Source organism: Lachnoclostridium sp. An181 (assembly GCF_002160325.1).
In the GTDB taxonomy this organism is placed as follows: Bacteria; Bacillota; Clostridia; order Lachnospirales; family Lachnospiraceae; genus An181.
On record NZ_NFKJ01000001.1, the window covers coordinates 173,014 to 230,684 of the forward strand.

Genomic DNA, 57,671 nt, shown 5'->3' on the forward strand with positions numbered 1-57,671 from the left:
CACCGGATATAAATCCATCTACAAAATCATTACTGCCCTTTCCCTGAACGTACCTTACCTTATCTTCGATGAACCGGTACTTGGACTGGATGCCAACCACAGGGAACTTTTCTATAAGCTGCTGCTGAGCGATTATGAAAAAAATCCAAGAACCATTGTCATTGCCACCCACCTTATCGAAGAGGTATCATCCCTGATCGAGGAGATCATCATCATTGATAACGGACGTGTCCTGCTCTCAGATACTGCAGAGCATCTCCTGGCAAAAGGCTACAGCATTGCAGGAACTCCGGCTAATATTGATGCTTACTGCAAAGGGAAAGATGTTGTTGGATACGATGAGATCGCAGGTATGAAGATTGCCTACATTCTGGGCGACGTACAAGAGGATGCTGTCACTCCGGACATGCACATTTCCACAATAAATCTTCAAAAACTATTCGTAAAACTGACAGAAAGAGGAGGAAAACCATTATGAAATTGAGATCATTGTTTAAATATGAGTGCCTGACTATCGCAAAACCTCTGGGAATTTTTTACAGCATCCTTTACGGGATAGTACTTGCCGGATATATTGTGGATATGATCGTTGGTAATAATTCGGTCTTCCGGTTCAACGGAGTAGAATTTTCCTGTGTGATTTTTCTATGTATCTGCGCTAGCCTTGGATTTTCCGAGGATTTCCGGTTCCTTTTACAAAATGGATTTACGAGAAACTCGATCTTTTGCGGAACTTTTATGCTTTATATTTCCCTCTCATTTTTTATGGGTGCAGTTGATACCCTGATTGCAATGCTGCTGAACCAATTGTCCGGTTACCGCTCCTTGTTTCATCAACTTTATGGGGCTGACCACTCCATCTTTCTTCAGTGGCTTTTGCTCTCCTGTTTCTATTTTACTGTAAGCGCAGTTTCCTATCTGTTCCGTCTTCTCTCAGATAAAATGGGACATAAGCTCTTCCTCGTACTAATGATCGGACTTGCAGTCTTTTTCTTTATCTTTGTCCCGTACTTTATAAGTACAGTGCTTTCCGAGAATGCACAATTAAAAGTCCTTGACTTTTTCGGATTCCTTGCAGGCTTTACGAAATCAAGCCATATACATTTTTTCAATCCAATACTGATCTGCATAGGCATCTCCTGTATCGGATTCCTGCCGGCCAGATTTTTGCTAAAAAAGATGGAATTAAAACAATAGCTCAAACGTACAGAAAGAGAATCTCTTTTCAATCAAAGAAGATTCTCTTTCTTGTTTACCTATTCTACTTTAATCATGCGGTATCCTACTCCGATGTGTGTCTGAATGTACTGTGGAGAGTTTTGTCTTTTTTCAATCTTTTTCCGCAAAGTTGCCATGAATACACGCAGAGACGCCATGTCATTCTCCCAATTGCTTCCCCAAATATTTTGTGTAATATAAGTATGTGTCAAAACTTTTCCTACATTTCTTGACAGTAAACACAGCAGCTTATATTCAATGGGAGTAAGATGCAGTTCTTCTTCTCCAAGGAAGACGCAGCCTGCCGCGTAATCAATGCGCAATTCCCCATTTACAAAAACGGAAGTTTCAGTCATAGGTTCATTTTTCATGATCAACAAACGTCTTTGTGTCACCCGAAGTCTTGCAAGAAGTTCCGGGACCGAAAAAGGTTTTGTCAGATAATCATCCGCCCCTGCATCCAATGCTTCTATCTTGTCTGAGTCTTCACTCCTGGCACTGATAACAATGATCGGCAAACTTGACCATGAACGGATCTTTTTGATCACTTCTACTCCATCCATATCCGGCAACCCCAAATCAAGAAGGACAACATCCGGATTATGGGAGGATGCATCCATGATCGCCATCTTTCCATTACATGCTACCAAATAACGATAATCATGCGCTTTTAATGTTGTCGTAATAAGATTTTTTACCGATGTATCATCTTCAACCACTAAGATCAACGGTTTATTCATGTAATTTCACCTCCTCTATCGGTAATGTAAATGTAAATATTGCCCCATGCGGCAGATTGTCTGAAACACTGATAACACCCCCATGAGCATTTACGATAGACTGACACAGGGAGAGTCCTAGTCCCAAACTACGTCTGCTATCGCCGACACGGTTGGCCCCGCTGTAAAACATTTCAAATATCTGATGTTTGCTCTCATCGGGTATTCCCGGACCATCATCTGATACAGAAATCACGGCCCAATTCTCCTTCTGCGTTGTCCTGATATAGATATGAGAACCTTTCGGAGTATATTTGATCGCATTATCTATCAGATTAATAAGTACCTGGACGATCAGTTTTACATCCATTTTTGCAAGCAACAGATCATCCTGATTTTCAACAATAATTTCATGCTCTGTTTTCAAGCGGTTTACATGTCGAAGAGCCTCTTTAACCACCTCGTCCACCAACTCTGCAGATATATGAAAATTCACCCTGCCCTCCTCTAATCGTGTGATGGAGAGCAGATTTTCCACCAAATTGATAAGCCACATCGCATCATCATAGATATCCTGATATAGACTTTTTTTTGTGTCCAGGTCAAAAGACTCTCCGTTATAGAGTAAGTTGCTGGCATTTCCGGAAATCGAAGTCAGGGGGGTCCGAAGATCATGCGAGATCGCTCTTAAAAGATTCGCTCTCAACTGCTCATTTTGGGCTAGAATCGTAGCCTGCTCTTTTTCATCGGCATTTTTCTTATTTTCCAACGCCAGTGCACAGTCCCCCAAAATGGACAATAATATTGTGTTTTCAAAGGTATCCCAGTGATGTTGACCAATTTCTATTCCCACAACACCATATACGGCATCTTTTACCCGGATTGCAAAGTATAAACATTTTACATCCGGAAATGTCTTTGTGTCAGCTCCGGCATATTTATTATTTTTCATTACCCATTCAGCCACTTTCCGCTCCCCTTCGGACAGATATTCCTCTTTTTTCTTATCCCCATTTTTCAAAAAAAACAATGGGGCCCCAAGTTTTTCTTGTTCTACAGGATATATTATAATATCTCTGTTCAGCAGCCTTAAAAGCTGGCGTGCTGTAACTGATAAGATTCCTTCACTGCTTTGCGCCTGCTGCATTAACTGGTTTGTGTCAAATAGTACTTTAGTCCGAAATGCAGCCTGGGCAGACTGTTTTGCATTACTCTTCAATTTTGCTGCAAGTGTTCCTGTTAAAAGCGCCGCTATGAACATGATCAGAAATGTGACAGGATAGTCTTTATCATATGCCTGCAGCGTAAATTTAGGATCTGTGAACAGAAAATTAAACACCAAAACACTTACAAGCGAAGAAATCAAACTATATATTTTATTATTTGTAACAATAGAAATGATCAAAACACCCAATACATATATGATTATAATATTGGCTTCTTCAAAACCAAGCCAGTCAACCCCGTATCCAAGCAGACTTGCGGCTATAAGTATGCCAATGCTTTTCAATATATCTGCAACTAAAAAAAGCAGGTGATCTTTTTTTCTTTTTACCTCGTGTGATGCCTTAACATAGCAATTTTCTCGTCCCATACACTTACCCTCTCACTGTAATGTTTGTACTATAGCTTATTTTCCTCAAAAATTCTATATCTTTTTCGAAACATTCTGCTCGTTGTTTCCCCTTCCTACCAAATATATACGTTCAAATACAAGCGCAGCCTCATTCAACATAGCTGTCAATAGAGCATACTTAAAAGGCGGAATCTCCCGTTTTTCCTCCAATACGATACCCATCACAGCATAAAGTTTCTCCGCTGTCTTGATCGGAAGATACATGGCTTTTGCATTTGGCAACGTATGTGTACAGCACCCTGCCCGTTTACGATTCTCTATTACCCATTGTACAACTGCTTTTTCCTGGCTGTCATAAAGTTGTCTAAGCTGTGTTTTTCCAACTCCAGTCCTTGGATACATCCAAGGTCCTGTGATTTTCTCATCTTTCTTTACAAAGAAAATCACTGACAGCCCCAATAATTTCAGAACCTGACCACTCAATTCCGACAAAAGATCCTTCACATTATGAACCCGTCTCATCCTTTTGCTATTTTCTAAAAGAAGTTCTGTCCGGTACACCAATTTTGCGCTTTCCTGTGCCTGTTTTCTTTGCTTTGTAATAATCGTGGAAATAATAAAAGCAAAGAAAAACATAAAAGCAAATGTGGTATAATGCATCGGAGTTTCCACGCCAAAATTTCCAATCGGAGGTACGAAAAAGAAATCAAAAAGAAACACACTGATCAACGCTGCACCCGAGGCAACCCATCTTCGCTTACAAAACATGGACAGTATCAAAATTCCAAATAAATAGATCATAATCGTATTTTCACTAAGAAATCCAATGCGTTCCAGGCATAAGCTTAAAAAAGTTGCTCCTCCCAAAGTCAGAGCTCCCTGCGCCAGATCAACATAGAGTTTTTCTGTATTCATGGATTTTTTAGATTTCATCATCTCCATTCTGCCAAAACTCTGCTGATCTGATCGATGAGTGTTCGTGTCAGGAATGATATAAATATCGATATCCGGCACAAACTGCGAAACCTGATCTGCCAGCGTTCCCCTTTTTTGTCCAAAAAAGATTCTGTGGTTTGTTCGTCCTAATACGATTTTAGAAGCGCCGCAGATTCTTGCATACTCTGCAATCTGAAAGGCAACTTCTTCTCCAAATACTGTTACGATTTTTGCGCCCAATGTCTTGGCCAAATGGATGTTATCTTCCACCATCTTTTTTACTTTTTGATCCGCATTCTGCAGCTTTGGTGTCTCCACGTACAGAGCTGTAAACTCTGCATGGAATGCGTAAGACAGACGCGAGGCATTTCGGATTACTTTCATATTCGTGGGAGAAGGCGAAATACAGGTCAGAATATGTTCCCCTGCAAAGCACTGCCTCTCCCGGTACGCCTTGCGTTCCTCCATTGCGATCCAATTTACTCTGTCTGCTGTCCGGCGCAGTGCAATTTCCCTCAATGAAATCAATTTTTCTCTTGCAAAAAAATTGTCCAAAGCCCTTTCTGCCTGGACTGCCTTGTATATTTTTCCTTCTTTCAAACGATCGATCAGCATATCCGGTTCAATGTCTATGATTTTGACTACATCTGCCTGATCAAAAAATGTATCCGGAACCCTCTCTTTCACACGAATACCTGTTATGCCCGATACAATATCATTCAGACTTTCCAGGTGTTGGATATTTACGGTAGTATATACATCAATACCGGCACTGAGCAACTCTTCTATGTCTTCATATCTTTTTTGATGCCGCATTCCTTCCGCATTCGTATGTGCAAGCTCATCTGCCAATACTACCTTAGGCTTTCTTTTTAATACTGCATCTAAATCCATTTCCCTTAGGCAAATTCCTTTATACGGAATAAGAAGAGGAGGAATTGTCTCCAATCCCTCCGCCTTTTCCATCGTATCTTTCCTTGCATGAGGTTCAATATAAGCAGCCACAACATCTACACCTGTTTTCTGTAGTTCATGGGCAGACTCCAACATGGCATAGGTCTTCCCCACACCTGCTGCATATCCAAGAAAAATCGTACATTTCCCTCTTTTGACCTTTTTCGATTCTTCCATTTGAATCTGTCTGAGCAATTTCTCCGGATTGGGCCTTCCTTCTCTTTCCATATTTTCCCCTCGTCCTTCTTAGAATTATGTCCTTAAATCTCTCCCATTGCTTTGGCAATCGCAATGTTACATTTTAAAACATTTACTTTTTCTTCTCCAAAAATCCCCAATATTTTATGTTCGGTATTCTCCTTTATTATTTCATTCACCTGTTCTTCTGTAAGTCCACTGTTGCTTACTATGATAGGGATCTGGATTTCTGCTGATTTTGGACTGATATGGGGATCAAGCCCAGAACCTGACGCTGTCAGAAGATCTGCTGGTATCTCTCCAGTAAATTCATCCCCTGTTGCTTCTTTATATCTTTCTTTAAACTTGGCCACATCTTCTTCTACTCTGGCTTTCAAATCCTCATTTGTTGGGGCATAGTTGAAACTTCCTGAGCTCACACCGCCATATGTCCCATCTTCTTTTTCTTCTTCTGTATAAGTATTATAATTCACAGAAGAAATTCTGCCCTGAAAATATTGATCGCCAGTAAAATCCTGGCCAACAAGCTCAGAACCTACCGCTTTTCCGTCAACTTCAATCAAGTTTCCGTTTGCCTGTTTCGGGAATAACAACTGCCCTAATCCTGTCAATGCCAATGGATAAATAACGGAGCAGCAAAGCAACAATATTAACGTAAGAATCAAAGCTCTTTTTAAATAACTTGCAAAATTTTTCATTTTCTCTTCTCCTCCTCTTACAATCCAATGATTCCAAGCAACGGAGCTACGATCATATCGATTATTTTTATTCCAATAAACGGGACAATGATTCCACCTGCACCATAAATTCCCATATTCTTTAGAAGCATCTTTTCTGAACGCATTGGTTTGTACTTCACGCCTTTCATTGCAATGGGAATCAGGCACGGAATGATAATGGCGTTGAATATCAATGCTGATAAAATTGCGCTTGAAGGTGTTTGAAGATTCATTATATTCAAAATATTCATTTGCGGAAGCACCATAGTAAACATTGCCGGTATGATAGCAAAATATTTGGCAACATCATTTGCAACACTAAATGTTGTCAGGGATCCTCTTGTGATCAAAAGCTGTTTTCCAATCTCAACAACCTCCAGAATTTTAGTAGGGTCTGAGTCCAAATCTACCATATTTGCTGCTTCTTTTGCTGCTGATGTACCACTGTTCATAGCAAGCCCCACATCAGCCTGCGCCAGAGCCGGGGCATCGTTTGTTCCGTCTCCGGTCATGGCCACAATCTTTCCTTCTGACTGTTCTTTTTTGATCTCCTTGATCTTGTCTTCCGGTTTGCACTCTGCTATAAATCCATCAACCCCTGCTTCTTTTGCAATTGTCGCTGCTGTCAGTGGATTATCCCCAGTACACATGATTGTTTTGATCCCGATCTCACGAAGCCGTTCAAATCGTTCCACTAATCCTGGTTTTACTGTATCTTTTAAATAGATAACACCATATATCACATTGTCAACACATACGACAAGCGGTGTGCCGCCAAGTCCGGAAATCTTCGTTATGATGCCCTCCAAATCTTTTGGAACCTCTCCACCATTGTCAACCACATAGTTCTTGATTGCATCATAAGCACCTTTTCTAATTTCCGTTCCGTCCTTTAAATCGACCCCACTCATTTTGGTCTGAGCAGTAAACTCTATAAACTGCATCTGACTTGCTGCCTCTGGTACAATCCTCGTACCTTCTGCATTACCCAATTCAACAACAGATTTTCCTTCAGGTGTTCCATCACATAAGGATGTCATTACACTGTAGTCTACCAAATCCTCTTTTGATTTTCCCTTTACTGGTATAAAATCTGCTGCAAGACGATTTCCATATGTAATCGTTCCGGTTTTATCCAGAATCATTGTATCGACATCGCCGCACGCCTCAACTGCTTTTCCGGACATTGCAATCACATTGAATCTTGTCACACGGTCCATTCCAGCAATACCAATTGCGGAAAGCAACCCACCTATCGTGGTGGGGATCAGGCACACCAGCAGAGCAATCATTGTAGCCACTGGTATTGCCACTCCCGAATAGTCCGCAAAACAATAAAGTGTTACAGCTACGATAAGAAAAATAATTGTCAATCCAACAAGCAATGTATTTAAAGCGATCTCATTTGGCGTTTTTTGTCTGGACGCCCCTTCCACAAGTGCAATCATTTTATCAAGAAATGATTTTCCTGGTTCAGAAGTGATTCGGATTTTCAACCAGTCACTTACAACTGTTGTTCCACCGGTCACAGAGGAAAAATCTCCACCTGCTTCCCTTGTAACCGGAGCGGATTCTCCTGTAATTGCGGATTCATCCACAGAGGCAACCCCTTCGATTACTTCGCCGTCATTAGGAATCACTTCATTAATCCTGACAATCACAATATCTCCTTTTTTCAATTCAGATGCATTGATTTCTTTTTCTTCCCCATTTTTCATGAGAAGATGCGCCTTTGTATCTTTTTTTGTCTTTTTCAGAGAATCTGCTTGAGCTTTCCCTCTTCCTTCTGCAACAGACTCAGCAAAATTTGCAAACAACACTGTAATAAACAGGATCAATGCTACCAGTCCATTATAAATCCTATTGCTGTCTCCGCCGAAAATACCCGGCGCTATTGTTAAGAATACTGTAATAAAAAATCCTATTTCAACTACAAACATAACCGGATTTTTCATCATATATTTCGGACTAAGTTTCCAAAAAGCCCCTTTCACAGAGCTTCTCAGAATATCCTTGGTTATAAATTTAGTTCTCGTGTTTTTCTTTGACATCTCAATTGCTGTCCTTTCTGAAATTCAATTCTAAAGTATTCCTTCCTCTTCACTTTTTAAATTTACGACATCCAAAGAGTTAAATGTTCAGCGATCGGGCCAAGTGCCAGTGCAGGGAAAAATGTCAATGCAGCAAAAATATAGACCACAAACACCAGAATCAAGACAAAAATCGTATTATCTGTACGAAGAGTTCCGATAGTTTCGTTCATTTTTCTCTTTGCAAGCATACTTCCCGCAATTGCAAGTTGTGCCACGATAGCGATATACCTTCCAAAGAACATAGCCAAGCCAGCAGTAATATTCCAGAAATACGTATTATCTGCCAGTCCTTCAAATCCAGAACCATTGTTTGCCGCTGAGGATGAATATTCATATAGTACTTGGGTAAGACCATGGAAACCTGGATTTGTGATACCCTCCAATCCTGCACTGGTTACAACTGCAAGCGCAGAAAAACCGAGAATAAGAAGTGGATGGACGATCAATACCAGAGCTGCCAATTTCATTTCTCTTCCTTCAATCTTCTTCCCTAGATATTCAGGCGTACGTCCAATCATCAATCCGCACAGGAATACCGCCAGGATCACATACATGATCATATTCATCAGTCCGACGCCTTTTCCTCCAAATACACAGTTCAACATCATATGTAATAGCGGCACCATACCTCCTAACGGAGTCAATGTATCGTGCATATTATTGACTGTTCCTGTAGTAAATGACGTTGTCGTTGTTGTGAACAATGCAGACTGCGCAATACCAAAACGCACTTCCTTGCCTTCCATGCTGCCCATATCCTGATTGAGACCAGCCTGTTCCAAAATTGGATTTCCTGCACTTTCTGAAACAAAGCAAATAGTAAGTCCCACAAGGAAAAGAACTGCCATTGCTGCAAATATTGTTCTTCCCTGACTTCCAAAAACAGCTTTTTTTGCAACTGCCATAGTCGCATTCTTGTTTTTTTCTTTTTGTTTTTTCGCATGTATCATTTTCCCAAAAGTAATTACACACGCTCCCGGAAGGAGCATCATGGAATATAATTCAATCATATCCGAAAGGATTGTTGGATTTTCAAATGGTGTTGTCGAGTTTGCTCCGAAGAATCCTCCACCATTCGTTCCAAGATGCTTGATAATCTCGAGTGCGGCAACTGGTCCCATTGCCAAATCCTGAAATTTCCCTTCGATTGTCTCAATTGTAAGATTAGGAATAAAATTCTCCGGAACTCCCTGCCAGATGAGCAACAATCCTCCAATAATAGAGACTGGAATCAGGATTCTGGTTGTAATACGGATCATGTCTTCATAAAAGTTTCCAACGTCTTTTCTTCCTCCGGCAAATCCTCTCGAAAAGGCCATGCAAGCTGCATATCCAGAGGCAGCTGATGTAAACATCATAAAAATGATCACTAATGTCTGGCTTAAATAAGAAAGCCCCGACTCTCCTGAATAATGCTGGAGATTTGTATTTGTCATAAAACTTATAATTGTATTAAAAGAGAGGGTGGATTCCATTCCCTCTATTCCATTTGGATTCAAAAACAGCAATCCTTGTAAACGTAAAATAAGATATCCTGCAAAAACCATCACTGCATTTGTCATCAAAAGATGTAGTGCATATTGTTTCCAATTCATTCCCTCCCGATTGATCCTGCATAATTTATAAATTCCGTTATCAACTCGGTTAAAAACTGGATCTGCAAAAGTTTTTTTCTTGGCTGCAATATGGTACATATAAATTCCAACCGGAATGACAAGTGCCATATAGATCGCCAGTGTCACAACTATCTGTAGCATTTACTTTTCCTCCACTTATATTGCTATTACAATTTTTCTGGATATACCAGAGCGTACAGGAGATATCCTGCCAGAAATAAAATGATCAGCATAAGTAAAATCATTCCCATTATTTTTTCCCCCTTTACTTATGAAGTTTTGATCTGTTTCTCACACCAATCTGCGAACAGTTTCATACCCAAAAAGCAAACAACCAAAGTCAAAATCATCAATATATCCATCATATGTTTTTCCTCCTTCCCGAAAGACTTTATCATTCTTGTTATTAAAATGGGATTAACAGAGTGTTTTTAACATTAAGATTGTGTTAAGCTTTTACAGCCATCCAAATATGGCAGCGAACGGCAATGTAATCAACATTGTGGATATACTTACTCCGATCAAGAGAAACAGTGGTACTCCTATAAGCATTATCAAAGCTTGTGCAATAGGATGCCTGGATGCAAAATAGTCTACACAATGGCCAATTTTATTTTCAAATTGATGAATGGATTTTGTGATAACAGTCATTATTGTTCCCTCCTTACAAAACCCATCCTAGCACACTAAAAATTAAAATAGGAAAAGTAATCCGGCAGATAAAATTAAGATTACATAAATAAAAAGGGGCTGTCGCATCTATGATTTTTAAACATAGATGCGACAGCCCCTTTTGTGTCTCTTACTGAAGTTTTTCTACAATACTTTTTATATATACATTCGTCATTTCATAAAAACGTTCTTCTTCCACAGCCTTTGCAAGATCCGCATCGACCGGAATCTTACCAAGTACATCCAGGCTCATCTCTTTTGCAATCTCATCAATGTGGCTTTCCCCAAACAGCGGAATCTTCTTGCCACAGTCCGGACAGGCAATATAGCTGTAGTTTTCTATCACACCTAGGATAGGAATCTTCATCTGCTCTGCCATATGGTACGCTTTTTTTACGATCATCTGTACCAGATCCTGTGGAGAGGTAACAATGACTGCACCGTCCACCGGAAGGGACTGAAAAACTGTCAGCGGAACATCCCCTGTACCCGGAGGCATATCCACAAGAAGAACATCCAAATCCCCCCAGGCCACGTCCGTCCAAAACTGTTCTACCACTCCTGCGATGATCGGTCCTCTCCAGATAACCGGTGCCTCCTCTGAATCGAGAAGAAGATTGATGGACATAATTCTTGTCCCATCCTTGGCAATACACGGGAACATACCTGCCTCACTTCCCTTTGCCCGCTCATGCACTCCATACATCTTTGGTATGGAAGGTCCTGTAATATCCGCGTCCAGAATTCCTACCGTATACCCTTCTTCCCGTAAATTTCTCGCCAGCGATGCAGTCACCATGGATTTACCCACTCCGCCTTTTCCGCTTAAGACAGCGATCACTTTTTTTACCTGGGAATATGGATTAGCCGGTTTTCTAAAATCCTGTGGCTTACTGTGGCAAGTTCCGGCCTTTGCACAGCTTTCACACATTTCCGGTGAACAGCTGTTTTGATTTGTCTCTTCCATTTTTTCTCTCCTTATAATACAGCAAACAACTTTTAATCTTCTACCGCTGCGATCACTTCCACTTCACATAGTACGTTCTTTGGCAATGTCTTTACTGCCACGCAGCTTCTGGCCGGCTTGGAAGTGAAATATTTTGCATATACTTCATTGAACGCCGCAAAATCTCCCATATCACTTAAAAAGCATGTTGTCTTTAACACCTTATCAAAAGAGCTGCCTGCTGCTGCAAGCACTTCGCCCAAATTTTTGCAGACTTGTTCTGTCTGTCCTGCAATGTCCTGCGCCTCAATACTGTCTGTCCGCGGATTGATGGCAATCTGACCTGCAGAGTAAAGGATTCCTCCATGTACACATCCTTGAGAATACGGTCCCAAGGCTTTTGGCGCTTTTTCTGTTGCTATCATTTTCATCGTATTTTCTCCTCTTTTCTTTCTAATAATCAATAATGACTGGAAAAATTCCACTTTTTATTATATACGTTTCCTTTTTTATTTTCAATGTTTGAACTTACATCTCAATACTCTGGCCGATTCCTTTTGCCATTGCATCTTGCACAAGCTTTCTTGCAGCACACACATCAAAAAGTCCCATGCCTACAGATTTAAAATAGGTGGTGCCTGATGCAATTTTATCCTCATCCTCATGAGATGCCAGATACTCATCCATGAACTTCACCTTGTCCATCGACAAAAGTCCGCTCTCCAGAGGCTGGCTCAAATCACCACTCTCCTCGCACGCGTACGGAAGTTCCGTGTACACAGCATCCACCAATTCAAAGATGGCATCCGGAATTTCCCTCATGTCCGGTTTATAGGAGCCGATGGCAATAATGCATTTTCCTTTTAATAATTCTTTGTCATCCGGCAGCACAGGCGCACTTGCAGTGGTCGCTGTACAGATAATCTCACTTTTCTTCACCAACTCTTCCACATTTGGCACCTGTTCAATCTCAACACAAGGGTCTGCAATCGCTTTTTTCAGCCTTTCTATATACTCAGTCAGATTCCTGCCGCTGTGCGTATAGATATAGACATTTTTTATGTCTCTGGCTGCACATGCATAGAGCGCCTGATAAAACCCCTGCACACCTGCTCCCACGATTCCCACTGTATGACAGTCTTTTCTGGAAAGATGGCGGATTCCCACACCTCCCACGGCTCCGGTACGATAGGCAGTCACTGTCTGCCCATCCAGCATTGCCAACGGCTTTCCTGTCTCATAATCATTCATGAGCATCAGTCCGTCAATCGCCGGAAGTCCAAGATCTGCATTATCCGGGAACACTGTCAGTATCTTTGTCCCGAAAGCATCCTCCACAAAACAAGGCATATACAAAAGTGTTTTGCTTTTATACTCTACACTTGGGCGAGGTGGCATATAGTATTTCCCGCTTCCGTAAATTCGGTAAGCCTCCTCAATGGTATCCATCATTTCATTCAAATCCACTGTCTTCTCAATATCTCTTTTGTTCAAAAACAGCATTTTTATTTCCTCCTGTACTTTGTCATGTTCAGGCCCAGTATACCATACTCTTCCCCAAAAACCGAGTCCATTTTTCTTTTCTACCACACTTTCGTAAAATCCATGCGCACGTAAAATGTTCGTGCTTTATCCGACATCTCACGCATGTACTCCAAATCCAATCCGTTTCCCTGAAATTCTCTTACAATATCATTGACATTCTGCTGTTTTTTCTTCCCTGGCCGGATGACCAGTGAGATTTCTTTTGCTCCGCTCTCCAAAGTCCAGGACACTAATTTTTCCAACCGTACTTTTTCCAAAACCAGATTTGCGATAATCACCTCCGCCTGTTTTGCTTCTGTCTCATCGCCGTCCATTTCCCAAATTGTTTTATTATCGTACCGTCTTCTTTGCTGCTCCATTATCTTTTCCAGTATGTCCATTTTCTGCAGTCCTCTCAAGTAAATAATCTCCTTCCAATTATACCCCCCCCCCCGAAAATTTTTTGCAAGAGAAGGTGTGGAAGTTTTTACCAATGAGTTCTGCCGTGGTTTTTTAAGAAACGCTCTACATTTTCGTTAAATTTTTCCGGCTCTTCTCCGGCAATAAAATGACTTCCTTGTATACAGCACCATGTTCCATTTATCAAACGCTCATAAATCTTTCTTGAGTGGGAATGTCGGATCATATCCTTTGTTCCGACGATCACCATCACAGGCATGTGCAGTCTTTTGAGCTGATCTGGGCGGATATGTGGTTCCTTTACCATTAATCCCAAGATTTCTTTCTTTTGTTTCAAATCCTTTTTCACAGCAGCTATCGCACTCACCAACAAATACGCACATGCAATTGGAAATTGAATGGAAACCTTTACTCCTACAGGCGATAAATTTGCTCCGTTTAAAATCAGTGTCTTCACGTAAGAAGGATATTTCAGCGCAAAAACAAGTGCAATGTTTCCCCCGTCGCTGAATCCAAGAAGATGGATTCTTGTCATCTTTTTTTCGTCAAGAAATTTTTTCAGATCTTCTGCAGCCTGTAAAATTGTGATTTCTTTGTCACCTCTTTCTGACTTTCCATGTCCTCTCGTATCAATGGCAATCACTTTATACTTCTTTGCAAAAAAAGAAATCTGATTTTTGAAATACGTATGGTCTTCTCCGTTTCCGTGCAGAAGGACCAGCACATCTCCCTGTCCTTGTTCTACATAATACAAGCCATTTTCAGCATATCCATCACAAAATTCCATATTCTGTGCCTCCTTCCATTTTCTGCATCTTTGACATTCTTTGTCTTCAGGATAATATATTCTTTTTCATTCGTCAAATCCCCCATAGACTACTCCTATTTTACAACAAAAAACCCGGGAGATTCCAAATAGAATCTTCCCGGGCTCCTTTCACTTTTCATTTACAATTGAAAGTACCGTATAGCCTGCTTTTTCAACCACATCAACAAGCCTTGAATTCTCCATGTCTTTTTTCAAGAGGATATCTGCCTGTGAGGTTTCCAAAGATACCTTCGCCCAGACTCCCTCGTTGGCGTTCAGTGCATTCTCCACCCGTATGGCACACTGACCGCATGTCATCCCATAAATGTTCATCTTTTTGTGATACAGATAATGGCTTTTGTCTTTATCCTTTACCCTCATTTTCTTTACCGGAGGCTCTCCCTGGCCTCCGCAGCATCCTGAACGGATTCGTTTCAGATAGCTCTTTACTCCAAAAACGCAAATCAGGATGATGACGATCAGAATGATTGCTGTAGCCATAAAATCCCTCCTTATTTTTCCGGTTCCAGGAACAGATAATTTCTGCTGATCACTCCTATCTCCTCCAGAGCGTTCATAGTCCGGTACACAGTGGCCACTCCAATAGTCGCATCCTTTTTCACCGCTTCATAATAGACTTCTTTGCAGCATCTGCACTTTCCTTCCAACACAATCTCAATCAGGATTCGTCTTTGCTGGGTCATTCTCTTGCCGCGCTCTTTCATCGTCTTTTCTACCTGTTCAGGGCTCCACATACACGCTCCTCCTTTTTGAGCCATAGAATCAATGGCGGTATTCCATCATCCCTGGAACCCGCCATTTTTCTACTTATGACTTTCTTTTGAATGGCACACAGACGAACCGGAGCAGCCGCCACAGCCTCCACAGCTTCCGCATGATTTTCCCGACTTCTTATCCTTTCTAAGACTTCTCACCGCCAAAACTGCCACTCCTGTCACCAGCAATGCTATGATAATGGTTGAAAGATTTGCTATTATCCAGGACATCACATTCACACTCCTTTCTTCATCCTATGCCTTTCTTGTATTACTATGCTTTCATTTTTTTATTCAGTTTGTTCAGATTTACACTCAAAGAGTTACTCTGTTTATATGGACGGAACAACAGGTACAAGAACAAAATGATAACCAGGATCGCTGCTGCTGTCCCGATGCCAAATCCACCGCCTGTCACAAGACTTCCAATTTGGTATACACAAAGAGATACTGCGTACGCAAGTACGGTCTGATATCCGATAGCAAACCAGAACCATTTTGCACTGTTCATCTCTCTTTTGATCGCTCCCATCGCTGCAAAGCAAGGTGCGCACAGAAGGTTGAATACAAGGAAGGAGTACGCGGAGATTGCCGTGAAACTTTGAGAAAGTGTTCCCCAGATTTCGTTTCCGTCTTCCGCAACTTCCGCAAAGCCATACAAAATACCAAATGTACCAACCACATTTTCCTTTGCGACAAGTCCTGTGATCGCTGCCACAGCTGCCTTCCAGTCTCCCCATCCAAGAGGTGCAAACAGCCATGCAAGGCCTTTGCCGATATTAGCCAGAAGGCCATCGCTCAAATCAGAAACCATTCCGAAATGTCCGTTTACAAAACCAAAATTGGATGTAAACCATACAAAGATTGTGGAGAGGAGAATGATCGTTCCCGCTTTTTTGATAAAGGACCATCCGCGCTCCCACATACTTCTCAAAACATTTCCAACTGTCGGCCAGTGATAGGCTGGCAGCTCCATAACAAATGGGGCAGGATCTCCTGCGAACATTTTTGTCTTTTTCAAAATAATTCCAGAGCAGATGATCGCTGCAATTCCCACAAAGTATGCACTTGGTGCCACCCATGACGCGCCGTCAAACAATGCGCCGGCAATCAACGCGATGATCGGCAATTTTGCGCCACACGGAATAAATGTCGTTGTCATGACTGTCATCTTGCGGTCTCTGTCGTTTTCAATGGTACGTGATGCCATGACACCAGGCACTCCGCAACCTGTGCCGATAAGCATTGGAATAAAGGATTTACCGGAAAGTCCGAATTTGCGGAAAATACGGTCCATAATGAACGCGACACGCGCCATGTATCCGCAGGATTCCAAAAATGCAAGAAAAATAAAGAGCACAAGCATCTGCGGAACAAAACCAAGAACTGCCCCTACACCGGCTACAATTCCATCCAGGATCAGCCCCTGAAGCCATCCCGCACAGTTTACAGACTCAAGGAACCCTTGAATGGCCGGCGGTATGATCTCACCAAAAAGTACATCGTTTGTCCAGTCTGTTACAAATGTTCCCACTGTACTGACAGACACATAGTATACAAGCCACATTACCGCCGCGAAGATTGGCAATGCCAAAAACCGGTTTGTGACAATTTTATCGATTTTATCTGATGGGGTAAGTTCGTGTCTGTTCTTTTTAACATAGCAATTCCCGATCACAGATGCAATATATGTATAGCGCTCATTAGTCACAATACTTTCAGAGTCATCATCCATCTCATTTTCCGCATCGGCGATCAGTCTTTCCACATCTGGTACCTGTTTCATCGTTGCCTTGATCTTGTCATCTCTCTCAAATAATTTTACCGCATAAAAGCGTTTCTGTTCCTGCGGAATCTCACTTCCGAGCATCATTTCGATTTCATCCAGCACATGCTCTACTTTCTCCTGGAATTTATGTACAGGAGCTTTCGCTGCTTTATTCTGGGCAAGAGCCACTGCCTTTGCAGCAGCCTCCTGAATGCCCGTTCCCTTCAGCGCAGAGATTTCCACTACATCGCATCCAAGATTTGCCGCCAGCTTTCTGATATCAATTTTGTCTCCGTTTTTGTTCACTACATCCATCATGTTGATAGCCATTACAACCGGAATACCAAGCTCCATCAGCTGTGTACTCAAATACAGGTTTCTCTCCAGATTTGTCCCGTCTACAATGTTCAAGATCGCATCCGGCCTCTCCATGATCAAGTAGTTTCTCGCTACCACTTCTTCCAGCGTATACGGTGACAAAGAATAAATTCCGGGAAGGTCCATGATTATGACATCTTTGTGTCCTTTTAATTTACCTTCCTTTTTTTCCACGGTCACCCCCGGCCAGTTTCCCACAAACTGGTTGGAACCTGTCAACGCATTAAACAGCGTTGTCTTTCCGCTGTTCGGGTTTCCCGCAAGCGCAATCTTTACTGACATTTCTTCTCCTCCTTCAGCCTAAACAATTAGTTTTTACTAACCATCAATGTTAAATAATAGGTTAGATTTTTCTAACCTTTTTTTATTTCTCCTATTTTACTTCGATCATTTCCGCATCCGCCTTCCGCAGCGACAATTCATATCCCCTTACATTCACTTCTATCGGATCCCCCAGCGGAGCTACTTTGCGAACATGTACGTCCGTCCCTTTTGTAATACCCATATCCATTATGCGCCTTTTCACGGCACCCTCTCCGTGCAGTTTCACAACAGTCACTGTATTGCCGCACGATACATCTTTTAGTGTCTGCATTCCCTAACTCTCCTTTCCATTCGGACTAAACCATGATTCTATTTGCCATACTACTGCTGATACCCACTCTGGATTCTTTTATATTTACAATCACATTGCCACCGTTTGCAGAGATGACGATCACTTCACCGCCAACAACAAATCCCAAAGACTCCAGAAATCTTTTTGTATCTTCTTTCCCGCCGATACGTTTTATGTAATTGACTTCTCCTTCTTTTGCCATTGTCAAAGGCATCATAGTCCACTCCTTTCACCGTACTTTCCTTCAGTTTTATACGTTTCGCAATAAGTTGAATCTAACTTTTTGCATTCTACAATAATTAGTTATTTCTAACTAGATTCATGTTACCACTTTGCCATGAAACTGTCAATATTTTTTTCTCAGTTTCTTCCAATTTTTTTCATCTGTCCGGCGAAAATATTTGAACTTACAGTTAGCATATGTTATAATTTTAATAATTATGTGGACAATAAGGAGGAATTCATATGAAAATTCAAGAGTCCGCTGAAAACTATTTGGAAACGATTTTGATCTTGAGCAAGCGTAAACCAAGTGTACGCTCCATTGATATTGCCAATGAACTGGGATTTTCCAAACCAAGCGTCAGCGTTGCCATGAAAAACCTTCGCCTGAACGGATATGTGCTGATGGACAAGGAAGGATACATCGGCCTTACTGAGGCTGGACGTAAAATTGCAGAGACAATGTATGAGCGCCATACTTTGTTGTCCAAATGGCTCATTACACTTGGTGTAGATGAAAAAACAGCAGTGGAAGATGCCTGCCGCATTGAGCATGTCATCAGTGCCAAGAGTTTTGACGCAATCAAAAAACACGTTTTCTCAAATGCAGACATTCAGGAAAGATAGAACGGATATCGCAAAGTGCGATATCCGTTCTATTTCTTTGTATTTAATTCAGGAAATTTTCAATGATGACCGCCTCAGCTTCCTCCTCAGTCATGCCCAAGGTCTGCAGTTTCGTCAACTGCTCGTTATTGATCCTGCCGATCGCTGCCTCGTGGATGATCTGCGCATCCACATTTCTTGCATCGATTTCCGGAATAGAGCAGACATTTGCACTGTCCATGATAATGGAATCACACTGGATATGCGCATGACATTTTGCCATTCCTATAGCCTTTGGATGGAAGATTTGTCTGGAACTTCCCTTTGCGACTGACCTGGAAATAACCTGCGCAGAACTTTCTTCCCCCTCCAACCAGACATCCATATCGGAGAGGGCATGCTGCTCTCCATGAGTCATCAGTTTTTCCACAACATGTAGTCTGCACCGGGCTTTCATGTGCACTTTTGTTTTTCTCTCTGTGGAGTCCACTCCTTTGATCTGTGCAGTATCCATAAAAAAGGAGGAGCCTTCGTCCATATGAATGTCCGTCACAGGATTTAAAACACGCCCGCCTTTTCCATTTCCCTCTCCGTAATGTTTTTCCACATATCTTACAACTGCATTCTTTCCGATGTGAAAGGAATGGATTCCATCGTGACGTGTCTCTTCGCATCCATCGTTATGAATACCACAGCCCGCCACTATCGTTACATCCGAACCATCCTCAATATAAAAATCATTATACACAATATCCGTCATGCCTGGTGTTGATACGACAACCGGTATGTGTACCTCTTCTCCTTTGGCTTTTTTGCCAATATAAATATCAATCCCCTGCTTATCCTTTTTGCGTTCAATACGAATATTCTTTCCGTTTGCAAAGGCAGCCGGCTTTCCATTGTAACGAAAATTGTAAGCCCCCTTTTTTCCAAATCCCGTTCCATCAATAACATTCAGCACTTTCTCGGCAATTTTATCTATCATCACATCACACCGCCTTCCTCTATACAGTTCTGTCTTTGAAAGCTGTCGAGCGCAAGATTATTCAAAACTTCTTCTTTTTGTCCCAGTTTCTCCACTTTTCCATCCCTAATGACCATGATCCTGTCTGCCATCCTGATAATTCTCTCCTGATGGGAGATAAGGAGAAGGCTCTCCTTCTTACTCTTATGAATTTGTCCAAACTGTTTCACCAGCATAGAAAAACTCCAAAGATCGATTCCTGCCTCCGGCTCATCAAATATGCAAAGCTTATGTTTCTTTGCCAAGACTGTTGCAATTTCGATTCGTTTCATCTCTCCTCCCGAAAGCGTTGCGTCTATTTCCCTGTGAATATATTCTTTTGCACACAGACCTACACTGCTCAACAATCTGCAGCAGATTCTCTCTGGCAGCTCCACCCCTGCAGCAAGATCCAAAAGTCTTTGCACAGTCATCCCTTTAAACCGCGGCGGCTGCTGAAAGGCAAATCCAATTCCCGCTCTTGCCCTCTCATGAACCGGCAAATTTGTGATATCTTGTCCATCCAGAAAAATTTTTCCCTCTACAGCAGGATTGATTCCCATCAAAACTTTTGCAATGGTAGATTTGCCTCCTCCGTTTGGGCCCGTCACCACAAGCATTTCTCCGTCTTCCACTGTAAAACTGATATCGTCTAAAATCCTTTGCTTTCTTCCTTCTTCTATCACCTCATATGACAGATGCTCCACTGTCAGCATATCATCATCTTCTTTCTATATTTTTCTTCACACTCGCTTATTCACACTCGCTTATTATAAAACTTTTCCTACTCTTTCTCAACGCCAAAAAGGACAGCAGAATCCTTTTTTGAACCCTGCTGCACTTTTTATTTTTTTACTTTCAGTGCTCTTGCGGCATTTAAGATTGCAATCACAGATACCCCTACATCGGCAAATACTGCCTCCCACATGTTGGCCACCTGGAAAGCGCCAAGAAGAAGTACAATTGCTTTGACTGCCAGCGCAAATGTTATATTCTGTTTTACAATCTTTAAAGTTTTCCTTGCTATAGCAACTACATCCGATATCTTTTCCGGGTCGTCATCCATGAGAACGACATCCGCTGCCTCGATCGCCGCATCGGATCCCATACTGCCCATAGCAATCCCAATATCCGCTCTCGAGAGTACTGGCGCATCATTGATTCCATCGCCCACAAACGCCAGCTTTTCTTTTCCTCCAAGTTCCTGCAGTAAAATCTCCACTTTTTCTACCTTCTGCTGCGGAAGTAATTCTGTGTATACCTCGTCAATTCCAATCTGCTCTGCCACCTTCTCGCCCGTCTGCTTTCTGTCACCTGTCAACATCACTGTCTTTTTTACTCCGTCTGTCTTAAGTCTTTGGACGGCTCTTTTAGCATTTTCTTTGATCCTGTCTGAAATCACGATCGCGCCCTGGAAAACCCCGTCTTTTGCAAGGTATACAACTGTCCCGATACTTTCACAAGGAATCATGTTCACGCCGAATCTTTGCATCAGCTTTTCATTTCCGGCCAAAATAGTTTTTCCATTCCAGATTGCTTTGACACCGTGCCCTGCAATTTCCTCCACTTTCTCCACCTGTGTACTGTCCACGGTTTTTTTGAACGCTTCACAGATGGATTTCGCCGCCGGATGGTCTGAATAACACTCTGCATACGCGGCCATCTCCAACAGTCCGGCCTTTTCATCTCCCACCGGTATGATCTCTGAAACCTTAAATTCTCCTTTTGTGAGAGTTCCTGTCTTGTCAAATACAATCGTATCCAGTTTTGCAAGTGCCTCCAGATAATTGCTGCCTTTTACAAGCACGCCTTTTTTGGACGCGGCCCCGATACCGCCAAAAAAACTGAGCGGCACAGAGATGACCAATGCACATGGACAGGAGATAACCAGGAAAATGCATGCACTTTTCACCCACTCCGCAAAAGGTTCCCCCAGTATGAGAGGAGGGAGGAGGGCCAGCAGCACTGCTGCACACACGACGATCGGTGTATAATACCTCGCAAATTTAGTAATAAAATTTTCTGCCTTTGCTTTCTTACTGCTTGCATTTTCCACAAGTTCCAGTATCTTTGCCACTGTAGAGTCATCAAATTCTTTTGTAGTCTTTACCTTCAAAAGACCGCTGCCATTGATACATCCACTGATAATCTCCTCACCTTTTTGCACCTTCCTTGGAACAGATTCCCCTGTCAAAGCGGATGTATCTATCATGGAAGCCCCTTCCACAACCACTCCATCCAAAGGAATCCGTTCTCCAGGTTTTACGGTAATCACAGTTCCAATCTCCACGTCATCCGGATCCAGCTGTCTGAGTTCCCCATCCACCTCTACATTTGCGTATTCCGGACAGATATCCATGAGCGCTGTAATAGATTGTCTGGAGCGGTTTACCGCATAATTCTGGAACAGTTCCCCAACCTGGTAAAACAGCATCACTGCCACTGCTTCTTTGTATTCATTTACCCCAAAAGCCCCAAATGTGGCGATGCACATCAAAAAATTTTCATCAAATACCTGGCCGTGACTGATATTTCGCGCTGCTTTGTACACAATATCCCATCCAATGACAAGATACGGTATCAGATAAAGAAGAAACAGATACGGAAACTTTAAAAAATCTTCTGCTCCTTTCATTGATGTTCCCAATATCACGGCAGCATAAAGAACAGCTGCCGCAATGATTCTTCCTAACATTATCTTCTGATTTTTTGTCATACCCCTCTCTCCTTTTACACTTCAATGGTGCAGTCTGGTTCTATCCTTTTGCAGATGGACACAACCTCTTTCATGATAGAGTCAAAACGCTCATCGTCTGCCTGTAACGTCAGTTTCTGCATGATAAAACTCACTGTCGCATCTTCCACACCGTCTATTTTCTTGATTGCATCTTCCATCTTTGACGCACAATGTGCGCAATCTAAATTTGACATTTTAAATTTTTTCTTCATAGTGATCATCCTCCAGAATTAATATTACCTTTATATATATGAACAATTGCTCATATGTTCATCTATCTATATTATGACCCATTTCCGGGATTTGTCAAGAGAAAAAAAGAAGATGATGCAAATTTTTTACATCATCTTCTTTAACGTGACACTTATATTGCGGCGCATCTTTTCTCCAATATTTCTGTCAGCGCTGCTTTACTGCTTGTGTGACATCGTACTACCTCTGTCTGTGATTCCTTAACCTCTTCCAATGCCCTTTTTACCATCTTGTGGGATACGGTATTTGTAAACAAGACAAGCAGATCCGGGGTTCCAATCTGCTTATCCATCCCAGCAGCCATCTGTGTGAAAACCTTTGCCTTACACTGAAAGCTTTTACATATTTTTTTATATTGACATACCATTCTGTCATGTCCTCCTATGATCACAACACTCATTTATAAAATCTCCTTTCCCTCGCCTCAAAAGTTAGTTTAACCTAACTAAAGTATAAAAAAAATATTGTTTTCTGTCCAGAAAATTTTTTATAGTGAAAAACTTTATCATTTCTTAAAGTTTTCCTTATAAAAATCATAAATTGTAAGTACCCTATTTACTTTTCATCTTTTTGTGCTATTCTACCCTTAAACAAGGGGAATATACTAAATAAACGATTCTTAAGGGGGTATTCATGATGAAACGCCTTGCATTAAACTATCAAAATCCAAAAGGGGTTCTTGGAAACCTCACTCTTCATAAAATGAATCACCATCACAAACCTTTGATGGATTGGACCTTCCAGAAACTGGCACTGCGTTTTGACTCCAAGGCACTGGATATCGGATGCGGAGGAGGCAAAATGATAAAACGTCTTGCCAAACTCCTCCCTTACGGGAAAGTATACGGACTGGATCTTTCACCTTTAAGTGTGCGGCACTCCAAATGGGAAAATCTGCGAAATGTCCGCAGACATACCGTAAAGATCGTGGAGGGAGATGTATGTAAACTGCCGTTTAAATCCAACAATTTTGACCTTATCACAGCTATCGAAACCATTTATTACTGGCAGGAACCGGAACGAGGTTTTCAGGAAGTACTGCGCGTTTTAAAACCAGGCGGAAAATTTGTGATTGCCTGTGAATTATCCGAGAACGGTAAAACACTTCCCAAAAAATGGAGTCATATCGGAGAGGAGGTTTCTTTATACCTGCCTTCTGCCAAAGACCTGAAACAAAAACTTCTGGACCTTGGATTTCTCTGCGTCCAGTCTAAAATGCATTCCAAATATGGATGGCTCTATGTGATAGCAGAAAAATAAACCAATATCTTTATGCAGAAACACCGACATCAGAAAAGAAATCTTCTCTTTGATATCGGTGTTTTTCTATCTTTTAATCTTCAAAGGATTCTTTCAATTTATCCATAAATCCTTTTTTCTTCTTTTTGTGCTCTTCGCGCGGTTTTTCTTTTTCCTGATTCAGCGTGTTGCCAGCCAGTGCATCAAATCGGCGGAGTGCTTCTTTTGCCTCTGCGCTCAGTTTTTCCGGCGTCTGGATCACAAGAGTGACATAATGGTCTCCTCTGATCTGTGCATTTCGAAGAGACGGTACTCCTTTTCCTTTCAGTCTTACCTTTGTATCTGTCTTTGTACCAGGTTTCACTGTGTAGATGACTTCTCCGTCCACAGTCTTTACCCGAATATCCCCGCCAAGTGCTGCCTGAGCAAAGGAAATCGGCACAGTAGAAAAAATATGCATATCCTGTCTTTGGAAAATCGGATGTCTGGATACATTGACTTCCACGAGAAGATCGCCTCTTGGGCCTCCGTTTGTTCCAGGCTCTCCTTTATCACGGATACGTACGCTCTGTCCATTGTCTATTCCTGCAGGAATGGTTACCTTAATCTTCTTTTTACTTGCCACGTAGCCGGTTCCGCCGCAGTCCGGACATTTCTCCCTGATAATTTTTCCGCTTCCGTGACAATCCGGACATGTTTGAACATTCTGAACAGTTCCGAAAAATGATTGGGAAGTATATACCACCTGTCCTCTTCCCCCGCATTTCGGACAGGTCTGAGGTGAGGTACCTGGTTTTGCCCCTGTGCCATTACACTTTTGGCATGGATCTTTGAGTACCAGCTCCAGCTCTTTTTCACACCCGAAAATAGCCTCCTCAAATGTAATACGGATGCTCTTGTGGATGTTCATTCCTTTCATCGGCCCATTGTTCGCACGCCCTCTTCTTCCGGCACCTCCAAACAAATCTCCGAAGATATCTCCGAACATATCCCCAAAATCTGCACCGCCAAAATCAAAGCCCCCGAAACCACCTGCTCCGGCCCCTGCTCCTCCGTCAAATGCAGCGTGTCCAAACTGGTCATACTGCCGCCTCTTATCCGGATCACTCAAAATAGCGTAAGCCTCTGATGCCTCTTTAAATTTTTTCTCAGCATCTTTGTCTCCCGGGTTCATATCCGGATGGTATTTTTTTGCCAATGCCCGGTACGCTTTTTTCAGGGCTGCTTCGTCCGCATTCTTATCTACGCCAAGCACTTCATAATAGTCTCTTTTTGCCTCAGCCATAAATTTTCCAACCTTTCTTAACAGCAGAAAATCCCTATCTTTTTCCACTGCCTAAATACATGGAAATTCTGCGGAATCCAAAAACCCCGCAGAATATTCCCTTTTTAATTTTTCAATGCCTGTAGACTCAAATGCTTACACTTCTTTGTAGTCGCCGTCTACTACATCATCTCCATTGTATCCTTCCGGCGCCGGGCCTGCCTCAGGAGTCGGCCCTGACTGAGCTCCTGCACCAGATGTCTGAGCCTGCTCATACATCTTTGTAAAAAGTTTCTGAGCACTCTCCATCAATTTTTCTTTTGCTGCTTTGATTTCTTCTACCTGTGCATCTGTCATGGATTCCGGAGTGGATTTTGCAAGCAGATCTTTCAACGACTGAACTTCTGCTTCGACTGCAGCTTTATCGTTCGCATCAATTTTATCTCCAACTTCTTTCAAGGCTTTTTCTGTCTGGAATACCATAGAATCCGCCTCATTGCGAGCATCAATAGCCTCTTTACGTTTCTTGTCCTGCGCCTCGTATTCAGCTGCTTCTTTTACCGCCTTGTCAATATCTGCATCGGACATATTGGAACCGGCTGTGATCGTGATGTGCTGCTCTTTTCCTGTTCCCAAATCTTTCGCTGATACATTTACAATACCGTTTGCATCTATATCAAAAGTTACTTCAATCTGCGGGATTCCACGTGGAGCCGGAGGGATTCCATCCAGTCTGAACTGTCCAAGAGATTTATTGTCTTTTGCAAACTGTCTTTCACCCTGTACAACATTGATATCCACTGCTGTCTGATTGTCTGCAGCTGTGGAGAAGATCTGGCTCTTCTTTGTAGGGATCGTTGTATTTCTCTCGATCAATCTTGTAGCAATACCGCCCATTGTTTCAATTGAAAGGGAAAGCGGAGTGACATCAAGAAGAAGAATATCGCCTGCACCTGCATCTCCTGCCAATTTACCACCCTGAACAGCAGCACCCAAAGCCACACATTCATCCGGGTTCAATGTCTTGGAAGGCTCTTTTCCTGTCAGTTGTTTTACTTTGTCCTGTACTGCCGGAATACGTGTGGAACCACCTACCAACAATACCTGACCTAATTCAGATGCTGTTAGACCTGCATCAGAAAGCGCTCTTTGCACTGGTTCTGCTGTCTTTTCTACCAAATCACTTGTCAGCTCATCAAATTTTGCTCTTGTCAGATTCATATCAAAGTGTTTTGGTCCTTCGGACGTTGCTGTGATGAACGGAAGATTGATATTCGTTGTTGTAGCGGAAGAAAGTTCCTTTTTCGCCTTCTCAGCCGCCTCTTTTAACCTCTGAAGAGCCATTTTATCGTTGGAAAGATCAACACCTTCTGTTCTCTTGAATTCAGCAAGCATGTAATCTGTGATTTTCTGGTCAAAATCATCTCCCCCAAGTCTGTTGTTTCCTGCTGTGGAGAGAACTTCGATGACGCCGTCTCCTATTTCGATAATGGATACGTCGAAAGTACCGCCTCCCAAATCGTATACCATGATTTTCTGCTCTTTTTCGTTGTCAAGTCCGTATGCAAGCGCTGCTGCTGTAGGCTCGTTGATAATACGCTTTACATCGAGTCCTGCAATTTTACCTGCATCTTTTGTAGCCTGACGTTGAGCGTCGTTGAAGTATGCCGGAACCGTGATTACCGCTTCGCTTACTTTTTCTCCAAGATATCCTTCTGCATCTGCTTTCAGTTTCTGAAGGATCATAGCGGAAATTTCCTGCGGGGAATACTGTTTGCCTTCAATATTTACCTTGTAGTTGCTTCCCATCTCTCTTTTGATGGAAGAAATCGTTTTTTCAGCGTTTGTGACAGCCTGGCGTTTTGCAGGTTCTCCCACAAGACGTTCTCCTGTCTTCGTAAATGCCACTACAGATGGAGTTGTTCTTGCCCCTTCTGTGTTTGTGATGACTGTCGGCTGTCCGCCTTCCATAACGGCTACACAACTGTTTGTAGTACCTAAGTCAATACCAATGATTTTACCCATAGTAATTACCTCCTAAATGATTTGAATCTATACCAAAAATGATTAGTTTGCCACTTTTACCATACTGTGCCTGATAACAGAATCACGATATGTGTATCCTTTCTGGAACTCCTCCACGATGACATTCTCACCGCTATCCTCATCCTCCACATGCATCACTGCATTGTGCAAGTCAGGATTGAACTCTGCCCCAACTGCCTCAATCGGTTTCACACCGATCTCTTCAAAAGTTGCCAGGATCTGTTTGTATATTTTATCCATGCCCTGAACAAATGCATCGTCTTTTTGTTCTTGAGGCACACCGAGAAGTCCTCTCTCAAAATTGTCCACAACCGGAAGCATCTTTACCAGGATATCCTTTGCCCCGATTTCGTACATCTGGGATTTTTCCTTTTCCGTACGTTTTCTAAAGTTATCAAACTCTGCCATCTGCCTTGTAAGCTTATCCGTGAGTTCCTCTATCTTTTCATCTTTTTTGTCTTTTTTATTCTTTTTTTTGAAGAATCCTTTTGACTCCTCTTTAGGCTCCAAAGTTTCCTCATTGTCTTCTGTGGATTTGACATCACTGTCTGCCTGAACCTTTTCTTCCTCCGCCACTTCCGGATTCTCCTCTCCCAGCTCTTTGGCAGTTCTTTTTGCCTCTTCCACGGCTTCCTTTACTCTTTCTTCTTTATTCATCTCTTTATCCAAGGGTCATCCGCCTTTCTATTCTTTCCTGTGAAATATGTTATCCAACTCGATCATCAATGTCTTTAATGTGTTCATGACATGTTCGTAGTCCATTCTCTTTGGGCCGATGATTCCAATCGTCCCCTGCATGCCCTGGCCAAGCTCATATGTGGTTGTCACAACACTGCAGTCTTTCATTGTCTGTACCGGAGTCTCACTTCCGATATAGACCTGGATTCCTTTATTGTCCTCATCAGACATGGTCTTTGTCACAAGCTCTGCCAACTGCTGTTTCTCTTCAAACGCATTGATAATCTCTTTTGCACTTTGTTTGTCGCTCAGCTCCGGATACTTAAAAATATTGGTTGCCCCGCTCGTATAAATCTCCAGATCTTCCTCCACCTGTATCACACTGCCGACCGTATCCAAAACATCACTGATGACACCGCTGTGAATCCCAGCCTGTTCTTTTAGTCTTGCGATCATACCCAGGTTGATCTCCTCCACGGACATCCCGTTCAGGCTCGTGTTCAGGAGCATATTCAACTTAAGCAAAGTCTCATTGTCAATCTCCTGTTCCACATTCACTATCTTGTTCTTGATGATATTGCCTTCCATCACAATCACTGCTACAAGCTGCCTTTCATCCACCTTGGAAAGCTGAATGAATTTTAATTTATTGCGGTTGTAGGAAGGCGCGGTGATCATAGTCGCATAATTGGTATTTGCCGCCAAAACTCTTGCAACCTGCTTTAAAAGCTGGTCCATCTTGTCTGCCTTTTCCAACATCATGTCCTTGATCTCCACGATCTGCTGTTCCTTCTCCTCCATCAGGGAATCCACATACCATCGGTACCCTTTGTCGGAGGGAACTCTTCCGGCAGAAGTATGAGGCTGTAAAATGTAACCCAAATCTTCCAAATCAGCCATCTCATTGCGGATGGTAGCAGAGCTCAAATTCAAATCCGTATATTTTGAGATCGTTCTGGATCCAACCGGTTCTCCCGTGTCCAGATACGTCTTGATGATGGCATACAGAATCTTCTTTTTGCGCTCACTTAGATTTTGTTCTGTTTTCATCCTTCAGCCCCCTTCGGCTTATTAGCACTCTTTCTTTTCGAGTGCTAACATCTTTGCTGATAATAAAATACCACTGCTGTTTCGGTTTGTCAACCACTTTATTATTTTTTTATCTATTAATTCAGAATTATTCCACTTATGAAAGAAAATCTCCAAAACAGATAAAAAAGAGACTTTCTTCCATAATATATTTGGAAGAAAGTCTCCTAATCATCTGTTCAGTCATTCTTTTTCTTACTTTGCGGTCGCATTCAGATGGTGCAGCCCTTCCCGGTATTCCTCAAACTGTTCGAAATGTTCCGAAAGCTTATCATCTACTTTCGCGGGTCCTGATGTGTCGTTTCTGAACACGATCTTGAGCAGTATCGGTGTGATAATGGTAGTCACAATAACCACCAGGACAACAGGACCGATAAATGCTCCGCTCATCAGGCCCACTGCCTGCCCTTTGCTTGCAACGATCAGGGCAACTTCGCCACGGGAAATCATGCCCACTCCAATCTGCATGCTTTCTTTACCGGAATATTTGCACAACTTTGCGCCTAAGCCGCATCCGACAACTTTACTCAAAACTGCGATCAAAAGCAGAATGACAGAGAAAAGTATGATGCTGGAACTCATCTTTGGCAATACTACTTTGATTCCAATACTTGCAAAGAAGATCGGTGATAAAAATAAGTAGGAAAGCGTGTCAAATCTGGATGACAGATACTGAGTACGCTGTGTCTTTGAAACAATGATCCCTGCAAAAAAGGCACCGGTGATATCGGCAACTCCAAACCATTGTTCCGCGACATAGGAAAGAAGAAGGCAGACAACAAATGCCATGATCGTATGTCTTTGCAATCCTTTTTCCGCGGAATCCGCCCATTTTTTATAGCATTTGTGCAGAATGACACCAAAAATTCCGATAAATACAAAGAATAAAACAATCTTTCCAAGCACGATCCAGATTTTCACAGATGTATCTGCCATACTTGTGATGATCGTCAGTGCGATGATTCCAAGAATATCATCGATAATAGCTGCTCCAAGAATGGCATTTCCCGCACGTGTCTTTAACTTTCCAATCTCTTTCAGTGTCTCCACACTGATACTTACGGATGTGGCTGTCAAAATGACGCCAATAAAAACATTCTGAAGGAATACGCTTGTCGTGGCATCCGATTCAATAATCCCGGGTTTATTAAAGAAATAGGCAACCACAAAGCCGCCGATCAAAGGTACAATCACACCAATGAGAGCGATTACAAACGATGCTTTTCCACTCTTTTTTAATTCATCAATGTCTGTCTCCAGACCTGCACAGAACATTAAGACGATGACACCGATTTCCGATAGGGAAGTGATGAAATCTGTCTCCTGCAAAATATTGAGCATTGCCGGGCCGAAAATCAGGCCTGCCAGCAGCGCTCCCACTACCTGAGGCATATGAAACCTTCTGGTCACAAGCCCCAGAACTTTTGTACTCAGCAAAATAATCGCCAAATCCAACAAAAATCCATAAGATGTCTCCATTTTACCGTCCCCCGTCTTTACTTAATTGTGAAATTGTATTTCTCATTTCATACAATTCACCACGTTGACTAGAATAGCATTATTCCACTTTTTTTTCAATATTTTTAGGTATATTACATAAGTTTTTTTCTGTTTTTTTCTATTTATTCATAAATTCCACAAAAACATAATTACTTATATCAATTCCAAAATCTGTAAGGGAAAAATTTTCTCCTTTTTCTTTCAGAAGACCCTGCTTTTTCAGTTTTGCAATTTCCTTCCCGTAAACCTCGTCCAGAGGACATCCAAAGGTCTCCTGAAATTTCGCTGCCGAGATCCCTTTCTGCATCCGAAGTCCTAAAAACATAAACTCTTCCATCTCCTGGGACATATCAAGAATTTCCCTCTCGCTGACCATTTTTTCAAAGGACCGCTCCTTTGCATATGCCAAATATTGATCTATCTTTCTGATGTTGGAAAATCTCTCTTTTCCAAGAAAACTTGCAGCCCCGATTCCAACCCCAATATACTCTTTTCTCTCCCAATAACCGATGTTGTGTCTGCATGCGAACCCATCTTTTGCATAATTGGATATTTCATACCGTTCATACCCGTATTTTTCCAAAATTTCTTTTGTTCGTTTGTACATTGCACGCTCTTCCTCCTCGGAAGGCAGATCACGCTCCTTTGGTTTTCCGTCCCCGTATTTTTCGTAAAAAGGAGTCCCCTCTTCCACAATAAGGCTGTAGGCAGAGATATGCTCAGGTTCCAGGCGCGCCACAATATGCAGACTTTCCTCAAAGCTTTCCCTTGTCTGCCCTGGAATTGCAGAGATCAGATCCACATTCACATTTTCAAAACCACAGGCTCTCACAGCTTTGTAGGTATCAAGGAATTCCTGAAATGTATGGATTCGTCCAAGCTTTTGCAGCTCTTCATTCTTTGCAGACTGCAAACCAATGCTGATCCTGTTCACCCCCGCTTTTTTATAACGTATCAGATTTTTATCATTCACAGTGCCGGGATTCATTTCCATCGTAATCTCCGCATCTTTCTCCACTCGAAAACTTCTTCTCACACACTGCAACAAGGTTTCCATTTGTTCCCCGGAAAGCAGGGAGGGCGTCCCTCCTCCAATAAAAATGGTTGACACTGTAGTGTTTTCTAATTTCTGTCCCCAAAAGGCAATCTCTAATTCCAGCGCCTTTACATATGCCTTTTTGACCGCCTCATCTGCCGGAGAAGACAGAAAATCGCAGTACGCACATTTTTTAACACAAAACGGAATATGAATATACAATTCTATCTCTCTTTTCATTGCTTTCCTACCTTTTCTGCATTCAGAACTTCGCCCACGATCAAATCCGCAGCTTTATCATAGCTCTCAATGCCTTTTTCCTGTCCATTCGCTTTTAAATAACTGTCATTTATCGATTCTGCCACTTCAGAGATCTTCCCTTCATATTTATCCCAGAATGCAGAGTTAGCCTCAAAATCCGCTTTGGCCTCTTTGCACAATTTGTTCCACATTTCCTTGTAGGCAGTCGTATCCCTTTTGTAGAGCTCATTCGTACAGTAGAGCCAGCCAAGCATTGTCCCACTGTAGCGAAACTCCTCGCTGTCCGATTTCATGCATGCCAGATACGCGATAAAATTCGCCTCCTCCTCTTTCATAAACCCTTTTAGATGGGACAATTCATGGCACATGGTAAACGGGATATTGTAATCTTCCATGTCCTGGTTATAGTTTGCCTCCACAGTAAACGGCGAATAGATGCCTGTCACATTTTGATAGGAAAGTATCTGGGAGAAACTTACGGCTTTTGGATTCGGGTAGTACCCTGATAAGGACGCATACCCTTCCCCTGCAAGCTGCATCGCGCGCACAGCCCTCTTTTCAGCGTGCTCGCCGACCACCATCCGGCCTTGCCCGTCCCTTTTTACCTGCACTGCATAGGTATTTACCTGTTCCGTCAAGATTTCACATGCCTTTTTCCATTCTTCTGTCGTATAAACCCTCACTTCTATTTGATTGCTCTTTACAAAGGAAGTCCTTGCATAATTTACTCCACATGTCCAAGTAAACAGAGTAAAAAGGAGAACTGCCAAAAGAAATATCCGGTAACACCCGGCGGCAATGGTGTAATGTCTTCTCTTTTTTCTTTGCACAATGCGGCCAATCCTGATCCCGGCCCACACAAGAGTCCAGAGAATCAGGATATAAAGCAAAAACTCTGCCGCTGAAAAGGGAAGGACAGAAAAAAGCCTCCCAATCGTCCCAACCCAGATCGGCTGTATATATTGTGCGTACCAGTCAGAAAACCAGCCCGTCTTTTTTGACAGCACAAGCCCAAAAAGATCCACGACCCATATCGTGAGGGGAATCAACCACTTTTTCATTTGTTCTCCTTTCCAGTATCAAGACAAAGGGGGCCAGCTGATGACAGACGCACCTGCATCGTCAAACGGCTTTTGCCCCCTTCCTTTTATTTATCATCCAGTTTTAATACACTCATGAATGCTTTCTGCGGAATCTCTACGTTTCCGACTTGGCGCATTCTCTTCTTTCCTTCTTTCTGCTTTTCCAAAAGTTTCTTCTTACGGGAAATATCTCCCCCGTAACATTTTGCCAGAACGTCCTTTCTCATGGCTCGGACAGTCTCTCTTGCTATAATCTTGCTGCCCACTGCTGCCTGGATCGGAATTTCAAATAACTGTCTTGGAATCTCTTCTTTCAGTTTCTCACACATTTTCCTTCCTCTCTCGTATGCAGAACCGGCAAATACGATAAAGGACAGGGCATCCACCTCTTCCTTATTGATGAGGATATCCAGTTTCACAAGCTCAGACTGTGCATACCCTTTCATCTCATAGTCAAAGGATGCATATCCTCTGGAACGCGATTTCAATGCATCAAAGAAATCATAGATGATCTCATTCAGCGGCAGATCATAATGAAGGACTGCCCTTGTCTCCTCCATATACTCCATGCCCTGATAAATGCCTCGTCTTTCCTGGCACAGATCCATGATCGCTCCGATAAACTCTGATGTCACCATGATCTCCGCCTTCACCATCGGTTCTTCCATATAGTCAATTTCCGCCGGGTCCGGAAGGTTTGACGGATTGGTAAGTTCAATCACTTCCCCGTTTGTCTTGTGTACTTTATAAATAACACTCGGAGCGGTTGTGACCAAATCCAGGTTGTACTCCCTCTCCAAACGCTCCTGGATGATTTCCAGATGGAGAAGTCCAAGGAATCCACAGCGGAAACCAAACCCCAAAGCAACCGATGTCTCCGGTTCAAACTGAAGAGCTGCATCATTCAGCTGCAGCTTTTCAAGAGCATCCCGCAAATCCGGGTATTTCGCCCCATCCGCAGGATACATTCCGCAGTAGACCATGGGATTGACCTTTTTATAACCAGGCAGAGGCGCATCGCACGGATTGTTCGCATCTGTGATCGTATCACCTACATGTGTATCCTTGACATTTTTCAGACTGGCGGTAATATAACCTACCATTCCTGCACTCAGTTCCTCACATGGAATGAACTGCCCCGCGCCAAAATATCCGACTTCCACCACTTCTGCGCTTGCGCCGGTGGCCATCATCCTGATCTTTGTCCCCTTCTTCACAGTCCCCTCTTTGATCCTGCAAAAAACGATCACACCCTTATAGGAATCGTATTTGGAATCAAAGATCAGGGCCTTCAAAGGTGCATCCGGATTCCCTGTAGGCGCCGGAATCTTTTCCACGATCTGTTCCAGCACTTCCTCTACATTAAGTCCTGTTTTCGCAGAAATCCTCGGCGCATCTTCTGCTTCGATCCCAATCACATCCTCTATCTCCGCGATCACCCTCTCCGGCTCTGCACTTGGAAGATCGATCTTGTTGATGACCGGAAATACGTCCAAGTCATGATCAAGCGCCAGATAAACATTTGCCAGCGTCTGGGCCTCAACCCCCTGCGCTGCATCCACCACAAGGATTGCCCCGTCGCACGCTGCAAGACTTCTGGACACTTCATAATTGAAATCCACATGCCCCGGTGTGTCAATGAGATTAAAAATATATTCTTGTCCGTCTTTTGCTTTATACACTGTGCGCACAGCCTGCGCTTTGATCGTAATCCCACGCTCTCTTTCCAGGTCCATATTGTCAAGCACCTGGGCCTGCATCTCTCTGCTCGTTAAAAGCCCGGTCTTTTCGATAATCCGGTCCGCCAGCGTTGATTTTCCGTGGTCGATATGTGCAATGATACAAAAATTACGAATCTTACTCTGTTCTATTCCTGCCACTTCAATTCCTCCGCTTATTGATATTCAAAACATTGTCATTATATCTTATTTTGTTTTAAAATTCTATCATTTCTTTTCTTTTTCTTTAGAAAACTCCATGATAAATAATTCCACACTCAGCGTGTCCAAAAGTCTGCCCGTTTTGACTGCCTCCTCCATGTCCGCCGCGCTTTTTAATACATATTCTATCTCTTTTGACTGAAACATTTTTGCCTGATTTTGATATTTTCCAACGGAAAACGGAGGTACTTTTATCTTCTCGGCAATCTGTCTTCTGTCCACTCCCTGAGCCATCAACTCCCGCGTCTGCAAAAGTATCCGAAACTGCCTCGTCATCAGATAGAGAATGCGCATCGGAGGCTCTTTTAACGCCAGCAGGTCATAATAGTACTGCAGCGCTTTTTTCTGGTTTTTCAGGGCAACTGCATCCACCATATCGAAAATTTTATTTTTGATCTGGGATGTACAGACGGCATCGACATCCTCCACAGTGATGGAGTCTTTGTCCATGGTATAGGAAAACAGTTTTTCCAGCTCGTTTTGAAGATTTTCCATATCCGTGCCCTCTTTTTCCAGAAAATACCTCACTGTGGGTGCAGCAATCTGCTTTCCTTCTCTCTTTACAGCACCAAGGATCCATTTTGTCAAAGTGTCGGCATCCTGTCTGGCAAGTTCTGTGATATGCCCTTTCTCCTTGATGGCTTTGTACACTCTGCCTCTTTTGTCCACCTCGTTCTCAATAAAAAGAAAGTATGTGCTGTCCGGGACTATCTTCAAATAGTCTGCGAGCTGGGGGCAGGCATTTTTCAAAAACCCCGTATTTTCCATTACGATGAATCTTCGCTCTGCAAAAAACGGCATTGTCTCGGCAATATCGATCACTTCCGCAATATTGACATCCTTCCCCTCAAAATAGGAAAAGTTCATTGTGTCCCCTTCCGGCAGCATTGCTGCCTGAAAACGCTTTTTATACTGTTTTTTCAAATATGCCTCTTCTCCGTACAAAAGATAGATATGCTGAAAATTTCCTGTCTTCAAATCTTCATTCAGTCTTTTCATAATCGGCCAACCTTCTCCTTGTCTCATCGCTATGTCACATTGTAGCATATTTCCATCAAAAAGGAAATGGAATCCCCTTCCTGCTGTAATGGTAAAGTCTGCACCCCTCTTTTGTAAACCGAACGCAGATTGCCCCCTGACTGTTTGTCACATAATATGGAATTTTTTCCTTACGCAGCCTTTCCAGCGTCTCCTCATTCGGATGACCGTACCGATTTTTTACTCCCGCAGAGATAAGCGCTGCTTTTGGCTTTAGTATTTTTAGAAAATCTGAGGATGTGGAATTTTTAGAGCCGTGATGTGCTGTTTTGAGGATGGTCGCCGGTTTTATCATGTTCTCCATTAACATTTCTCTTTCTGCCTCCTGCCCGATATCACCGGTAAACAGCATGCTCATATCCCCATATTCCATTCGAAGGACCATGGAATTTTCATTTCCATCCTTTCCCTCAAATGTTTCTTTCGGCCCTGCACACGACAAGATCATCTTTTTCCCAAGCCTTTTCCCCCAAGAGATCTTTTTTACCTCTGTCCCATATTTCCGTGCTCTCGCTGCCAGCTTTCTCATCTCTTTATCTTTCAAGGAATGGGATTCCAGGACCACCGTTTCTATCGCAATCCCTGTATGCTGCCGTTCCAACATTTCATAAATTCCGTTGATATGGTCTTCGTCTGCATGGGACAAAAACACACCGTCCACCTTACCGATTCCCAAATACTTTAAAAACGGCTCTATCCGGTATTTTCCCACTTCATCCACATCGCTGCTCCCTCCGTCCACAAGATAGCACGCTCTGTCAGGACTTTGAATCAGCGCGCAGTCCCCCTGACCAACATTGATCATTGTCACGTTCACACTTTGATGAGGGTATGGGATTCTTTTCAGGAACAACACAGATGCGCTAAACAAAAGGGCCACCCCCCATCTCTTCTCCCATTTTCTTTTTATCATCAAGTATAAAAGTGACAGTACAAGATAATAAACCAGTATTTCATGCCATCGCGGTTTTCCAAAGACAATCCGGCACCAGGGCAGATGAAGACTTGCCTCGCTTACTCTGGAATAGATCTCCAACAGCCATCCGCTTATACGAAGCCCGACACCGCTCCCTGATATCATGCAGAAAATACTTGCAAGCATCCCGTTCCCAATGACAATGGATGACCCTGGGATTGCAGCCAGATTCAAGAGAATAGAATATGTAGGAAATTCATAATAGAAATACAACGTAATGGGAAACAAGGCGATCTGGACTGCTGCCCCCATCCAGAGACTTTGGAACAGAGAACCTGCATCCGGAAAATATTCTCTGCGCATGCTGTCTCCCACATAAATCCCGATCACTGAAATGTAGGATAAAAGAAAACCTGCGTCCAGAAGATAAAGAGGCTTTGTCAATGCGGTCCACGCGGCTGCAAATCCGATTGCCGTTGGAAAATCGTATTCCCTTCCTCCAAGCGACGCTCCTATACGAAACGCCAGCATGATGACCGCCCTCGTAACAGACACTCCAAATCCGGTCAGCATCCCATAAAAAAACAAAACACCGATTCCCGCTGCCCCTGCTGCAAAAAAGGGCGTGCCAACTCTTCGCAAAAGCTCATAGAAAGAAAGGCCCACAAAGGAAACATGGAGGCCGGAAACTGCCAGAAGATGGCCGATTCCTGACTTTTGATAGATCTCTTTTTCACCTGCATCCATGGTCTTCTTTTCCCCAATCAACATAGCCGACAATGTTCCTCCATGCTTTTCACCCAGCTCATGCACAAGCATATTACTCCACTTTCTGCGAAATTGATAAAAAAACTGAGCCGCCTGATTGATCGTTTTTCTTTCTACAGATATCTTTTTTGCAAAACAGGAGAACAAAAGTCCGTCTTTCTGATAATAAAGTTTCTGGTCAAAATTCCCAGGATTTGGCGCATTTTCAAAAATTTTCGCCTCTCCCTCTACTTTGACAATATTCCCGATTTGATAATTTTGTTTTTTAGAATCATATACAATACAATTGGATGTCGGGAAAGAATCCTTCCCTTGAAAAATAGAATTGTGTTTTAGATATAACAACTTTGTCTTGTCCGTCTCTTCTATCCGGTAGATTTCTCCTCTGAGAACAATCTCGCCGGCGGGACTTTTTCTTCCAGGAAAGCCCAATGACTCCTCCCCTGAAAAAAAGAAAACAAGCCATATCCCTCGAAGAACGAGGATGAAAAGGCAGACAAGAAATACAGGCCTGCCTCTCATTTTTCTTCCTCCTCCATAATATTCTCATTTCTTGCCAACGGCTTTTCCAAAGAAATGGAGCCCTGGAATTTTTCATTCGTCTGACCGTTGACAGAAATCTGAACTTGTGCGGCTGTCCCATTGTCTATGATGGAGTTGACTATAGAATAGATCGTGACCGCCGGCTCCACTTCATAGACAGAATCCAGGAATGTCTGATCCAGGTTTACATAACAAATACCGTCTTTTACAGACACGCCCAAAATACGCATTTCTGATGGAAGGATCTTTTTCTCCGATTTTCCTGAAGGTCCCTTTATAAGCCTCTCCAAAATAAGCTTTTCCAGAGACATATTACTGTTGTACCGGACATTTACTTTTTCTTTTACCAGCTTTTTCCCGGAGCTGTCACCAAAATAGAGCACCAGCTCTTTCTGTTGATATGTGTGGATATCCGCACCGGAACTCTGAACAAAATCGTCCGCATACATGATCCCCTGGATACTGCCATTCTTTTTCTGCAGCGGTTTTCCATCCACCCAGAATTCCACACCATCAATCCCGTTTATTTGTGTGAATGAAAGTACGAGCGCCTCTTTCATGAGAACCTCCTGGGATGCGCTCATCTTCTGATATTTCTTTGAGAAATCCAGTTTCAATATTTTCCCCTGAAGTTTTATCTCGTTAACTTTTACTCCCTCCGGAACAGCAGAATAGTATTTCGCCCCATCCGGAACATGCAACAACTGTTCCATCATCTCATCGGCTTCTTCCACTGCCTCTGTGCCTTCAAGTGTATATCCCACTTTTTCAAGCGACATTTCTTTGGCGTTTATAAAATACAAATGGTTTTTATAATCTTCAACTTTTTTCCCTTGTGCACATCCAGCTCCTGTCATCGCCATGCACAGGATAAGAATGGACGCACACCATCGATACAATTTCTTCATATCTTCCTTCTTTCTCTACGCTACGTATGTCAACGGAATCCTGACTGTGAACGTTGTACCTTCTCCCGGCTCGCTGTATACTTTGATCGCTCCCCGGTGCATAATAACTGCGCCCCTTGCAATGGCAAGCCCAAGGCCTGTGCCGCCGATTTCTCTTGAATGGGATTTATCCACCCGGTAAAACCTCTCAAAAATATGGTCAATGGCGTCCTCTGGAATTCCAATCCCGGAATCTTCCACCTTCAAGTAAAAATACTTGTGATCTGCGTTTAGGGAAACGTGGACAAATCCATTTTCCTTATTGTACTTGATTGCATTTTCCACAAGATTTGTCACTGCCTGAGAAAACTTCATTTCATCCACCTCTGCACTCACAGGTCGAAAACTTTCCAAGACAAGTTCAATATTCGCCTTTGCAGCAATCGGCTGAAGTCTTTTTAAACATTTTTCCACAAGCTCATTGATATTTTCCGATGTGACATTCATGGTATTTGCGGATGTCTTATCCATCTTCACAAGGGAGAGAAGGTCATTGATGATTTTATCCTCCCTCTCAATCTCCTCGGTAATGTCTTCCATAAACTCTTTGTACAGTTCTGCCGGCACATCACCTTGTGCCAAAAGAGAATCTGCCAGCACTTTCATAGATGTCAGCGGTGTTTTCAGCTCATGGGATACGTTGGAGACAAACTCCTGTCTTGAATCATCCACCTTTTTCCAGCGCACAAGCATCTTGTTTACTGACTCAGAAATCTTCTCTGTCTCCGAATATTGATTCTCTTCAATTTTTCCAGAGTCATATCCCTCCGTCACAGCGTCAATGGCATCGGAAAGCCTGTGGAACGGTCGCATCATTTTCCCTGAACAAAATGCAACTACGATAAGCAGGATCAGTACGATCGTCATAAGCATGATATTTGCCTTCTCTCTGTAAACCTCCAATGAATCCGCAATGCTGTCTGTGGACACACTGGCCAATATGACTCCCAGAACATTCTGTGCCTCCTGATCCATCACCGGAACCGTCACTTCGATGTATTGATTCTTTCCATCGTAATGGCTCGTCCCTTTTCCCTTAAAACATTCAATAATACTTTGAGAGGCAAGAATCTTTCTCTCATCCATATCGTATGTATCCTTGATGATCTCAAACTGGCCGTCCACGATCATGACACGCCCGGAATATATATTGGACAACTGCGTTAACTCTGCATCCACCACTTCTGAGGTCTTTCCTTCCAGATACCCGCTGCTTATAAGCTGGTTTCCCAGAATCGTACACTGATTCTGGATCTGTGCCGATTTCTCAGCCACAGAACGTTCTTCATAATTGCCAAGCAGCACGATCCTCAAAATCATACACGGAATAATCCCCACGGCAAGCGCCATGAGGATTATCCGAAAACGAAGGCTTTTAAAAAAACTGTTTTTTATCTTCCATTTAGCCCCTAAAATAGTAACCAACCCCCCACTTTGTATGTACATATTTCGGGTCGCTTGGATTGACCTCAATCTTTTCTCTAAGTCTTCTGATATGTACGTCCACGGTCCTTGCATCGCCCGGATACTCATATCCCCAGACAATGTTCAGAAGATTTTCCCTGCTGTACACCTTATTCGGGTTTGTCGCCAAAAGTTCCAAAAGGTCAAACTCTTTTGCAGTCAGGTTCATCTCTTTTTCTCCTATGAACACTCTCCTGCTCTCACAGTCAATCTTCATATCTCCTTTTTGGATCATCCGGTTTTCCTTGTCTTCCTTAGCCCCTTTGCCGGCTCTTCTCATAATAGCCTTTATCCTCGCCTTGACCTCCAGAATATTGAATGGTTTTGTGATATAGTCATCCGCCCCATATTCCAGTCCGAGAATTTTATCCATGTCATCTCCCTTTGCAGTCAGCATAATGATCGGGACATCGGAATACTCTCTGATATTCTGACAAACCTCAAACCCATCATGTTTCGGGAGCATCACGTCCAAAAGAATCAGATCGTAGGTATTCTGCTTTGCGAGTGTCATTGCCTCCTCACCGTCATAGGCACAGTCCACACTCATTCCGTCCTGCTCAAGGCTGAAACGGATTCCTTTTACAATCAATTTTTCATCGTCAACCACCAAAACTCTTTTGCTCATAGCTTTTCTCCCCGTTATACTTTTATTTTATCTTTGATTTTCTGAAATACCCCTTCTTTGATTCCCTCTATCTGCATGATCTCTTCGATATTTTAGAATCCGCCGTGCTCCTCCCTATAATTGATGATGCTTTTGGCTTTTGCATCTCCGATCCCCGGAAGGGTCTTCAGCTCCTCCAAATCCGCGGTATTCAGATTTACACTGTCATCGTCCTCTTGCCCGCCTTTTCCTGAGTATGCCTTTTGGGATGCCTCCTCCTTGGACGGAATATAAATCTGCTCTCCATCCTCTACTTTCTTTGCAAGGTTTACGGATTCTTCCGCTGCATTTTCTTGAAATCCCGACGCAAACTGCACTGCATCAGAAACTCTGGCATCAGAAGGCAGTTCATAAACCCCCGGATTTTTCACACACCCGCACACATAGACAACAATAGTTTCCTCTTGCTCCTCTTCCTTTTCCTGTTTGTCATCGGAATCTTGCAGCGACTCCTCCGATATTCTCTCCAAAGACTCCTCTTCTTTCTGGCATCCTGCCATGGACAGCAAAAAAAGAAACATGGCGCAAAACGCAAATACATAGACAAATTTTCTTCTTTTTCCTTGCATAAATCCTCCTTACGGTCTACCGTAATCCCCTCTATGCAGGATACCATCATTTTACCGAATCTGATTTTAAATTACAATGACATTTTCACAATTTTCTAATATTGCACACTATTTCCACTGGAAAATGGCCACTCCCACAAGGGCAAGCAGCATTCCCCCTGCCTTTATCCAGTTGAACGGCTGTTTCTCCACTCCGAATATCCCGAGAAGCTCAATGACATAGGCCACGATAAGCTGGGCGATCACGATCAGAAGTGCTGCCTTAGCAGGCCCCAACTGTTCCATACTCTTGATAACAGTCCACGTGATCCCGGCACCGATGATGCCTCCAAGCAGCATGTACTTTGGCTCCACTTTCCAAAGAGCGGATATCGCAGGTCTCCCTGTACAAAACCAGACAGCCGCACAGAGGAGGAATGCGCTCAACTGTACCCACGCATTACTCACCCAAATGCCGGCTGTCTTGGTCACCTGTGTATTAAATACTCCCTGTACACTCATCAGAGCACCTGACAAAAGTGCAATAATCCATCCTGCCATTTGTTTTTACCTCCTAAAATTTCTTTTAGGAAGTATGTGCACTTTTCTCCTTTTTATGCTTCCAGCGCTTTTTTCAGCTTTTCGATCATCTCGTCTACGTGTTCTTTTTCTATGACAAGAGGCGGAATCAGACGGATTGCATCATCGCCTGCCCCAATCACGAGCAGTCCCTCCCCAAGCGCTCTCATCGTTGTCTCCTTAACTTGCTTTGTAATCTTGACCGCCTGCAAAAGGCCGACTCCCCTTCTCCCTGTCACAAACGGGCATTCTTCCTTCAATTTATCCAGTTTCTCCTCCAAATACACGGAAATTTCTTTTACATGGTCAGGCAGATTCTTTTTCTCAAAAATCTTTGCAACCGCACTCACCGCCGTGCAGGCAAGCGGGCCTCCTCCGTACGTGCTGCCATGATCCCCAGGTGAAAGAGAATATTTTGCCACTTTCTCTGTCAGTGCAAAAGCTCCCACCGGAATTCCATTGCCGATCGCCTTTGCCATTGTCAAAATGTCCGGTCTTGCCTTGTATCCCTGCCATGCGAAATAGTTTCCTGTCCTTCCCATGCCGCACTGCACTTCATCGCAGATCATGAGAATGTCATTCTCATCACACAGCTTTCGTATACCCTTTACGAACTCCTCTTTTGCCGGATACACCCCGCCTTCCCCCTGCACCGGTTCGAATATAATGGCCAGAGTCTTTTCATTGACCAGCGCTCTTACGCTGTCAAGATCATTGAATGCGGCAAATTTTACACCCGCAAGCAAGGGCTCAAAAGGAGTACGGTATGCATCGTGTCCTGTCACGGAAAGCGCCCCGAAACTCCTTCCGTGGAACGATTCTTTCATGGCAATGAACTCATATCTTCCACTCTTTTTTTCAAAACCATATTTTCTCGCAGCCTTTAAGGCTCCTTCCACAGCCTCCCCTCCGCTGTTTGTAAAAAAAAGTCTGTCCATACCGCAAAGTTTTAAAAGCCTCTCTGCTGCCTCTTTTTGTGCTGTATGATAGAAAAGATTGGAGGTATGCAAAATATTGTCTATCTGTGCTTTCAATTTTTTGTTCAGCTCTTTGTTCCCGTACCCAAGGGAAGACACCGCATATCCGGATGTAAAATCCAGATATTTGTTTCCTTCCTCATCGTACAAGTACACTCCCTCACCCTTTTTCACCACAATCGGAAATGGATTGTATGTGTGCACAAGATGGCTCTGCGTTTCTTCCATATATTGTTTTTCTTTATTCTCCATGCTCATCCCTGCTTTCCTCATCTTTGAAAATAGCTGTCCCGATTCCTTTGTTCGTGAAAATTTCCAAAAGGAGACAGTGTGGAATCCTGCCGTCCAGAATATGCACTTTCTTCACTCCGTTTTCTATAGCATCTATGCAGTTTTGGAGTTTTGGCAGCATTCCTCCGCCCACATATCCTTCATCAATGAGCGATCTTGCCTCTTTTACTGTCATAGCGGAAATTCTTGTGGAAGAATCGTTTGGATTTTTGTACACGCCTTCAATATCTGTCAAAAAGGCAAGCTTTTCTGCGCCAATGGCTCTTGCAATGGCATCCGCCGCATCGTCCGCATTGATATTATATGTATGGTACTCATCGTCCAGTCCTACCGGACAAATGATCGGGAGGAAATCCTTTTCCAAAAGATCCTGTACTACCTGAATATTCACCTGCTTAATCTTGCCCACATAGCCGATATCTGCACCGTCCGCATACTTTTTTTCCACCCGAAGAAGTCCTCCGTCCTTTCCGCTGATGCCGATAGCCCGCACACCAAGCTCTTCAACAAGACGCACAAGACTTTTGTTGACCCGGTTTAATACCATCTCAGCTACTTCCATCGTCTCCTCATCTGTCACGCGAAGTCCTTTTATAAATTTAGGCTCCATGCCAATCTTTCCGACCCAGCGGCTGATCTCCTTTCCTCCGCCGTGCACAATGATCGGTTTAAATCCTACCAGTTTTAACAGTGTGACATCCTGAATAACCCGCCTTTTTAAGGTTTCATCTATCATAGCGCTGCCACCGTACTTAACAACAATGATCTTCCTGTTAAATTTCTGGATGTAAGGCAGCGCCTCGATGAGAACCTCGGCCTTGTCCAGATATTTTTGCATTTCATCCCCCATTGGTACGCCTCCTTTATGAACGGTAATCCGCATTGATTTCAATGTATCCGTGAGTCAGATCACATCCCCATGCAGTTCCTTTTGCCTCTCCAAGGTGAAGATCCGTGATCGCCTTTACTTCTTTTTCTGAAAGGATTTTTGTCGCTTTTTCTTCACTGTAATCTATCGCAACCCCATTTGCAATGATCTGGATTTTTCCCGCTTTGCTCTCAAAGTACAAATCCACTTTCTCAGGGTCAAAGTCCACACCTGCATAGCCCATGGCGCAGAGGATCCTGCCCCAGTTGGCATCGTGCCCTGCGATTGCGGTTTTTGTAAGGTTGGAGCACACAATGGATTTAGCAAGTGTCTGCGCCTGCTTTTTATCCTGCGCCCCCACAACTTCTACTTCAAAGAGAGCTGTTGCTCCTTCCCCGTCCCCGGCGATTTTTTTCGCCAGATACGTGTTTACCATGTGGAGCGCTTTCACAAATATTTCGTATTCTTCTGTTCCCTCCTTGATCTCCTCATTTTCTGCCAGCCCGTTTGCCAGAAGAATGACAGTATCATTGGTGGAGGTATCTCCGTCCACGGAGATCATATTGTATGTATCCTTGATGTCCTCTCCCAGAGCCTTTTGAAGTGCTGTTTTTGAGATTTTTGCATCTGTTGTCAAAAATGCAAGCATGGTGCACATGTTCGGGTGGATCATGCCGGAGCCTTTTGCCATGCCGCCAAGAGTCACCTTCACACCTTGGATTTCAAATTCCACTGCCATCTCTTTTTCGCAGGTGTCCGTTGTCTTAATCGCCATTGCTGCCTTTGTCCCGCTCTCCACGGAATGAGCTTTTTTCTTTGCAAGCTCTTCTATCCCTGCGGTGAGTTTACCCACTGGCATCTGTTTTCCGATGACTCCTGTGGATCCAATGAGCACATCCTCCTCACTTATTTTCAGTGCTGCTGCTGCGGCGGCCGCCGTCTTCTCACAGCAGTCCATGCCTTCTTTTCCGGTACATGCGTTGGCAATACCGGAATTGACAATAATTGCGGATGCCTCTCCCCTCTCGTTTATGATCTTCTGATCCCATTTGACAGGGGCTGCCTTTACGATATTTGTTGTAAAGGTGCCTGCCGCCCTGCACGGCACCTTACTGTACACAAGCGCCATGTCTTCTCTTCCTTCATATTTCAATCCGGCTGCACAGGATGCAGCCTCAAATCCCATTGCCTTTGTCACTCCGCCTTTTACGATCGTTATCATAGATGCCCTCCTTATGATTTCATAAATATAAACTTTGATTTCTATATCGCGTATGCCATCATCTTTTTCTGCCTTTCCTTTTCCTTACGGAAACATCGGAACGAACAGCAGGCCTTCTGTCTCCTCGTTTCCAAACAACAGATTCATATTCTGCACTGCCTGTCCGGCCGCCCCTTTTATAAGGTTATCCATAGCTCCCATCATAATGACGCGTCCTGTACGGTCATCCACCTTGATGTTCACATCCACATAGTTGCTGCCCTCCACCCATTTTGTCTGAGGACAGACATCTTTATTCAGCACTCTCACAAATGTTTCATCCTTATAGTATGCCCTGTACACATTCCTTATTTCTTCCTCTGTCACATTTTTTATCAAGGATGCATAGGCAGTGACAAGAATTCCCCTGTTCATGGGCACAAGATGCGGAGTAAAATTAATCTTTACATCCTTTTTTGCTGCCCCGGAAAGCTGCTCTTCAATTTCCGGCGTATGTCTGTGGGATGCCACCCCATAAGCTTTGATATTTTCATTGACCTCACAGTACAGATTATCCACCTTAGCCCCTCTTCCTGCCCCGGAAGTACCTGATTTTGCATCGATGATCACCGTGTTCATATCAATCATTCCTTCCCGGACCAGAGGATATACGGACAGAATGGAGCAGGTTGGATAACATCCCGGATTGGCGATGATTCTCGCTCCTTTTATCTTGTCCCTGTATAATTCGGGAAGTCCGTAAACTGCTTCTTTTATATAAGAAGGACAAGGATGTTTCAGCTGATACCATTCTTCATATACATCCACGTCCTTGATGCGGAAATCTGCGCTAAGATCGATCACCTTTGCTTTTGAGAGAATATCTTCATTCATAACTCTGCTGCAGTATCCCTGAGGAGTTGCCGTAAAAATGACATCCACTTTCTCTGCCAGCTCTTCCATATTGTCATCCAGACATACATCATCCACGATCTCAAACAGATTCTGATAAATATCCGAATATTTCTGATCTATATAATTTCTGGAGCCATACCAGCATATCTTTACATCTTTATGCGAAAGGAGAATTCTCACAAGCTCCCCTCCTGCATATCCGGTAGCTCCGATAATACCTGCTTTTATCATATTTTATGCCTCTTTTCTTTCTTGTTATGGACCTCTTTGTATAAGTATACATGTAACTTTCACCATCTATGATTGCATAATTATACATCTTCGTTTCTAATTATTCAAGATGTTTTTGCAGATATTAAAATTATTTTGACTTTTTCATTTTTTATATTGCATATTTATACATTCTGGTGTATAGTGTCATTAACGTCGTTTTTGACATACATAGATTTTACACATCAGGAGGTTTCTATAATGAAAGAAAAAGTTGTATTGGCATATTCCGGTGGACTGGACACAACGGCAATCATCCCTTGGCTGAAAGAAAATTTTGACTATGAAGTGATCTGCTGCTGCATTGACTGCGGACAGGAGGAAGAACTCGATGGTCTTGAAGAGCGCGCAAAACTGTCCGGAGCATCTAAGTTATATATCGAAGATATAACGGACGATTTCTGTGACAATTACATCATTCCTTGCGTACAGGCTGGAGCTGTGTATGAGAACAAGTATTTGCTCGGCACTTCCATGGCACGCCCTGGAATCGCAGCAAAACTGGTGGAGATTGCAAGAAAAGAAAACGCTACAGCTATCTGCCACGGGGCAACCGGAAAAGGCAATGACCAGATTCGTTTTGAACTTGGAATCAAGGCTCTGGCACCGGATTTAAAGATCATCGCTCCTTGGAGAATGACAGACCTTTGGACCATGCAGTCCAGGGAGGACGAGATTGCGTACTGCAAATCCCACGGCATTGACCTTCCATTTGATGCAAGTCACAGCTACAGTCGTGACCGCAACTTATGGCACATCAGCCATGAAGGTCTGGAACTCGAAGATCCTGCCAATGAGCCAAATTATGACGATCTGCTCGTTTTAAGTGTAAGTCCGGAAAAAGCACCAGATGAGGCAGAATATGTGACCATGACGTTTGAAAGCGGCGTTCCAAAGAGTATCAACGGTCAGGCTATGAAAGTTTCCGATATCATCCGCAAACTCAACAAACTTGGCGGCAAACACGGGATCGGCATCATCGACATTGTGGAAAATCGTGTTGTGGGCATGAAGTCACGCGGTATTTACGAAACTCCGGGCGGAACCATCCTGATGGAGGCACACCAGCAGCTTGAAGAGCTTGTACTTGACCGCGCTACCTATGAAGTAAAAAAAGAAATGGGCAATAAGCTGGCCCAAGTTGTATATGAAGGGAAATGGTTCACTCCGCTTCGGGAAGCCATTCAGGCTTTCGTGGAGTCCACACAGAAATATGTGACGGGTGAAGTTAAATTCAAACTGTACAAAGGCAATATTATCAAGGCAGGGACCACCTCCCCATACTCTCTGTACAGCGAATCTCTTGCAAGCTTTACGACCGGTGAACTGTATGACCACCACGATGCAGACGGTTTTATCAATCTGTTCGGACTTCCTTTAAAGGTTCGCGCTATGAAAATGGCAGAAATAAAAAAAATGAAACATCAATAAGAGCAAACCGATTTTTCGGAAAATAAATAGTTCCCGGTCGGAAGGAGCATGTTTACAATGCTGTTTTTCCAACCGGGATCATTCTTTTGCGTATTTTAAGAACGCCTTTGGTAGCCGCTATTTTAAAATATTCGCTATTTTTTCTTTATTGCAGGAAAAATAAAGTTCTCTGTTATCTTTTAATGTGACCATGATCTCCATATCATTAAAATCATGCTCTGCAAACAAAGGGTCACTTTGATAACTTAGGAGCTCCAATATCTTCTGCTGTTTCTCCACATCTGTCACTGACTCCCTGTTTCCCGGCTTGTCTGTATCCTCGTCATAAACAATAACCTCCATTTCCTTTACATCTTCCTGCAAAACAGAGGTCTGAATCTCATAACCTGCTGCCTTAAGACTTTCGAGTGTCCGTTCATTTTCCTTATATACAGGCAGCATATAAGTCTCAAACGAGTCGTCCACGATCTCCAGCCTGGCAATTGGGTTTTCTTCCATCATCTGTTCCACGGAGATATCTTTAAAATCTTTTTTGTATGCACCCAAAATGGATCTTTTCTGCTCCTGTGTGATATCCATATTCCCATAATTCTCAAGGATATCGTTTATATAAAACTCACTCTCCCTGCCCGGTTCGATCTTTTCCACTCCGAACATTTTTTCTTTGTACTCTTCGTTTTTACACATTTGTACAACAGTCTTTTTCACAGTCTCTCTGGACACATAATAGGTTCTGTATTTTGTCGTGTCTTTCTTTTCCTTATAGGCGATGATACATCTTAATTTTTCTTTCAGTTTTCCTTCAAAATACTGCTCTTTGTCCAAAGCTTTCTCTGTATTTTTTGCACCTTCTTCTGCCAACGCATAAATCGGCCCAAACGCATCTGTCATGTTAGCCTGAAGATATTTTCTGTCTGCATTTCTCACAAAAAATCCATTGTCTTCTTCCACCAAAAGTGCCATCTGACTTACCTTGTCTTTCTTTGGCAGATAACTGTCATACCCAAAAATATCCTTATAAAATGCAAAGAGAATCACCATCACTCCAAATACAGCGACTGCCGTACCAATCTTCCCGCAAACAATTTTTTTGATGTCCATATGGTACATAAATTCTATGGTCAAACATAAAAGCAAAGTTCCAAGCACAGAGATAACCGCCATCCATTTGATTGGATGCACACTGGAACTTGTCATCACAGATGCAACAGCAAGGGAGAGCGGCACAGACAAAAGCACTTTTATAAATGATCCTGTCTTTTGAAAAGCAAGTGTACTTTCCGCTGCCTCCAAAGGCCGAAACCTGTATAAAAGATACCCTACACCAATCATGATCACAGCCAGCAAAAGCACCAGCAAAAGTCTTGTCCATGAAAAAAGCCCTGACTGACAGTTCCCCACAAACTCAAAATAATTGCCAAGAGGTGAGAAAAACAGGTGGTTTCCTGTGTGGACAGAAGGCGTGTACGTGACAAAAAAAGAACAGAGTTCATCAATCACAAAAAAAAGAACCGGCACATAGCTCATGAATACGATGGCTGCTAAAACTCCCATGATAATCTTCCCTGTCAACATTACACTGACAACTGTAACCGAATAAATCAACAAAAAGTAAATGACCTGCACTGCAATTGTTCGAATCACCATATCAAAGACATCTGAAGGAAGTACAGACTTTTGGGCTGCAATTGCAATAAACATGGCATAGGATACCACAAACGGCACGACAAACATGAAAAAACTGCTCACATACGCCTTTGCATACAGCGCTCCTCTTGTCACTGGGAAACTGTGATAAAAATCTACCTTATCTTTGCTGTGCAGATAGGCAAAAGCAGAGAACGCACTCACAACTGCAATGAATGAGGCAGCTCCTGCAAAGAAAAAGTTTCCAGATCCTGCAAATTCCTCCACCCACTTTTTAAGAGACTCCACCCCATAAGCCCCTTCTGCCCCCAGTGATGCCAGCCTGTTTTCCAATTCCATCGCCCCATACACCGGATAGATACATAAAAACAGAACTGACGTAAAGGCCATCAGCCACATGCGCTGTCTGATATCATCTTTTACAAGCTTAAAAAATGAAATCTTTGATGTCATATCCCGCTACCTCCGTTTCACTAATAAAGATTTCCTCTAAAGTCAGCGGCAGCACTTCCGCAAACAGAGGATTTTCTTCCTGTATGATCTGCATGACTTTTTCCCTTCTTCCCCTTGTCACAAGAGTGAGAAGAGAACCTCTTTTTTCATGCTTTAAAATATCCAGATTTTTAAGCGCTTCTTCTTCAGAAACCGGATTTTGGAAGACACATTGTACCTTGTGCAGATTCAATTTCATCTCATCCAAATCTTTTGTAAAAAGAATTCCTCCTTTGTGAAGAAGCCCTACATGCTCGCAGATATCTTCCAATTCACGCAGATTGTGGGATGCGATCACCGGAGTAAATGGACGTTTCATCATCTCCGAGATAAAAAGACTTTTCACCGCCTGGCGCATTACAGGATCCAGACCATCAAATGTCTCGTCACAGAATAAATACTTTGTGTTGCTGTGAATCCCAAGAAGAATGGATACCTGCTTTTTCATACCTTTTGAAAAAGTGTTCATCTTCCGGTTTTTATCAATCCCAAATTCTTTTAAATTTTTTTCATACTTTGCTTTGTCGAATTTCGGATAGAACATGGCGTAATGCTCCCCCATACTCCCCGGCGTTGTGTTTGGTAAAAAATAACTTCCATCTGCCAAAAAGCAGATCAAAGATTTTCCTCCAGCATTTTCATAGACAGCCTGTCCGTCCACCAGGATCTCCCCCTCATCCTGCCTTAAAATTCCACTCAAAATACGAAACAGTGTACTTTTTCCGGCTCCATTGGAGCCGATAAGCCCGAACACTTCACCTTCCTGGATCGTGGCGTGGATATCAGAAAGCGCCTGTATATTGCCAAATTTTTTGCTGACTCCTTTGATCTCGATCATAAATCCAACCCCTCCTTCCAATTTTCCTCCATGTAAGAAATACATGCTTTCTTTGAAATTCCCATATCTTTTCCCTTTTTTATCAGATCTCGCAGATTTTCAAAAAACTCCTGTCTCTTCTGTTGCAGGACATCCTGATTGTCTGTCACAAAATTTCCTCTCCCCTTAACAGGATAAATATACCCTTGCTGCTCCAGCATGGCATACGCCTTTTGAATGGTATTCGGATTGATTGCCAATTCCACGGCCAATGCCCTGACGGACGGCATTTGACTGTCCGGCAATAGAACGCCCTTCACGATCAGCAGCTGAAATTTTTCCACAATCTGTTCATAAATCGGTTTCCTGCTCTGATAGTCGATCGTAATCAATTCTGCTCCCTTCTTTCAGTGTATTTACTGTACTATTATTGATAGTACACCAAGAATATATCATCACTGTTTCTCTATGTCAATTCCAAAGATCAAAAAATAACCGGAGAATTCCTAATAAAGAAATTCTCCGGTATTTGGGATCGATCTATCCAATTCCCCCATAAACCACGCCCAGGATTACAACCAGAACAGTCACTGCAAGAAAAACATATTTTGCAAACACCAAAAACCCTTTTCCAAACCTTATTTTGCTGCCCTGATTGATCTCCTGCAATGCATCTTTGCTGTCATGCATATAGAAATAGACAATCAGCACAAGAACCACCATGAGTGGCGAAACAACAATTGTAATAAAATTTGTAAAATTATCAAAAGCTCTCATATCCAAATTCAGAGGAGCAGACAAAAGAGCCAGGATCAATCCAATGGCCACAGCTGCCTTTTTCCTTGGCACTTTATAATTGGTGATCACAGCCTCTGTCACCCCTTCCAGCATATTAATAGAGGAAGAGATGGCTGCAAAAAGCAAGCTTATAAAAAAGACGATCGCCACCAGAAACCCGCCCGGCATCTTGTCAAAAATGCTCGGCATTGTCATAAACAAAAGCGGAGGTCCTGTGTTGACATCCACATGGAAAGCAAAAACTGCCGGCATAATGACAAAAGACGCCAGAATCGCAGCCAAAGTATCCAGAACCGCTGTAGCCAGGGAAAGTCTCGGAATGTCATACTCCCGTTTCAGATAACTGCCGTATACTACCATACCGCACCCATTGATGGATACGGTAAAAAAGGCCTGTCCAAGCGCCATCACCCAGGTGTCAACCTCTTTTAAATACTCCCACTTTGGCTCAAGCAAGAATCGGACTCCCTCCGCAGCTCCCGGAAGACTTAAAGAGCGAATCGCGAGCAGAATAAAGATGATAAACAGGGCCGGCATGATGATTTTACTGATTCTCTCGATTCCTTTTGTCACACCGCATGAGATGATCACTACGGTCAGAAGTATCGCAAAAATATTCCATGGGATAGAGGCGCTTGTCCCCGCAAATTCATGGAAATAGTTTGCCTTGTCTATCTCTTTGAGATCACCTGTGATACTCATAAACAAGTATTTCAAGATCCATCCAACTACAATATTATAAAAGATAAAAACTCCGGCCAGACCGATCGCCGGCAACGCTCCCCAAAACTTTCCTCCCCTTTTCTTTTTCTGCTGAAAGACAGTGATGATTCCGTACATAGAACCTCCTTTGAACCTTCTTCCAAAAGAGAATTCCGCCATCAATCCGGTTGTCCCCAAAATAAGGACAAACAAGAGGTATGGAATCAAAAATGCCGCCCCGCCATATCTTCCGAGGCGGTATGGAAACATCCATATATTTCCCAGCCCTATGGCTGAGCCAATACATGCCATGACAAATCCAATCTTGCTTGTAAAAGTCTCTCTTTTTTCCATAACATTCTCCTATTCTTTTTCTATTCGCCCTATTCTAGCACACATTAATGCGTTAAAGCAACACAAACCGCAGATTTTGCTGCGGTTTGTTCTGTTTAAGTGCTATTTCATTACTTCTGCCATAATACGGAGCGCGTTTTTATACCATACTTTTTCCAGTATCTTTTCTGTAAAACCATGTTTTTTCAGATAATCATAAAAATCCGGCATCTGGCCAATGTTTTTAATAGAGGATATTCCCTCGTCAAAACCGTCAAAATCTGTGCCAATAGCCACTGCATCTTCCCCTGCCACAGACACCATGTGCCGGAGGTGGACAGCAAGCTTTTCCATATTTGAACGTCCGTTTTTATCTACAAAATAGGGGTATAGATTCAGGCCAACCACTCCTCCATGGTTCCCAAGCTCCAAAAGCATTTCATCTGTCAGATTCCTTGGATGCGCACAAAGGCTTCTTGCATTGGAGTGGGAGGCAACAACCGGTGCCTTGCTAAGACATATGACATCCCAGAACCCCTGGTCAGACAAGTGCGAAACATCTATGATCATCCCTTTTTCATTCATAAAAGAGACAACTTCCATCCCAAATTTTTTAAGCCCTTTCTCCATGATATTTCGATCTCTACTATTTGGATATCCGATACAATTCTCCTCATTCCATGTCAATGTCAAAAGCCGAACACCTTCTTCATAAAATGTTTCCAGACGGCTTATTTTCTCTTCCAAAACACCGCCTTCCTCCACACTTTTGATTGCTGCTATTTTCCCCTGTCTATGTGTACCTAACACATCCCCTGCATTTTTGGCCCATTCAATTTTTCCTTCTGTTCTCTCTATCTCTTCATCAAGAGCTTTCAACATCATTAAAGCTTCTCTGTACCCTTTACTCCATCTTCCTTTCCCCTGAAACTTTCCCATATACACAAAGGCAGCAAAAAACTGCGCCATACTCTCCGCCTTTTCAAGCCCCAAAAGGCTGACTGCGCCCTCATTCCTGCATATGTCCACCTCTTTCCCTTCTGCTCTGTCCTTCAAAAGTTTCCAGATCATGTCACAGTGCAGATCGATCAAATGCATATCTTTGTCCTCCTTTTCATAGTCTGTATTATCTTAATCAATATGTATTTCAGAAAGGATTTGAATATGAAACCAATCATCGGTATCCTCACCTGCGGATTCATCCGCCAAAGTCAATTTGTCCCTCAGTCATATATCCAGGCAATTGAAACATTTAAAGCCTCTCCTGTCATTATACCAGCACTTCTGCCTTCCCACGAGCTCAGTACATATCTTTCCCTCTGTGACGGATTTCTTTTCTGCGGCGGGGAGGATGTCAATCCGGTCCTTTTTAACCAGGAGCTGCACCCGCTATCAGGGCACACGAACTTTCTCCTCGATGTCTTTCAGATCCAGTTTATGGAGGAAGTATTAAAGACCCAAAAACCGCTTCTCGCAATCTGCAGAGGGGTCCAGATCTTAAACCTTGCAAGGGGTGGTTCCCTGTATCAGGATTTGACTCTTCAGCCTGGCGCCTCCATCTGCCATATGCAAAAGACACTCTCAAAAGGCGACATCTGCCATCAGGTAAAAATCCAGCCAGGCACTCTTCTGTCCCGCATCCTTGGAGACAGTGTCTACACGAACAGCTATCATCACCAGAGTATCCGGGATGTGGGCGCAGACCTTGTCGTCTCTGCCAGAACTTCGGACAAAACCATTGAAGCTCTGGAGTTTCCAGACTCTCCTTATGTGCTTGGCGTACAATGGCACCCGGAACATATGTATGAGTCCTCCAAAAAAATGAGCCGTCTTTTTTCTTCCTTTATAGAGGCTGCCAACAATACACTCTCCGCGAAAATTTCTTGACAGCGCATTCCTCCAATAGTAGATTATATCTTAGACTGATTGGAGGTTATTATGAGCATTTTAAATGTAGAGCACTTATCTCACGGATTTGGAGACAGAGCAATTTTCAATGATGTCTCCTTCCGTCTGTTAAAAGGAGAACATATCGGCCTTGTGGGCGCAAACGGAGAAGGAAAATCCACCTTTCTCAACGTGGTGACAGGGCATTTAAAACCAGACGAGGGAAAGATTGAGTGGGCAAAAAAAGTACGCGTCGGCTACCTTGACCAACACACGGTTCTGAAACAGGGAATGTGTATTCGGGATGTACTCAAATCTGCTTTTTCCTACCTATTCGAGATGGAAGAACGGATGAATGACATCTGCAATGCCCTCGGGAATGCCAGTGAAGACGAAATGGCAGCAATGATGGAGGAGCTTGGCACCATCCAGGACGCTCTGACTTTGCACGATTTCTATACAATAGATTCCAAAGTCGAAGAGGTAGCACGCGCACTTGGCCTCTTGGATCTTGGCCTTGAGAGGGATGTCACAGATTTGAGCGGCGGTCAGAGAACCAAAGTCCTTTTGGCCAAACTTTTATTGGAAAAACCGGACATCCTTCTCTTGGATGAGCCAACGAACTATCTGGATGAGGAACATATTGCCTGGTTGAAACGCTATCTGATTGACTACGAAAATGCGTTTATTCTTATCTCCCACGATATCCCGTTTCTCAACGAAGTTATCAATATCATCTATCATATGGAAAATCAGGAGCTGAACCGCTATGTTGGGGACTATGAACATTTCCAGGAAGTGTACGCAGTCAAAAAAGCACAGCTCGAGGCAGCTTACAAAAGGCAGCAGCAGGAAATCAGTGAATTAAAAGATTTTGTTGCCAGAAACAAGGCAAGAGTATCCACGCGAAACATGGCCATGTCAAGACAGAAAAAACTGGACAAAATGGATGTCATCGAGCTTGCAAAGGAACGCCCAAAACCGGAATTTCATTTCCGTGTTGGCCGGACACCTGGCAAATTGATTTTTGAGACAAAGGATCTGGTCATCGGTTATGACTCTCCGCTCTCCAAACCACTGAATCTTTCCATGGAGCGCGGACAGAAAATCGCTCTGACAGGGGCAAACGGAATCGGAAAGACAACACTTTTAAAGAGCATACTTGGTTTGATTCCAGCCCTCTTTGGAAACTGCACACTTGGAGAAAATCTGCAGATCGGATATTTTGAACAGGAAATCAAAGAACAAAACACCAGGACTTGTATTGAAGAGATCTGGGATGAATTTCCTTCCTACTCCCAGTATGAAGTCCGCTCTGCTCTTGCCAAATGCGGCCTTACTACCAAACATATTGAAAGTCAGGTAAGGGTGTTAAGCGGAGGAGAACAGGCAAAAGTACGTCTTTGCAAATTGATCAACCGGGAAACCAATATCCTGTTGCTGGACGAGCCGACAAACCATCTGGACGTAGATGCAAAAGAAGAACTGAAACGTGCGCTTTTGGAATACAAAGGCAGCATTCTTCTCATTTGCCATGAGCCGGAATTTTACAAAGATGTGGTGCAGGAAGTTTGGGACTGCACAAAATGGACCACTAAAATCTTTTAGTGGTCCATTTTTCTACCATTCCCCTTTGATATCTGGATGTTCATATCTTCCCTTTTTCAGCGTTCTACTTCCGTACTGAATCGCCTGGACCGGGCATCGGTTGATGCACGCCATACAGAAAATGCACTGTTTTTTTACCCAAATCGGTTTTCCATCCTCTATCCGTATAGCTCTTGCAGGACAGATAGACGCACATTTTCCACAGCTGATGCACGTATCCTCGGCATGAAATTTTGCGGTTTTCCTGCCGTTTCTATATAGCGGCTGCATCACTGTGCTCAAAGCAAAGCCTTTTGCTTTGGACCATCTGCCATCCTCTTTCCTTTTGACTGATGCAGAGATAACAGCAATCTCTTTCTCTGTCTTTTTCAAAATCTTTTCGACCTCTTCCTCCGTTGGTGCCTGAAACATCACGACATAATTATCGGGCATCACGAGCGGAAAGACTGCTTTTAGTTGATGTCCTCTTTTTTCTAGAATACTTTTCATCTGTTTATCTGCAGCCCCGATACTGCTTCCGCAAGTCATCACTCCGTATAGATACGGTTTTCTATCTTCCTGAAAACAAACTCGGTGCAGAAAATACGCGACAATACTTGGCAATCCCCAAAAATACACCGGGAACACAAAACCAACACTTTCCTCCTCTCCAATCTCATAGGAAAATTTCTTTTCTCTGACTGCCTTTGTGATATCTACTTTCCGCTCTGCCAGTTCTTTTTCCAAATATCTTGCCGCGGCAAGAGAATTTCCGGTACCGCTAAAATAAAAAATCATTGTCCAGCCTCTCTTTCTTTTAAAATCATTTCCCTAACTGCTTCCACCGCAACTTTCACCGCCGCCTCTGTATCATGCACAATAGGATTATCCAGACCTTTCTTTTCTCTTTCCTGATTTCCCATGACAAGAAATGTGGATCCAGCTCTTACGTGCAGATAACTTGCAACAATAAAAAGCGCTGCCGACTCCATCTCCGATGCTTTGCATCCAAGGCGCAGCCAGGCATTCCATTTTTCTGTCAGCTCATAACTTACCGGCTTGCTCTCTGGTTCATGCTGGCCATAAAAAGAAT

General features: G+C 43.0%; 57 protein-coding genes (2 of these 57 only partly in view). 7 read left to right on the forward strand and 50 right to left on the reverse strand.

Annotated elements, in window-relative coordinates:
- Both B5F18_RS00795 and B5F18_RS00800 read left to right on the forward strand, forming a co-directional pair.
- Positions 1-478 carry the 3' portion of an ATP-binding cassette domain-containing protein gene (locus B5F18_RS00795; protein WP_087155757.1) on the forward strand. The gene continues 401 nt to the left of window position 1, outside the view, so 478 of the gene's 879 nt are visible here — the last part of the coding sequence; its start codon lies beyond the left edge, outside the window; its stop codon occupies positions 476-478.
- Positions 475-1,197: a hypothetical protein gene (locus tag B5F18_RS00800; RefSeq protein ID WP_087155758.1), complete on the forward strand. Its 723-nt coding sequence runs from the start codon at positions 475-477 to the stop codon at positions 1,195-1,197. Before B5F18_RS00795 ends, B5F18_RS00800 begins: the two co-directional genes overlap by 4 nt.
- Before the next feature lie 59 nt (positions 1,198-1,256).
- On the opposite strand, the gene B5F18_RS00805 is transcribed toward B5F18_RS00800, so the two are convergent.
- The 19 genes from B5F18_RS00805 to B5F18_RS00895 all read right to left on the reverse strand — a co-directional run bounded on the left by B5F18_RS00805 (position 1,257) and on the right by B5F18_RS00895 (position 18,154).
- Positions 1,257-1,958: a response regulator gene (locus tag B5F18_RS00805; RefSeq protein ID WP_087155759.1), complete on the reverse strand. Its 702-nt coding sequence runs from the start codon at positions 1,956-1,958 to the stop codon at positions 1,257-1,259.
- Complete coding sequence (locus tag B5F18_RS00810) at positions 1,951-3,531, reverse strand: DUF4118 domain-containing protein (RefSeq protein ID WP_087155760.1); 1,581 nt, start codon at positions 3,529-3,531, stop codon at positions 1,951-1,953. Before B5F18_RS00810 ends, B5F18_RS00805 begins: the two co-directional genes overlap by 8 nt.
- Positions 3,532-3,585: 54 nt before the next feature.
- A complete protein-coding gene (locus tag B5F18_RS00815; protein WP_087155761.1) occupies positions 3,586-5,631 on the reverse strand; it encodes a DUF4118 domain-containing protein in 2,046 nt (681 codons plus the stop codon).
- Between the two features lie 32 nt (positions 5,632-5,663).
- Complete coding sequence (kdpC, locus tag B5F18_RS00820) at positions 5,664-6,299, reverse strand: potassium-transporting ATPase subunit KdpC (protein ID WP_087155762.1); 636 nt, start codon at positions 6,297-6,299, stop codon at positions 5,664-5,666.
- 17 nt (positions 6,300-6,316) lie between these two features.
- Complete coding sequence (gene kdpB / locus B5F18_RS00825) at positions 6,317-8,371, reverse strand: potassium-transporting ATPase subunit KdpB (RefSeq protein WP_087155763.1); 2,055 nt, start codon at positions 8,369-8,371, stop codon at positions 6,317-6,319.
- A gap of 62 nt (positions 8,372-8,433) precedes the next feature.
- The gene (gene kdpA, locus B5F18_RS00830) at positions 8,434-10,170 is read right to left on the reverse strand and encodes a potassium-transporting ATPase subunit KdpA (RefSeq protein WP_087155764.1); all 1,737 of its coding nucleotides are present in this window, start codon (positions 10,168-10,170) and stop codon (positions 8,434-8,436) included.
- A gap of 26 nt (positions 10,171-10,196) precedes the next feature.
- The gene (gene kdpF / locus B5F18_RS13015) at positions 10,197-10,280 is read right to left on the reverse strand and encodes a K(+)-transporting ATPase subunit F (protein WP_087155765.1); all 84 of its coding nucleotides are present in this window, start codon (positions 10,278-10,280) and stop codon (positions 10,197-10,199) included.
- Positions 10,281-10,831: 551 nt separating this feature from the next.
- The gene (locus B5F18_RS00845; protein ID WP_087155767.1) at positions 10,832-11,668 is read right to left on the reverse strand and encodes an Mrp/NBP35 family ATP-binding protein; all 837 of its coding nucleotides are present in this window, start codon (positions 11,666-11,668) and stop codon (positions 10,832-10,834) included.
- A gap of 32 nt (positions 11,669-11,700) precedes the next feature.
- Complete coding sequence (locus B5F18_RS00850) at positions 11,701-12,078, reverse strand: RidA family protein (RefSeq protein ID WP_087155768.1); 378 nt, start codon at positions 12,076-12,078, stop codon at positions 11,701-11,703.
- A gap of 97 nt (positions 12,079-12,175) precedes the next feature.
- The gene (locus B5F18_RS00855) at positions 12,176-13,150 is read right to left on the reverse strand and encodes an ornithine cyclodeaminase family protein (protein WP_087155769.1); all 975 of its coding nucleotides are present in this window, start codon (positions 13,148-13,150) and stop codon (positions 12,176-12,178) included.
- Positions 13,151-13,230: 80 nt separating this feature from the next.
- Positions 13,231-13,590 carry a hypothetical protein gene (locus B5F18_RS00860; RefSeq protein ID WP_087155770.1) on the reverse strand — a complete coding sequence of 120 codons (360 nt, stop codon included), beginning with the start codon at positions 13,588-13,590 and terminating at the stop codon, positions 13,231-13,233.
- 68 nt (positions 13,591-13,658) lie between these two features.
- Positions 13,659-14,378 carry an alpha/beta fold hydrolase gene (locus B5F18_RS00865; protein WP_087155771.1) on the reverse strand — a complete coding sequence of 240 codons (720 nt, stop codon included), beginning with the start codon at positions 14,376-14,378 and terminating at the stop codon, positions 13,659-13,661.
- Positions 14,333-14,464 carry a hypothetical protein gene (locus B5F18_RS12810; RefSeq protein ID WP_275532792.1) on the reverse strand — a complete coding sequence of 44 codons (132 nt, stop codon included), beginning with the start codon at positions 14,462-14,464 and terminating at the stop codon, positions 14,333-14,335. Before B5F18_RS12810 ends, B5F18_RS00865 begins: the two co-directional genes overlap by 46 nt.
- A gap of 64 nt (positions 14,465-14,528) precedes the next feature.
- The gene (locus B5F18_RS00870) at positions 14,529-14,900 is read right to left on the reverse strand and encodes a heavy-metal-associated domain-containing protein (RefSeq protein WP_087155772.1); all 372 of its coding nucleotides are present in this window, start codon (positions 14,898-14,900) and stop codon (positions 14,529-14,531) included.
- A gap of 11 nt (positions 14,901-14,911) precedes the next feature.
- A complete protein-coding gene (locus B5F18_RS00875; RefSeq protein ID WP_087155773.1) occupies positions 14,912-15,154 on the reverse strand; it encodes a Fur family transcriptional regulator in 243 nt (80 codons plus the stop codon).
- A 69-nt stretch (positions 15,155-15,223) separates the two neighbouring features.
- On the reverse strand, positions 15,224-15,406 hold the full coding sequence (locus tag B5F18_RS00880) for a FeoB-associated Cys-rich membrane protein (protein WP_087155774.1): 183 nt from the start codon (positions 15,404-15,406) through the stop codon (positions 15,224-15,226).
- A 43-nt stretch (positions 15,407-15,449) separates the two neighbouring features.
- Positions 15,450-17,603, reverse strand: coding sequence for a ferrous iron transport protein B (gene feoB / locus B5F18_RS00885; protein ID WP_087155775.1), 2,154 nt, complete (start codon positions 17,601-17,603; stop codon positions 15,450-15,452).
- Between the two features lie 91 nt (positions 17,604-17,694).
- Positions 17,695-17,916 carry a FeoA family protein gene (locus B5F18_RS00890; RefSeq protein ID WP_087155776.1) on the reverse strand — a complete coding sequence of 74 codons (222 nt, stop codon included), beginning with the start codon at positions 17,914-17,916 and terminating at the stop codon, positions 17,695-17,697.
- Between the two features lie 25 nt (positions 17,917-17,941).
- Entirely contained in the window at positions 17,942-18,154 is a 213-nt protein-coding gene (locus B5F18_RS00895) for a FeoA family protein (protein WP_087155777.1), read from the reverse strand.
- A 248-nt stretch (positions 18,155-18,402) separates the two neighbouring features.
- Here B5F18_RS00895 and B5F18_RS00900 point away from each other — a divergent pair, with 248 nt between their 5' ends.
- Positions 18,403-18,786, forward strand: a complete 384-nt coding sequence (locus B5F18_RS00900; RefSeq protein ID WP_087155778.1) for a metal-dependent transcriptional regulator — start codon at positions 18,403-18,405, stop codon at positions 18,784-18,786.
- Positions 18,787-18,829: 43 nt separating this feature from the next.
- Here B5F18_RS00900 and B5F18_RS00905 read toward each other — a convergent pair whose 3' ends face one another.
- The 5 genes from B5F18_RS00905 to B5F18_RS00925 all read right to left on the reverse strand — a co-directional run bounded on the left by B5F18_RS00905 (position 18,830) and on the right by B5F18_RS00925 (position 23,157).
- Positions 18,830-19,750 (reverse strand): SufB/SufD family protein, encoded by a 921-nt coding sequence (locus B5F18_RS00905; protein ID WP_204217042.1) that lies wholly within the window; start codon positions 19,748-19,750, stop codon positions 18,830-18,832.
- The gene (locus B5F18_RS00910; protein ID WP_087155780.1) at positions 19,750-20,484 is read right to left on the reverse strand and encodes an ABC transporter ATP-binding protein; all 735 of its coding nucleotides are present in this window, start codon (positions 20,482-20,484) and stop codon (positions 19,750-19,752) included. The genes B5F18_RS00905 and B5F18_RS00910 overlap by 1 nt, the downstream gene beginning before the upstream one ends.
- Positions 20,485-20,612: 128 nt before the next feature.
- Complete coding sequence (locus tag B5F18_RS00915) at positions 20,613-22,484, reverse strand: heavy metal translocating P-type ATPase (RefSeq protein ID WP_087155781.1); 1,872 nt, start codon at positions 22,482-22,484, stop codon at positions 20,613-20,615.
- A 14-nt stretch (positions 22,485-22,498) separates the two neighbouring features.
- Positions 22,499-22,717: a heavy-metal-associated domain-containing protein gene (locus tag B5F18_RS00920; RefSeq protein ID WP_087155782.1), complete on the reverse strand. Its 219-nt coding sequence runs from the start codon at positions 22,715-22,717 to the stop codon at positions 22,499-22,501.
- Between the two features lie 152 nt (positions 22,718-22,869).
- The gene (locus tag B5F18_RS00925) at positions 22,870-23,157 is read right to left on the reverse strand and encodes a DUF2325 domain-containing protein (RefSeq protein ID WP_087155783.1); all 288 of its coding nucleotides are present in this window, start codon (positions 23,155-23,157) and stop codon (positions 22,870-22,872) included.
- A gap of 233 nt (positions 23,158-23,390) precedes the next feature.
- On the opposite strand from B5F18_RS00925, the gene B5F18_RS00930 reads away from it, so the two are divergent.
- The gene (locus B5F18_RS00930) at positions 23,391-24,017 is read left to right on the forward strand and encodes a class I SAM-dependent methyltransferase (protein WP_087155784.1); all 627 of its coding nucleotides are present in this window, start codon (positions 23,391-23,393) and stop codon (positions 24,015-24,017) included.
- 73 nt (positions 24,018-24,090) lie between these two features.
- Here B5F18_RS00930 and dnaJ read toward each other — a convergent pair whose 3' ends face one another.
- The 19 genes from dnaJ to argC form a co-directional block, all read right to left on the reverse strand.
- On the reverse strand, positions 24,091-25,281 hold the full coding sequence (dnaJ, locus tag B5F18_RS00935) for a molecular chaperone DnaJ (protein ID WP_087155785.1): 1,191 nt from the start codon (positions 25,279-25,281) through the stop codon (positions 24,091-24,093).
- Between the two features lie 135 nt (positions 25,282-25,416).
- A complete protein-coding gene (dnaK, locus tag B5F18_RS00940; protein WP_087155786.1) occupies positions 25,417-27,285 on the reverse strand; it encodes a molecular chaperone DnaK in 1,869 nt (622 codons plus the stop codon).
- Positions 27,286-27,327: 42 nt separating this feature from the next.
- Positions 27,328-27,963 (reverse strand): nucleotide exchange factor GrpE, encoded by a 636-nt coding sequence (gene grpE, locus B5F18_RS00945; protein ID WP_087155835.1) that lies wholly within the window; start codon positions 27,961-27,963, stop codon positions 27,328-27,330.
- A gap of 27 nt (positions 27,964-27,990) precedes the next feature.
- A complete protein-coding gene (gene hrcA, locus B5F18_RS00950; RefSeq protein WP_087155787.1) occupies positions 27,991-29,034 on the reverse strand; it encodes a heat-inducible transcriptional repressor HrcA in 1,044 nt (347 codons plus the stop codon).
- A 234-nt stretch (positions 29,035-29,268) separates the two neighbouring features.
- Positions 29,269-30,552 (reverse strand): cation:proton antiporter, encoded by a 1,284-nt coding sequence (locus B5F18_RS00955; RefSeq protein WP_087155788.1) that lies wholly within the window; start codon positions 30,550-30,552, stop codon positions 29,269-29,271.
- A gap of 139 nt (positions 30,553-30,691) precedes the next feature.
- Complete coding sequence (gene hemW, locus B5F18_RS00960; protein WP_087155789.1) at positions 30,692-31,849, reverse strand: radical SAM family heme chaperone HemW; 1,158 nt, start codon at positions 31,847-31,849, stop codon at positions 30,692-30,694.
- Positions 31,846-32,931, reverse strand: a complete 1,086-nt coding sequence (locus B5F18_RS00965) for a DUF3810 domain-containing protein (protein WP_087155790.1) — start codon at positions 32,929-32,931, stop codon at positions 31,846-31,848. Before B5F18_RS00965 ends, hemW begins: the two co-directional genes overlap by 4 nt.
- 86 nt (positions 32,932-33,017) lie before the next feature.
- A complete protein-coding gene (gene lepA, locus B5F18_RS00970; protein WP_087155791.1) occupies positions 33,018-34,832 on the reverse strand; it encodes a translation elongation factor 4 in 1,815 nt (604 codons plus the stop codon).
- Between the two features lie 66 nt (positions 34,833-34,898).
- Entirely contained in the window at positions 34,899-35,891 is a 993-nt protein-coding gene (gene holA, locus B5F18_RS00975; RefSeq protein WP_087155792.1) for a DNA polymerase III subunit delta, read from the reverse strand.
- 55 nt (positions 35,892-35,946) lie between these two features.
- The gene (locus B5F18_RS00980; protein ID WP_087155793.1) at positions 35,947-38,136 is read right to left on the reverse strand and encodes a DNA internalization-related competence protein ComEC/Rec2; all 2,190 of its coding nucleotides are present in this window, start codon (positions 38,134-38,136) and stop codon (positions 35,947-35,949) included.
- Positions 38,133-39,065, reverse strand: coding sequence for a GerMN domain-containing protein (locus B5F18_RS00985; RefSeq protein ID WP_087155794.1), 933 nt, complete (start codon positions 39,063-39,065; stop codon positions 38,133-38,135). Before B5F18_RS00985 ends, B5F18_RS00980 begins: the two co-directional genes overlap by 4 nt.
- 15 nt (positions 39,066-39,080) lie before the next feature.
- Positions 39,081-40,550: a sensor histidine kinase gene (locus B5F18_RS00990; RefSeq protein WP_087155795.1), complete on the reverse strand. Its 1,470-nt coding sequence runs from the start codon at positions 40,548-40,550 to the stop codon at positions 39,081-39,083.
- Positions 40,507-41,196, reverse strand: coding sequence for a response regulator transcription factor (locus B5F18_RS00995; RefSeq protein WP_087155796.1), 690 nt, complete (start codon positions 41,194-41,196; stop codon positions 40,507-40,509). Before B5F18_RS00995 ends, B5F18_RS00990 begins: the two co-directional genes overlap by 44 nt.
- A 92-nt stretch (positions 41,197-41,288) precedes the next feature.
- A complete protein-coding gene (locus B5F18_RS01000; protein WP_242955768.1) occupies positions 41,289-41,804 on the reverse strand; it encodes an SLBB domain-containing protein in 516 nt (171 codons plus the stop codon).
- A 108-nt stretch (positions 41,805-41,912) separates the two neighbouring features.
- The gene (locus B5F18_RS01005) at positions 41,913-42,344 is read right to left on the reverse strand and encodes a DMT family transporter (RefSeq protein WP_087155797.1); all 432 of its coding nucleotides are present in this window, start codon (positions 42,342-42,344) and stop codon (positions 41,913-41,915) included.
- A 53-nt stretch (positions 42,345-42,397) separates the two neighbouring features.
- Positions 42,398-43,591: an aspartate aminotransferase family protein gene (locus tag B5F18_RS01010; RefSeq protein WP_087155836.1), complete on the reverse strand. Its 1,194-nt coding sequence runs from the start codon at positions 43,589-43,591 to the stop codon at positions 42,398-42,400.
- Positions 43,581-44,480, reverse strand: a complete 900-nt coding sequence (argB, locus tag B5F18_RS01015) for an acetylglutamate kinase (RefSeq protein WP_087155798.1) — start codon at positions 44,478-44,480, stop codon at positions 43,581-43,583. The genes B5F18_RS01010 and argB overlap by 11 nt, the downstream gene beginning before the upstream one ends.
- 13 nt (positions 44,481-44,493) lie before the next feature.
- Positions 44,494-45,720 carry a bifunctional glutamate N-acetyltransferase/amino-acid acetyltransferase ArgJ gene (argJ, locus tag B5F18_RS01020; protein ID WP_330394074.1) on the reverse strand — a complete coding sequence of 409 codons (1,227 nt, stop codon included), beginning with the start codon at positions 45,718-45,720 and terminating at the stop codon, positions 44,494-44,496.
- Between the two features lie 84 nt (positions 45,721-45,804).
- Complete coding sequence (gene argC, locus B5F18_RS01025; protein ID WP_087155799.1) at positions 45,805-46,845, reverse strand: N-acetyl-gamma-glutamyl-phosphate reductase; 1,041 nt, start codon at positions 46,843-46,845, stop codon at positions 45,805-45,807.
- Positions 46,846-47,085: 240 nt separating this feature from the next.
- Here argC and B5F18_RS01030 point away from each other — a divergent pair, with 240 nt between their 5' ends.
- On the forward strand, positions 47,086-48,315 hold the full coding sequence (locus tag B5F18_RS01030; RefSeq protein WP_087155800.1) for an argininosuccinate synthase: 1,230 nt from the start codon (positions 47,086-47,088) through the stop codon (positions 48,313-48,315).
- Positions 48,316-48,432: 117 nt separating this feature from the next.
- Here the strand turns inward: B5F18_RS01030 and B5F18_RS01035 are convergent, their stop codons facing one another.
- The 5 genes from B5F18_RS01035 to B5F18_RS01055 form a co-directional block, all read right to left on the reverse strand.
- On the reverse strand, positions 48,433-50,415 hold the full coding sequence (locus tag B5F18_RS01035; RefSeq protein ID WP_087155801.1) for a DUF6449 domain-containing protein: 1,983 nt from the start codon (positions 50,413-50,415) through the stop codon (positions 48,433-48,435).
- Positions 50,390-51,292 (reverse strand): ABC transporter ATP-binding protein, encoded by a 903-nt coding sequence (locus B5F18_RS01040; RefSeq protein WP_087155802.1) that lies wholly within the window; start codon positions 51,290-51,292, stop codon positions 50,390-50,392. The genes B5F18_RS01035 and B5F18_RS01040 overlap by 26 nt, the downstream gene beginning before the upstream one ends.
- Entirely contained in the window at positions 51,289-51,663 is a 375-nt protein-coding gene (locus B5F18_RS01045; RefSeq protein WP_087155803.1) for a GntR family transcriptional regulator, read from the reverse strand. The genes B5F18_RS01040 and B5F18_RS01045 overlap by 4 nt, the downstream gene beginning before the upstream one ends.
- Positions 51,664-51,811: 148 nt before the next feature.
- A complete protein-coding gene (locus B5F18_RS01050) occupies positions 51,812-53,125 on the reverse strand; it encodes a sodium-dependent transporter (protein ID WP_087155804.1) in 1,314 nt (437 codons plus the stop codon).
- A 102-nt stretch (positions 53,126-53,227) separates the two neighbouring features.
- The gene (locus B5F18_RS01055; RefSeq protein WP_087155805.1) at positions 53,228-54,202 is read right to left on the reverse strand and encodes a dipeptidase; all 975 of its coding nucleotides are present in this window, start codon (positions 54,200-54,202) and stop codon (positions 53,228-53,230) included.
- A gap of 66 nt (positions 54,203-54,268) precedes the next feature.
- On the opposite strand from B5F18_RS01055, the gene B5F18_RS01060 reads away from it, so the two are divergent.
- Together B5F18_RS01060 and B5F18_RS01065 are read left to right on the forward strand one after the other, a co-directional pair.
- On the forward strand, positions 54,269-54,991 hold the full coding sequence (locus tag B5F18_RS01060) for a gamma-glutamyl-gamma-aminobutyrate hydrolase family protein (protein WP_087155838.1): 723 nt from the start codon (positions 54,269-54,271) through the stop codon (positions 54,989-54,991).
- A 51-nt stretch (positions 54,992-55,042) separates the two neighbouring features.
- Entirely contained in the window at positions 55,043-56,599 is a 1,557-nt protein-coding gene (locus tag B5F18_RS01065; protein ID WP_087155806.1) for an ABC-F family ATP-binding cassette domain-containing protein, read from the forward strand.
- 12 nt (positions 56,600-56,611) lie between these two features.
- On the opposite strand, the gene B5F18_RS01070 is transcribed toward B5F18_RS01065, so the two are convergent.
- Both B5F18_RS01070 and udp read right to left on the reverse strand, forming a co-directional pair.
- On the reverse strand, positions 56,612-57,376 hold the full coding sequence (locus tag B5F18_RS01070) for an EFR1 family ferrodoxin (RefSeq protein WP_087155807.1): 765 nt from the start codon (positions 57,374-57,376) through the stop codon (positions 56,612-56,614).
- Positions 57,373-57,671, reverse strand: partial view of a uridine phosphorylase gene (udp, locus tag B5F18_RS01075; protein ID WP_087155808.1) — the end only. 481 nt of this gene lie beyond the right edge of the window; 299 of the gene's 780 nt are visible here — the last part of the coding sequence; the start codon falls outside the window, past its right edge; it ends in the stop codon at positions 57,373-57,375. The genes B5F18_RS01070 and udp overlap by 4 nt, the downstream gene beginning before the upstream one ends.

What these genes read in the sequence shown, in the direction of transcription:
- B5F18_RS00800 (WP_087155758.1), top strand. Translation starts at nt 475, where the DNA reads ATGAAATTGAGATCATTGTTTAAATATGAGTGCCTGACTATCGCAAAA.
- B5F18_RS00805 (WP_087155759.1), bottom strand. Translation starts at nt 1,958, where the DNA reads ATGAATAAACCGTTGATCTTAGTGGTTGAAGATGATACATCGGTAAAA.
- B5F18_RS00810 (WP_087155760.1), bottom strand. Translation starts at nt 3,531, where the DNA reads ATGGGACGAGAAAATTGCTATGTTAAGGCATCACACGAGGTAAAAAGA.
- B5F18_RS00815 (WP_087155761.1), bottom strand. Translation starts at nt 5,631, where the DNA reads ATGGAAAGAGAAGGAAGGCCCAATCCGGAGAAATTGCTCAGACAGATT.
- kdpC (WP_087155762.1), bottom strand. Translation starts at nt 6,299, where the DNA reads ATGAAAAATTTTGCAAGTTATTTAAAAAGAGCTTTGATTCTTACGTTA.
- kdpB (WP_087155763.1), bottom strand. Translation starts at nt 8,371, where the DNA reads ATGTCAAAGAAAAACACGAGAACTAAATTTATAACCAAGGATATTCTG.
- kdpA (WP_087155764.1), bottom strand. Translation starts at nt 10,170, where the DNA reads ATGCTACAGATAGTTGTGACACTGGCGATCTATATGGCACTTGTCATT.
- kdpF (WP_087155765.1), bottom strand. Translation starts at nt 10,280, where the DNA reads ATGGGAATGATTTTACTTATGCTGATCATTTTATTTCTGGCAGGATAT.
- B5F18_RS00845 (WP_087155767.1), bottom strand. Translation starts at nt 11,668, where the DNA reads ATGGAAGAGACAAATCAAAACAGCTGTTCACCGGAAATGTGTGAAAGC.
- B5F18_RS00850 (WP_087155768.1), bottom strand. Translation starts at nt 12,078, where the DNA reads ATGAAAATGATAGCAACAGAAAAAGCGCCAAAAGCCTTGGGACCGTAT.
- B5F18_RS00855 (WP_087155769.1), bottom strand. Translation starts at nt 13,150, where the DNA reads ATGCTGTTTTTGAACAAAAGAGATATTGAGAAGACAGTGGATTTGAAT.
- B5F18_RS00865 (WP_087155771.1), bottom strand. Translation starts at nt 14,378, where the DNA reads ATGGAATTTTGTGATGGATATGCTGAAAATGGCTTGTATTATGTAGAA.
- B5F18_RS12810 (WP_275532792.1), bottom strand. Translation starts at nt 14,464, where the DNA reads ATGGGGGATTTGACGAATGAAAAAGAATATATTATCCTGAAGACAAAG.
- B5F18_RS00870 (WP_087155772.1), bottom strand. Translation starts at nt 14,900, where the DNA reads ATGGCTACAGCAATCATTCTGATCGTCATCATCCTGATTTGCGTTTTT.
- B5F18_RS00875 (WP_087155773.1), bottom strand. Translation starts at nt 15,154, where the DNA reads ATGTGGAGCCCTGAACAGGTAGAAAAGACGATGAAAGAGCGCGGCAAG.
- B5F18_RS00880 (WP_087155774.1), bottom strand. Translation starts at nt 15,406, where the DNA reads ATGTCCTGGATAATAGCAAATCTTTCAACCATTATCATAGCATTGCTG.
- feoB (WP_087155775.1), bottom strand. Translation starts at nt 17,603, where the DNA reads ATGTCAGTAAAGATTGCGCTTGCGGGAAACCCGAACAGCGGAAAGACA.
- B5F18_RS00890 (WP_087155776.1), bottom strand. Translation starts at nt 17,916, where the DNA reads ATGCAGACACTAAAAGATGTATCGTGCGGCAATACAGTGACTGTTGTG.
- B5F18_RS00895 (WP_087155777.1), bottom strand. Translation starts at nt 18,154, where the DNA reads ATGATGCCTTTGACAATGGCAAAAGAAGGAGAAGTCAATTACATAAAA.
- B5F18_RS00900 (WP_087155778.1), top strand. Translation starts at nt 18,403, where the DNA reads ATGAAAATTCAAGAGTCCGCTGAAAACTATTTGGAAACGATTTTGATC.
- B5F18_RS00905 (WP_204217042.1), bottom strand. Translation starts at nt 19,750, where the DNA reads ATGATAGATAAAATTGCCGAGAAAGTGCTGAATGTTATTGATGGAACG.
- B5F18_RS00910 (WP_087155780.1), bottom strand. Translation starts at nt 20,484, where the DNA reads ATGCTGACAGTGGAGCATCTGTCATATGAGGTGATAGAAGAAGGAAGA.
- B5F18_RS00915 (WP_087155781.1), bottom strand. Translation starts at nt 22,484, where the DNA reads ATGACAAAAAATCAGAAGATAATGTTAGGAAGAATCATTGCGGCAGCT.
- B5F18_RS00920 (WP_087155782.1), bottom strand. Translation starts at nt 22,717, where the DNA reads ATGAAGAAAAAATTTAAAATGTCAAATTTAGATTGCGCACATTGTGCG.
- B5F18_RS00925 (WP_087155783.1), bottom strand. Translation starts at nt 23,157, where the DNA reads ATGAGTGTTGTGATCATAGGAGGACATGACAGAATGGTATGTCAATAT.
- B5F18_RS00930 (WP_087155784.1), top strand. Translation starts at nt 23,391, where the DNA reads ATGATGAAACGCCTTGCATTAAACTATCAAAATCCAAAAGGGGTTCTT.
- dnaJ (WP_087155785.1), bottom strand. Translation starts at nt 25,281, where the DNA reads ATGGCTGAGGCAAAAAGAGACTATTATGAAGTGCTTGGCGTAGATAAG.
- dnaK (WP_087155786.1), bottom strand. Translation starts at nt 27,285, where the DNA reads ATGGGTAAAATCATTGGTATTGACTTAGGTACTACAAACAGTTGTGTA.
- grpE (WP_087155835.1), bottom strand. Translation starts at nt 27,963, where the DNA reads ATGAATAAAGAAGAAAGAGTAAAGGAAGCCGTGGAAGAGGCAAAAAGA.
- hrcA (WP_087155787.1), bottom strand. Translation starts at nt 29,034, where the DNA reads ATGAAAACAGAACAAAATCTAAGTGAGCGCAAAAAGAAGATTCTGTAT.
- B5F18_RS00955 (WP_087155788.1), bottom strand. Translation starts at nt 30,552, where the DNA reads ATGGAGACATCTTATGGATTTTTGTTGGATTTGGCGATTATTTTGCTG.
- hemW (WP_087155789.1), bottom strand. Translation starts at nt 31,849, where the DNA reads ATGAAAAGAGAGATAGAATTGTATATTCATATTCCGTTTTGTGTTAAA.
- B5F18_RS00965 (WP_087155790.1), bottom strand. Translation starts at nt 32,931, where the DNA reads ATGAAAAAGTGGTTGATTCCCCTCACGATATGGGTCGTGGATCTTTTT.
- holA (WP_087155792.1), bottom strand. Translation starts at nt 35,891, where the DNA reads ATGAAAAGACTGAATGAAGATTTGAAGACAGGAAATTTTCAGCATATC.
- B5F18_RS00980 (WP_087155793.1), bottom strand. Translation starts at nt 38,136, where the DNA reads ATGAGAGGCAGGCCTGTATTTCTTGTCTGCCTTTTCATCCTCGTTCTT.
- B5F18_RS00985 (WP_087155794.1), bottom strand. Translation starts at nt 39,065, where the DNA reads ATGAAGAAATTGTATCGATGGTGTGCGTCCATTCTTATCCTGTGCATG.
- B5F18_RS00990 (WP_087155795.1), bottom strand. Translation starts at nt 40,550, where the DNA reads ATGTACATACAAAGTGGGGGGTTGGTTACTATTTTAGGGGCTAAATGG.
- B5F18_RS00995 (WP_087155796.1), bottom strand. Translation starts at nt 41,196, where the DNA reads ATGAGCAAAAGAGTTTTGGTGGTTGACGATGAAAAATTGATTGTAAAA.
- B5F18_RS01000 (WP_242955768.1), bottom strand. Translation starts at nt 41,804, where the DNA reads ATGCAAGGAAAAAGAAGAAAATTTGTCTATGTATTTGCGTTTTGCGCC.
- B5F18_RS01005 (WP_087155797.1), bottom strand. Translation starts at nt 42,344, where the DNA reads ATGGCAGGATGGATTATTGCACTTTTGTCAGGTGCTCTGATGAGTGTA.
- B5F18_RS01010 (WP_087155836.1), bottom strand. Translation starts at nt 43,591, where the DNA reads ATGGAGAATAAAGAAAAACAATATATGGAAGAAACGCAGAGCCATCTT.
- argB (WP_087155798.1), bottom strand. Translation starts at nt 44,480, where the DNA reads ATGGGGGATGAAATGCAAAAATATCTGGACAAGGCCGAGGTTCTCATC.
- argJ (WP_330394074.1), bottom strand. Translation starts at nt 45,720, where the DNA reads ATGATAACGATCGTAAAAGGCGGAGTGACAAAGGCAATGGGATTTGAG.
- argC (WP_087155799.1), bottom strand. Translation starts at nt 46,845, where the DNA reads ATGATAAAAGCAGGTATTATCGGAGCTACCGGATATGCAGGAGGGGAG.
- B5F18_RS01030 (WP_087155800.1), top strand. Translation starts at nt 47,086, where the DNA reads ATGAAAGAAAAAGTTGTATTGGCATATTCCGGTGGACTGGACACAACG.
- B5F18_RS01035 (WP_087155801.1), bottom strand. Translation starts at nt 50,415, where the DNA reads ATGACATCAAAGATTTCATTTTTTAAGCTTGTAAAAGATGATATCAGA.
- B5F18_RS01040 (WP_087155802.1), bottom strand. Translation starts at nt 51,292, where the DNA reads ATGATCGAGATCAAAGGAGTCAGCAAAAAATTTGGCAATATACAGGCG.
- B5F18_RS01050 (WP_087155804.1), bottom strand. Translation starts at nt 53,125, where the DNA reads ATGGAAAAAAGAGAGACTTTTACAAGCAAGATTGGATTTGTCATGGCA.
- B5F18_RS01055 (WP_087155805.1), bottom strand. Translation starts at nt 54,202, where the DNA reads ATGCATTTGATCGATCTGCACTGTGACATGATCTGGAAACTTTTGAAG.
- B5F18_RS01060 (WP_087155838.1), top strand. Translation starts at nt 54,269, where the DNA reads ATGAAACCAATCATCGGTATCCTCACCTGCGGATTCATCCGCCAAAGT.
- B5F18_RS01065 (WP_087155806.1), top strand. Translation starts at nt 55,043, where the DNA reads ATGAGCATTTTAAATGTAGAGCACTTATCTCACGGATTTGGAGACAGA.
- B5F18_RS01070 (WP_087155807.1), bottom strand. Translation starts at nt 57,376, where the DNA reads ATGATTTTTTATTTTAGCGGTACCGGAAATTCTCTTGCCGCGGCAAGA.